The organism is Mesorhizobium sp. M0244 (assembly GCF_040321795.1).
Taxonomy (GTDB): domain Bacteria; phylum Pseudomonadota; class Alphaproteobacteria; order Rhizobiales; family Rhizobiaceae; genus Mesorhizobium.
The window spans coordinates 1-44,905 of record NZ_JAMYSE010000055.1; the positions used below are offsets into that span (position 1 = coordinate 1).

General features: G+C 63.2%; 39 protein-coding genes, 1 tRNA gene, 1 pseudogene and 1 riboswitch. Of the genes and pseudogenes, 21 read left to right on the top strand and 20 right to left on the bottom strand.

The window, feature by feature from the left end; genetic code table 11:
• Window positions 1–753: pseudogene (gene lysK / locus NKJ08_RS25895) on the bottom strand (lysine--tRNA ligase); the annotation flags it as partial.
• Between the two features lie 244 nt (window positions 754–997).
• Between lysK and NKJ08_RS25900 the strand changes: the two are divergent.
• The gene (locus NKJ08_RS25900) at window positions 998–1,408 is read left to right on the top strand and encodes a tellurite resistance TerB family protein (protein WP_352526787.1); all 411 of its coding nucleotides are present in this window, start codon (window positions 998–1,000) and stop codon (window positions 1,406–1,408) included.
• A 15-nt stretch (window positions 1,409–1,423) separates the two neighbouring features.
• Here NKJ08_RS25900 and NKJ08_RS25905 read toward each other — a convergent pair whose 3' ends face one another.
• Entirely contained in the window at window positions 1,424–2,275 is an 852-nt protein-coding gene (locus NKJ08_RS25905) for an ABC transporter substrate-binding protein (protein ID WP_352776092.1), read from the bottom strand.
• A 251-nt stretch (window positions 2,276–2,526) separates the two neighbouring features.
• On the opposite strand from NKJ08_RS25905, the gene NKJ08_RS25910 reads away from it, so the two are divergent.
• The 3 genes from NKJ08_RS25910 to NKJ08_RS25920 all read left to right on the top strand — a co-directional run bounded on the left by NKJ08_RS25910 (window position 2,527) and on the right by NKJ08_RS25920 (window position 4,758).
• The gene (locus NKJ08_RS25910) at window positions 2,527–3,258 is read left to right on the top strand and encodes a helix-turn-helix transcriptional regulator (RefSeq protein WP_352526788.1); all 732 of its coding nucleotides are present in this window, start codon (window positions 2,527–2,529) and stop codon (window positions 3,256–3,258) included.
• Window positions 3,259–3,355: 97 nt separating this feature from the next.
• Window positions 3,356–3,994 carry an acyl-homoserine-lactone synthase gene (locus NKJ08_RS25915; protein ID WP_352784017.1) on the top strand — a complete coding sequence of 213 codons (639 nt, stop codon included), beginning with the start codon at window positions 3,356–3,358 and terminating at the stop codon, window positions 3,992–3,994.
• A 14-nt stretch (window positions 3,995–4,008) separates the two neighbouring features.
• Complete coding sequence (locus NKJ08_RS25920; protein ID WP_352526790.1) at window positions 4,009–4,758, top strand: enoyl-CoA hydratase-related protein; 750 nt, start codon at window positions 4,009–4,011, stop codon at window positions 4,756–4,758.
• 24 nt (window positions 4,759–4,782) lie between these two features.
• On the opposite strand, the gene ppk2 is transcribed toward NKJ08_RS25920, so the two are convergent.
• Complete coding sequence (gene ppk2, locus NKJ08_RS25925) at window positions 4,783–5,685, bottom strand: polyphosphate kinase 2 (RefSeq protein WP_352526791.1); 903 nt, start codon at window positions 5,683–5,685, stop codon at window positions 4,783–4,785.
• A 214-nt stretch (window positions 5,686–5,899) separates the two neighbouring features.
• Between ppk2 and NKJ08_RS25930 the strand changes: the two genes are divergently transcribed.
• From NKJ08_RS25930 to NKJ08_RS25940, 3 genes are all read left to right on the top strand, one after another.
• Window positions 5,900–7,165, top strand: coding sequence for a sensor histidine kinase (locus tag NKJ08_RS25930; RefSeq protein ID WP_352526792.1), 1,266 nt, complete (start codon window positions 5,900–5,902; stop codon window positions 7,163–7,165).
• 114 nt (window positions 7,166–7,279) lie between these two features.
• Window positions 7,280–8,005 carry a phosphate signaling complex protein PhoU gene (gene phoU, locus NKJ08_RS25935; RefSeq protein WP_352526793.1) on the top strand — a complete coding sequence of 242 codons (726 nt, stop codon included), beginning with the start codon at window positions 7,280–7,282 and terminating at the stop codon, window positions 8,003–8,005.
• 193 nt (window positions 8,006–8,198) lie between these two features.
• Window positions 8,199–9,206: a magnesium and cobalt transport protein CorA gene (locus NKJ08_RS25940; protein WP_352526794.1), complete on the top strand. Its 1,008-nt coding sequence runs from the start codon at window positions 8,199–8,201 to the stop codon at window positions 9,204–9,206.
• A gap of 130 nt (window positions 9,207–9,336) precedes the next feature.
• On the opposite strand, the gene NKJ08_RS25945 is transcribed toward NKJ08_RS25940, so the two are convergent.
• On the bottom strand, window positions 9,337–9,855 hold the full coding sequence (locus NKJ08_RS25945; protein ID WP_352526795.1) for a GcrA family cell cycle regulator: 519 nt from the start codon (window positions 9,853–9,855) through the stop codon (window positions 9,337–9,339).
• Window positions 9,856–10,209: 354 nt separating this feature from the next.
• Here NKJ08_RS25945 and NKJ08_RS25950 point away from each other — a divergent pair, with 354 nt between their 5' ends.
• The 3 genes from NKJ08_RS25950 to NKJ08_RS25960 all read left to right on the top strand — a co-directional run bounded on the left by NKJ08_RS25950 (window position 10,210) and on the right by NKJ08_RS25960 (window position 13,493).
• Window positions 10,210–11,409 carry an aspartate aminotransferase family protein gene (locus NKJ08_RS25950; protein WP_352776087.1) on the top strand — a complete coding sequence of 400 codons (1,200 nt, stop codon included), beginning with the start codon at window positions 10,210–10,212 and terminating at the stop codon, window positions 11,407–11,409.
• A 14-nt stretch (window positions 11,410–11,423) separates the two neighbouring features.
• A complete protein-coding gene (gene argF, locus NKJ08_RS25955) occupies window positions 11,424–12,335 on the top strand; it encodes an ornithine carbamoyltransferase (RefSeq protein ID WP_352526797.1) in 912 nt (303 codons plus the stop codon).
• A 147-nt stretch (window positions 12,336–12,482) separates the two neighbouring features.
• Entirely contained in the window at window positions 12,483–13,493 is a 1,011-nt protein-coding gene (locus tag NKJ08_RS25960; protein WP_352526798.1) for an Hsp33 family molecular chaperone, read from the top strand.
• A 6-nt stretch (window positions 13,494–13,499) separates the two neighbouring features.
• Here the strand turns inward: NKJ08_RS25960 and apaG are convergent, their stop codons facing one another.
• Window positions 13,500–13,892, bottom strand: a complete 393-nt coding sequence (gene apaG, locus NKJ08_RS25965; protein ID WP_254816331.1) for a Co2+/Mg2+ efflux facilitator ApaG/CorD — start codon at window positions 13,890–13,892, stop codon at window positions 13,500–13,502.
• 228 nt (window positions 13,893–14,120) lie between these two features.
• On the opposite strand from apaG, the gene NKJ08_RS25970 reads away from it, so the two are divergent.
• Window positions 14,121–15,275, top strand: a complete 1,155-nt coding sequence (locus NKJ08_RS25970) for a ceramide glucosyltransferase (RefSeq protein WP_352776084.1) — start codon at window positions 14,121–14,123, stop codon at window positions 15,273–15,275.
• A 35-nt stretch (window positions 15,276–15,310) separates the two neighbouring features.
• Here NKJ08_RS25970 and NKJ08_RS25975 read toward each other — a convergent pair whose 3' ends face one another.
• The gene (locus tag NKJ08_RS25975; protein ID WP_352526800.1) at window positions 15,311–16,498 is read right to left on the bottom strand and encodes an O-succinylhomoserine sulfhydrylase; all 1,188 of its coding nucleotides are present in this window, start codon (window positions 16,496–16,498) and stop codon (window positions 15,311–15,313) included.
• Between the two features lie 55 nt (window positions 16,499–16,553).
• Window positions 16,554–16,631: riboswitch (SAM riboswitch) on the bottom strand.
• Between the two features lie 145 nt (window positions 16,632–16,776).
• Between NKJ08_RS25975 and NKJ08_RS25980 the strand changes: the two genes are divergently transcribed.
• Window positions 16,777–17,871: a 2'-deoxycytidine 5'-triphosphate deaminase gene (locus tag NKJ08_RS25980; protein ID WP_352526801.1), complete on the top strand. Its 1,095-nt coding sequence runs from the start codon at window positions 16,777–16,779 to the stop codon at window positions 17,869–17,871.
• Window positions 17,872–17,910: 39 nt separating this feature from the next.
• Here NKJ08_RS25980 and araD1 read toward each other — a convergent pair whose 3' ends face one another.
• The 4 genes from araD1 to chvE all read right to left on the bottom strand — a co-directional run bounded on the left by araD1 (window position 17,911) and on the right by chvE (window position 23,079).
• Window positions 17,911–18,903: an AraD1 family protein gene (araD1, locus tag NKJ08_RS25985; RefSeq protein WP_352526802.1), complete on the bottom strand. Its 993-nt coding sequence runs from the start codon at window positions 18,901–18,903 to the stop codon at window positions 17,911–17,913.
• Window positions 18,904–19,093: 190 nt separating this feature from the next.
• Window positions 19,094–20,386 (bottom strand): multiple monosaccharide ABC transporter permease, encoded by a 1,293-nt coding sequence (gene mmsB / locus NKJ08_RS25990; protein ID WP_352526803.1) that lies wholly within the window; start codon window positions 20,384–20,386, stop codon window positions 19,094–19,096.
• Entirely contained in the window at window positions 20,383–21,915 is a 1,533-nt protein-coding gene (gene mmsA / locus NKJ08_RS25995) for a multiple monosaccharide ABC transporter ATP-binding protein (protein WP_352776082.1), read from the bottom strand. The genes mmsB and mmsA overlap by 4 nt, the downstream gene beginning before the upstream one ends.
• A 99-nt stretch (window positions 21,916–22,014) precedes the next feature.
• Entirely contained in the window at window positions 22,015–23,079 is a 1,065-nt protein-coding gene (chvE, locus tag NKJ08_RS26000) for a multiple monosaccharide ABC transporter substrate-binding protein (protein ID WP_352526805.1), read from the bottom strand.
• Window positions 23,080–23,396: 317 nt separating this feature from the next.
• Between chvE and NKJ08_RS26005 the strand changes: the two genes are divergently transcribed.
• The gene (locus NKJ08_RS26005) at window positions 23,397–24,386 is read left to right on the top strand and encodes a LysR family transcriptional regulator (protein ID WP_352526806.1); all 990 of its coding nucleotides are present in this window, start codon (window positions 23,397–23,399) and stop codon (window positions 24,384–24,386) included.
• A gap of 317 nt (window positions 24,387–24,703) precedes the next feature.
• On the opposite strand, the gene NKJ08_RS26010 is transcribed toward NKJ08_RS26005, so the two are convergent.
• Window positions 24,704–24,777: transfer RNA gene (locus NKJ08_RS26010), tRNA-Gly, on the bottom strand.
• 92 nt (window positions 24,778–24,869) lie between these two features.
• Between NKJ08_RS26010 and NKJ08_RS26015 the strand changes: the two genes are divergently transcribed.
• Window positions 24,870–25,172: a DUF6460 domain-containing protein gene (locus NKJ08_RS26015; RefSeq protein WP_198030500.1), complete on the top strand. Its 303-nt coding sequence runs from the start codon at window positions 24,870–24,872 to the stop codon at window positions 25,170–25,172.
• 61 nt (window positions 25,173–25,233) lie between these two features.
• Here the strand turns inward: NKJ08_RS26015 and NKJ08_RS26020 are convergent, their stop codons facing one another.
• The gene (locus NKJ08_RS26020) at window positions 25,234–26,136 is read right to left on the bottom strand and encodes a histone deacetylase family protein (protein ID WP_352526807.1); all 903 of its coding nucleotides are present in this window, start codon (window positions 26,134–26,136) and stop codon (window positions 25,234–25,236) included.
• A gap of 121 nt (window positions 26,137–26,257) precedes the next feature.
• On the opposite strand from NKJ08_RS26020, the gene NKJ08_RS26025 reads away from it, so the two are divergent.
• Window positions 26,258–27,610 carry an MATE family efflux transporter gene (locus tag NKJ08_RS26025; protein WP_352526808.1) on the top strand — a complete coding sequence of 451 codons (1,353 nt, stop codon included), beginning with the start codon at window positions 26,258–26,260 and terminating at the stop codon, window positions 27,608–27,610.
• 2 nt (window positions 27,611–27,612) lie between these two features.
• On the opposite strand, the gene NKJ08_RS26030 is transcribed toward NKJ08_RS26025, so the two are convergent.
• Complete coding sequence (locus NKJ08_RS26030; protein ID WP_352526809.1) at window positions 27,613–28,689, bottom strand: quinone-dependent dihydroorotate dehydrogenase; 1,077 nt, start codon at window positions 28,687–28,689, stop codon at window positions 27,613–27,615.
• A complete protein-coding gene (locus NKJ08_RS26035; protein WP_352776079.1) occupies window positions 28,686–29,036 on the bottom strand; it encodes a DUF952 domain-containing protein in 351 nt (116 codons plus the stop codon). The genes NKJ08_RS26030 and NKJ08_RS26035 overlap by 4 nt, the downstream gene beginning before the upstream one ends.
• A 109-nt stretch (window positions 29,037–29,145) precedes the next feature.
• Here NKJ08_RS26035 and NKJ08_RS26040 point away from each other — a divergent pair, with 109 nt between their 5' ends.
• Entirely contained in the window at window positions 29,146–29,577 is a 432-nt protein-coding gene (locus NKJ08_RS26040) for a hypothetical protein (RefSeq protein WP_352526811.1), read from the top strand.
• 109 nt (window positions 29,578–29,686) lie between these two features.
• Window positions 29,687–30,340, top strand: a complete 654-nt coding sequence (locus NKJ08_RS26045; protein ID WP_502896013.1) for a response regulator transcription factor — start codon at window positions 29,687–29,689, stop codon at window positions 30,338–30,340.
• Window positions 30,341–30,402: 62 nt separating this feature from the next.
• Here the strand turns inward: NKJ08_RS26045 and NKJ08_RS26050 are convergent, their stop codons facing one another.
• Window positions 30,403–33,891, bottom strand: coding sequence for a hybrid sensor histidine kinase/response regulator (locus NKJ08_RS26050; protein ID WP_352526812.1), 3,489 nt, complete (start codon window positions 33,889–33,891; stop codon window positions 30,403–30,405).
• Between the two features lie 234 nt (window positions 33,892–34,125).
• Between NKJ08_RS26050 and mscL the strand changes: the two genes are divergently transcribed.
• On the top strand, window positions 34,126–34,548 hold the full coding sequence (mscL, locus tag NKJ08_RS26055) for a large conductance mechanosensitive channel protein MscL (RefSeq protein ID WP_352526813.1): 423 nt from the start codon (window positions 34,126–34,128) through the stop codon (window positions 34,546–34,548).
• A gap of 112 nt (window positions 34,549–34,660) precedes the next feature.
• Window positions 34,661–35,827, top strand: a complete 1,167-nt coding sequence (locus NKJ08_RS26060) for a pyridoxal phosphate-dependent aminotransferase (RefSeq protein WP_352526814.1) — start codon at window positions 34,661–34,663, stop codon at window positions 35,825–35,827.
• Window positions 35,828–35,881: 54 nt separating this feature from the next.
• Here NKJ08_RS26060 and hemA read toward each other — a convergent pair whose 3' ends face one another.
• Window positions 35,882–37,159: a 5-aminolevulinate synthase gene (gene hemA, locus NKJ08_RS26065; protein WP_352526815.1), complete on the bottom strand. Its 1,278-nt coding sequence runs from the start codon at window positions 37,157–37,159 to the stop codon at window positions 35,882–35,884.
• A 265-nt stretch (window positions 37,160–37,424) separates the two neighbouring features.
• On the opposite strand from hemA, the gene galE reads away from it, so the two are divergent.
• A complete protein-coding gene (gene galE / locus NKJ08_RS26070) occupies window positions 37,425–38,420 on the top strand; it encodes a UDP-glucose 4-epimerase GalE (protein WP_352526816.1) in 996 nt (331 codons plus the stop codon).
• A gap of 91 nt (window positions 38,421–38,511) precedes the next feature.
• Entirely contained in the window at window positions 38,512–39,762 is a 1,251-nt protein-coding gene (locus NKJ08_RS26075) for a D-amino acid dehydrogenase (RefSeq protein ID WP_352784028.1), read from the top strand.
• A gap of 37 nt (window positions 39,763–39,799) precedes the next feature.
• Here NKJ08_RS26075 and NKJ08_RS26080 read toward each other — a convergent pair whose 3' ends face one another.
• The 4 genes from NKJ08_RS26080 to NKJ08_RS26095 form a co-directional block, all read right to left on the bottom strand.
• A complete protein-coding gene (locus tag NKJ08_RS26080; protein WP_502896015.1) occupies window positions 39,800–41,167 on the bottom strand; it encodes an FGGY-family carbohydrate kinase in 1,368 nt (455 codons plus the stop codon).
• Between the two features lie 67 nt (window positions 41,168–41,234).
• Complete coding sequence (locus tag NKJ08_RS26085) at window positions 41,235–42,236, bottom strand: ABC transporter permease (protein ID WP_352526819.1); 1,002 nt, start codon at window positions 42,234–42,236, stop codon at window positions 41,235–41,237.
• On the bottom strand, window positions 42,233–43,210 hold the full coding sequence (locus NKJ08_RS26090; protein WP_352526820.1) for an ABC transporter permease: 978 nt from the start codon (window positions 43,208–43,210) through the stop codon (window positions 42,233–42,235). The genes NKJ08_RS26085 and NKJ08_RS26090 overlap by 4 nt, the downstream gene beginning before the upstream one ends.
• Complete coding sequence (locus NKJ08_RS26095) at window positions 43,207–44,748, bottom strand: sugar ABC transporter ATP-binding protein (RefSeq protein WP_352526821.1); 1,542 nt, start codon at window positions 44,746–44,748, stop codon at window positions 43,207–43,209. Before NKJ08_RS26095 ends, NKJ08_RS26090 begins: the two co-directional genes overlap by 4 nt.
• Window positions 44,749–44,905 lie beyond the last annotated feature (157 nt).

A 44,905-nucleotide genomic window follows, 5' to 3' on the forward strand; every position in this document is an offset into this window, starting at 1 on the left:
CGCCCAGCCCGGCTCCCTTGGCCGCGGGGCGGGACCGCCGGTCCCCGGCGTCCCTACCCGCGCGCCGGGGGCCGGGGCGCCCCACACGACGGTGCCGGCGTCGAGCTTGCGCTCGTCGATCGCGACCTGCATGACGATGCCGGTCTTGGGATGGATCGGCAGGAAGGGCGAATAGCTCTGCGCCCGCTCCTCACGCAGCGACGGCAGCATAATTGCCATCACCTTGTCGAAGCGCTCGAGCATCTTGAGCAACGTCGCGTCGAAGCGGCCGGAAGTATAATAGTCGGTCGAGGAAGCGAATTCGTAATCGAAGCCGAAACGGTCGAGGAAAGCGCGCAACCGTGCATTATTGGCGGCGCCGAAGGACGGATACTCGTTGGAGAAAGGGTCCGGTATCCTGGTCAGCGGCTTGCCGAGATAGGCGCGCAGCATGTCCTTGTTAGGCACATTGTCCGGCACCTTGCGCAATCCGTCCATGTCGTCGGAGAAGCACAGCAGCCGCGTCTTGACCTTGTCTTCGGTCAGCACGCGAAAGGCATGACGCACCATAGATGTGCGCGCCACCTCGCCGAACGTGCCGATATGCGGCAGGCCGGACGGGCCGTAGCCGGTCTCGAACAGCACCGTTTCCGGGTAGCCGCTGCTTGCGTAGCGGGCGACGATCTTTTTCGCTTCCTCGAACGGCCACGCCTTGCTTTCGGCGGCGGCGGTAAGGACTTCTGGGCTGAGATCGATCGGCTGTTGTCCGGCCATGATGCTATTTCCTGCAACTTTGCCGGCATCCGTGCCGGCAGCCGCATGCTCTAGACCATGATCCCGAAAAGTGGAACCCGGTTCCGGGTAAGACCATGGCCAAACAAGAAGATAGAGCCATTCCGACACCTCTCGGGGTGGATCAGCTCCAGGGCCTGACCGGAGCGTCAACGATCGCGGCTCTTTTTCCTTGCGGCGCCGGTCCCTCGTTCCTAACTTCGGGACCCATCTCAAGGAGTTGTAAATGCCATTGCCGCCGCACGAAGCCATGATCTACCTGATGGTCATCACCTCGGCGTCAGACCGCGACATGACCGACATCGAACTGGCGCGGATCGGCGACGTCGTTCGATCCTGGCCGGTATTTGAGGATTTCAATCAGGAGCGGCTGGTCGAGGTCGCCCAGGCCTGCCAGAAAATGCTGCATGAAAAGGACGGCCTGGAGGGCGTCCTGGCGCGTGTCGCCGAGGCGCTGCCCGAACGCTTGCATGACACCGCCTATGCCGCCGCCTTCGAGGTTGCGGCCGTCGATCTCGAAATGCGCCTGGAGGAGGTGCGCGTGCTGCAGCTCGTCCGCCGGGAACTCGACCTTGATGCGCTGACGGTCGCCGCCATCGCGCGAGCCGCCAAGGCGCGCCTTCGCACGCTGACCTGAGCCGGCAGTCTAAGCTCAGAAAAAGCTGACCGGAAAATAGCGCAGATAGAACTCGGCGAACGTGCCTTTCACCGAAATTTCCTGCAGCGCGTAGTCGAATGCGGCGGCCAGTGCCGGGTCGTCGGCCCTGGTGGCGATCGCCATGCCCGAGCCGAGATATTCGGGCGCCAGATAGGGGCCGCCGGCAAAGCGGCAGCAGCCCGCCGCATCCGAACCGCCGAGCCAGAAGGCGAAACGCATGCCGTCGCCGAAGGCGGCATCGATCTTGCCGGCTTTCAGCTCGCCATAAAGCTCCTCCGGCTTTGCGAAGGGGACGATTTGGACGTCGCCGAAATAGTCGCGCAGCATCCGTTCATGCGCGGAGCCGGCGATCACGCCGACACGTTTGCTGCGCAGCCTGTCGAACATTGGTTCGGTCAGCGCCTGTGTCTTCAGCATGATGAAGCGTGCCGGAAACTGCAGGTAGGAGCGTGAAAACGCGTATTTCGACCGCGACTCCGGCGTGGCGGCGATGCCGGCAATGATCGCTTCGCCTTCGCCTTTCTGCAGCGCGCCTTCGAGCTCGGCCCAGGGCAGCGCCTGGATCTGGCATTTTTCGGCAATGCCCAGTTCGGCGCAGATAGCGCGCGCCAGATCGACGTGGAAGCCGGACAGCCGGCCTGCCCCATCGAGAAAGTTGAAGGGTGGGAAATCGGTGGTGGTCAGGAATCGCAGCCGCGGCAGCGTCGAAAGGTCCGGCTTTGGCAGCCGCACCTTGGCGTCCCAAAACACCGGCACCTGCGGCTCCGCGGCGCGCGCAGCACCCGCGAGCGATTGCACTCCGATCAGCATCGAGATCAATGAAATGGATATGCACCGAAACGCCACGCGACGACTCCGTCCAGTCTTGCCTCGGCTTTTCGTACGAAAATAACAGAGGCACAACGCTTTTTGGTTTCATCACGGCAATTTAGGGATATTGTTTAGTGAGTTTGCAAGTGACTGCGTGATGCCGGCCGAAGAGGGAGCAGTAGGGCGCACAAAGGAAGCAGCTTTGCAGTCCGGGGTTGATGGCGTAGTGCGGATTGATCACTGCCATTGGTCTCAAGAGCGGAAGGCAACATGGGGTAGATGTTGCGATGGGTCATTTCGATCGCACTCTGGAATTGATAGATCAGTTGCAGCACGCCGGCACCGCGGCGGCGGTCTGCGAAAAGCTGCTGGGGGTAACCAGTGAATTCGGCCTGACGGCGCTGATGGCCGGGACGGTTCCGCAACCTGGCACGCCGAAAAACCAGCAAAAGGACCATGTGCTGCTTTGCGACTGGCCGGCTGAATGGCTTGAGCGCTACGTTGCGCGCAACTACGTCGATCATGACCCCGTCGTCAGTCACATGAAGCAGCTTCAGGCGCCGTTCCAGTGGCGGGAAGCGTCTCAGGGCATCCGCATCGGCAAGAGCGGCGGCGAGGTGATGGGCGACGCCGGCGAATTCAAGCTTCGCGACGGGTTGGCCTTCCCGCTGATCACACTCGATGGCCAGATCGTAATGGTGTCGCTAGGCGGCGAGGCTGTTGAATTGTCGGGCGCCGACTTCGGGTTGGTGTCGCTGGTCTCGACTTATGCGATTGGCCGCGCCATGCAGCTCCACACCATGGCGGGCAAAACCATCGACCACGTCGAATTGACGCCGCGTGAGCGCGAATGCATGCAATGGGCCGCCGTCGGTAAGTCCGAATGGGAGATTTCACAGATTCTCGGCATTTCGGAACACACGTCAGAGAAACACCTTCTTAACGCCAAAAGCAAACTCGGTGCCGTCAATCGGGTGCAGGCGGTCGCGGAAGCGATAAGGCGCGGCTATATTAGCTAGCTCGGCCGTGCCGGCCTAGAAATTCTTGCCTACGCGATCGCGTAATTTTCTCAGGAAAGCACGGCCGTATCTTCCTATTGAACCTAGGAGACGGCAAATGCTTTTTTCCCTCACGACACAGGAATTGATGGAACGCCCCGACCTTTGGGAGGCAGTTCATCGTTTACGCTACAAAGTTTTCGTCGAAGAGATGGGATGGACCGATCTGCAGCGCCCTGATGGCCTCGAGATCGATCAATTCGACCACGATGAGGCAGTGCATCAGATCGTCATCCGCAATGGCGAGCTCGCCGGTTACCAGCGGATGTTGCCGACGACGCGGGCGCATCTTCTAACCGAGGTGCTGGCGGACCTTTATGAGGGAACCCCACCTTCGGGCCCGAATGTCTATGAACTGACCCGCTATGCTGTTGCGCCGGGATTCCGTGACGGCCGGCGCGGGGTGTCGACGGTTGGCACCGAGTTGATTGCCGGCTTCGTCGAGTGGGGTCTGAAGCGCAACGTCAACCAGGTGATTATCGAATTCGAGCCCATGTGGGTGCTTCGCGCGCTGCAGCTGCACTTCCTGGCCACGCCGCTTGGCTACCAGCGCGCCTATGGCAACCAGCAGGTCGTTGCCACACTGCTCACCTTCAACGAGCACACGCTTGAGGTGGTGCGTTCGCGCCGTAATCACTTTGCGCCGGTGCTGGCCAGAGGGTACCCGGACATGCTCGGACAGAGGCGCGCCTCGTGAGATTGGAGAGGGCCATGAACGTTCACTCAAAAACAGAATTCCGCAACCATACGCTGATCGTCACGATATCCTCGGGTGACGGCCGCCCGGTGCTGGACAGGCGGGCCTATGAAAGTTTGGCCACAACATTCCATGAAGCCGCCGTCAACGACGAAGTGCGCGTCATGGTCCTTCGCGGCCTGGCCGGTTGCTTCTGCCTTGGCGGCGATTTTTCCGAATTTCTCGACCCCACCAAACATCAGCGATTGATCGCGGCCGTAACCGACATGTTCCAAACACTGGCGACGTTCCCGAAACCGGTCCTTGCCTGTGTCGATGGCGACGCCGTCGGCGTCGGCTGCACCATCCTGTTCCACTGCGATATGGTGATCGCCTCGAGCAAAAGCACGTTCCGGGTGCCGTTCGTCGATTTCGGCCTGGTGCCGGACGCGGCCACCAGCATCCTGGCGCCGCAGAAGCTTGGCTATGCCGGTGCGTTCCGCTTCTTCTGCCTGGGCGACACGCTTGCCGCCGAAGATGCCAGGGCGCTCGGCCTTGTCGGCGAGATCGTAACGGACGGCAGCGTCGAGGAAGCCACCTTTGCCAGAGCCAGGCAGCTCGCCAAGAAGCCGGTCGCGGCGCTGCTGCAGACGCGCGACCTGCTCAGGGGCGACACTGGCGCGCTCTGCGAGCGCATCGACCGGGAGATATCGCTTTTCCAGCAGGCGCTGCAGGACGACACCACGCTGAAGCGGCTGCAGCGAATTGCCCGGCTGGCGGCATGAGAGCCGCGTATCGATGAGGTGAGCTTATTTTTCGAGGAAAGTCGGCCCTTCGCCGATGATCTTCTTGTCCTCCTTGCCGATGACCTCGAGGTCGCGGCCGTCATACGGCAGCGACAGGAGAATGCGCTGCATGACGGCCAGCCGCGCGCGCCGTTTGTCGTTCGCCCGCACAACGATCCAGGGCGCGAACTCCTTGTGCGTGCGTTCGACCATCAGGTCGCGCGTCTTGGTGTAGTCGTCCCATTTGGTGATGCCGGCGATGTCGATCGGTGAAAACTTCCAGTTCTTCAGCGGGCTCCAGCGACGATCGTGAAATCGCTCGAGCTGCGTTTCCCTGCCGATGTCCAGCCAGAATTTGAAGAAATAGATGCCCTCGTTGCGGATCATCCGTTCGAAATGCGGAACCTCGTCCAGAAACTGCTCGTGCTGCTCGGGCGTGCAGAATCCCATCACCGGTTCAACGCCGGCGCGGTTGTACCAGGAGCGGTCGAAGGTGACGAATTCGCCCGACGTCGGGAAGTGGTCGACGTAGCGCTGGAAGTACCATTGTCCAAGCTCGGTGGGTGTTGGCTTGGTCAGCGCCACGTTGCGCGCCGTGCGAGGGTTCAGATACTGGCGCAAAACGAAGATCGTGCCGCCCTTGCCGGCGGCGTCGCGTCCCTCGAACAGCGAGATCACCCGCTTGCCTGTCGACTGCAGCCATCCCTGCGCCTTAACCAGCTCGATCTGCAGTTGCTCTAGCCTCTCCTCATACTCCTCGCTCTTCATCTTCTTGTCGTAGGGATAGCCGCCGGCGGTCAGCTTGCGGTCCTCGACCCAGTCGGGAAGCGTCGGGGCCTCGATGTCGAACTCCCGCTCCTTGCCGTCGATTGCGATCTTCAGTGGTCCCGATGAGGGTGCAGCGGGGTCTTCCTTGGTGTTTTTCATCGAGACGAACCTTTCCAGCTTCCGGTCTCATGCTATTGGGAGCCTTACTGCATCGGCCCGAAAATCGGAATCGATTTTCGGAAAGAACGATGCAGCAGACTAAAAGTGGTAGAGCGTCCTTTGTGCGTCCAATTGGACGCACGGCGCTCCAGCGCCGGTCCAGCAGGAAGTTATTGAACTTGCCGGCCGACGGAGCGCAGGCGATGGAGCGCAAATGGCCGACATCGGCACAGGGCGGAAAAGCAAGGCGCAAGCCGTCGCCATGCGGCTGTGGAGCAGCCGCTGGCTGCTGGCGGCCGGCTTGCTCGCCGTTCTGATGGTCTATGGTTTTGCAGGCATGTCCGGCTATGTGGTGCTGCTGGCATGCGCCGTACTGGTTGCAGCGGCGATGCTGCCGGCCGGCGTCGCGTCTCAATCCACCGAAAGCGCTGCGGCCATCGAGGCGAGCGGCCTGCAACGGCTTTCCGGCGAATATCTCGCGGCGGCGGTTGCCGATCCGCTGATCATTTTCGATCGCTCCGCCACCATCGTCCATGCCAACGCTGCCGCCTTTGCCGCCTTCGGCGGGATTGCCCCCGGCATGTCGCTGTCGCTGAAATTCCGCGCGCCGGAAATGCAGGCCTTGCTGGACAGCATCCTGTCGGGCAACGTCGCTTCGGACAGCGTCGACTACATCGAAAAGCTGCCTGTCGAACGAGCCTATCGGGTGAGTGCGTCTTCTGTCGGCCATGCCACGGATCTCTACGTGCTGGTGTTCAAGGACCAGAGCGAAGCACGCCGGATCGACAGGATGCGCGCCGACTTCATTGCCAATGCCAGCCACGAGTTGCGCACGCCTCTCGCCTCGATCGCCGGCTTCATCGAGACGCTGCGCGGGCCGGCCCGCAACGACCCTGCGGCACGCGAGCAGTTCCTGCAGATCATGCAAAACCAGACCAGCCGTATGGCGCGTCTTATCGACGACCTCCTGTCGCTGTCGCGACTGGAAATGAAGCCCTATCTCAAGCCGGGAACCGAGGTCGATCTGCGCCAGGCCATCGACAGCGTCATCGATTCGCTTGAGCCGCTGGCCAAGGAAAACGGTGTCGTCATCGAGCGGGATTTCGCGGAAGGGCCGCTCTGCGTGCCTGGCGATCGGGACGAGCTTTTCCAGGTCTTCGAAAACCTGCTGGAAAACGCCTGCAAATACGGCCAGTCGGGTGGACGCGTCGTGGTGTCGATCACGCGCGGCGACGGCGATCCCGAACCGGGCATCGACGTCACCATCAGGGATTTCGGCCCCGGCATCCCCGAAGAACACATCCCGCGCATCACCGAGCGCTTCTACCGTGTCGATGTCGAGAACAGCCGGACCCAGAAGGGCACTGGCCTTGGCCTGTCCATCGTCAAGCATATCCTGACGCGCCACAACGCCAGGCTCTCCATCAGGTCGGAGGTCGACAAGGGTGCGGCGTTCTCGGTTCATTTGCCGGCTCGCTGACACGGTACTATCTAACACATTATGGGTCGTTTCTTTTTTCTGTCATCCGGCTAGCGTATCAGCGGGGATTCGAGGGAGCGACTCAACCAGAAGATCCCGGGAAGGCATTCGTCCATGCAGTCCGTGCACATCGTCAGCGCCTATGACGAAGAGCTGAAATATCTGTCGAAGCGCATCGCGGCGATGGGCGGCCATGCCGAGCGCATGGTCGAGCAAGCGGTCGCGGCGCTGGTCAATGCGGATCCGGGGCTTGCCCAGAAAGTCATTCGAGACGACCTGGTTCTGGATGAGGGGCAGCGCGAGATCGACGACAAGGCGATCATCATCATCGCCAAGCGCCAGCCGATGGCGACGGATTTGCGCGAGATCGTCGGAGCGATCCGCATCTCGGCGGACCTCGAACGGGTAGGCGACCTCGGCAAGAACATCGCCAAGCGGGTGGTTGCCGTCGCCGACGGGCGCCAGCCGAACAGCCTGTTCCGCGGCCTCGAGGCTTTGGCCAATCTGGCACTGACCCAGCTCAAGGAAGTGCTCGACGTCTATGCGTCGCGGTCGGTAGAGAAAATCGGTTTCGTGCGCGACCGCGACGACCAGATCGATGCCATGTACACCTCGCTGTTTCGCGAGTTGCTGACCTACATGATGGAAGACCCACGCAACATCACGCCCTGCACTCATCTCCTGTTTTGCGCCAAGAACATCGAGCGCATCGGCGACCACGCCACCAACATCGCCGAGACGATCTATTATATCGTCACCGGCGATCAGATGCCGGCCGATCGCCCGAAGGGCGACAAGACGGACAAGATTATTCTTCCCGCAACGCTGCCTGCGAAGTGAGTTCTCGAAACCAAGCGTGGTGGCCGCGCTGGATTCGCGGCTTGGTGGAGTGGCTCTCAAATCAGAAAAGCAGCTCCCCTGCTGCTCGACACTGATGCGAATTTCGGATTCGCCACCTGAGAGAAAATTGCGCTAAGCTTTGACGCGCCGACTTCTCAGTTCCGCGATGAAGGCCTGCCTTCAGGAGGCTGCGATGGAATATGTCCGCGAGTTTGCTCCTGCGCCGCCGATGTCGGGCATAATCGCTTGCAGCGTCTATACAGCTGGGCGGCGCATCGCCGACATACCGATCGAGGAAGCCGGCGAATGGGCCGGGAAGCCGGGCCATGTCGTCTGGATCGGACTGCTGGAGCCCGACCGCAATTTGTTGCTTCGCGTCCAGGCGCAATTCCATCTGCATGAGCTGGCGATTGAGGACGCCGAGCATCCGCACCAACGGCCGAAGATCGAGCAATATGGCGATGCCCTGTTCATCGTTGCCCGCACGGCGCAGTTGATCGACAGCCGTGTCACCTTCGGCGAGACGCATCTGTTCGTCGGCGCCGGCTACATCGTCAGCGTCAGGCATGGCCCGTCGACCTCCTACGCCGCCGTTCGCCAGCATTGGGAAAGCTGTCCGCATTCCCTCGCCAAGGGCGAGGATTTCGTCCTCTACGCCATTCTCGATTTCATCGTCGACAACTACATGCCGGTGCTCGAGCAGATCGAAAACGAGGTCGAGGCGATCGAGGACAAGGTTCTGCTGAAACCGATGACCGGCTCCGACATCGAGCGGCTTTACATGCTGCGCCGCGATCTCTTGCGCCTGCGTAATGCGGCCCTGCCGCTGGTGGAGGTCTGCCGGCGGCTGACCAGCGCCGATCTGCCGCAAATTCATACAGCCATGCACCCACTGTTTCGCGACGTCACCGACCATATCCGCACTGTCCAGGAAAAGATCGACAGCCTGCGTGAGGTTCTCGCCTTCGCCTTCGAGGCGAGCCTTCTGGTCGGTCAGAGCCAGGAGACGGCGATCTCCAAGAAGCTTGCCTCATGGGCCGCCATCTTGGCCGTGCCGACAGCATTCGCCGGCATCTACGGCATGAATTTCAGCGACATGCCGGAACTGAGGATGGAATATGGCTACCCGGCCGTACTGGCGGCAATCGCCCTGATCTGCACGTTTCTCTACTGGCGGTTTCGCAAGAACGGGTGGTTGTGAATAGTGAATAGTAAATGGTGAATAGTTAAAATCAGTTCACATGTCGGCCTTCGGCCCGGATATCCATTCACCATTCACCATTCACCATTCACCATTCACCATTCACCATTCACCATTCACCATTCACCATTCACCTGCTCCGCCGCCGCTCCGAAGCCGGCTGGAACGCCACGCGGGCGTGGTATTTGCAGTAGGGCCCGGTTTCGGCGGCGTCGTTGCCGCAGAAATGGAAGTCTTCGGAAAGCGGATCGCCATTCGGCCATTTGCAGGTGCGCTCGTTCAGCTCGACGAGTTGCAGATGCCGCGAGATCGGCACGACGACGTTTTCGACCGGGCGGATATAGTGGCGCGACACCGGTTCGGCGTCGAATTGCGCCTTGAGCGCGGTCGCGCCGATCGACGTGGTGACATGGCGCGTAGCGCTTGCCGCCCGCGACACCGATTTCTGGATCGTCGATCCCTGGACCGTCTTCTTCTGGCGTGCCGGTGAGGCGGTCGTGCGTCCGCGGCCGGATAGTTTCAGCCGGTGCACTTTACCGATCACCGCATTGCGGCTGACCCCGCCAAGCTGTGCAGCGATCTGGCTGGCGCTGAGGCCCTCCGACCACAATTTTCTGAGAAGTTCGACTCGCTCGTCAGTCCAGTTCATGAGACCGCGCTCCTGCTGAAATGTGCGGCAATCGGAATCCATTCCCGACCCGGCTTCTGCCGGGCAGACACCACATATATCGGGTGATTAGGTCCGCCGCACGAAATCTAGTTATTTCTCTACTACAATTACCTTATGCGCGGACTCGGTGACAAGAGTCCCGAGGCCAACACGAATCGGTTTTTTCGGTTTTCCCCAACTTGCCCGGTCGCTTATGAGCCGGCGTCCTGCTGGAGGGCTTGCCGCGCTTCCTTGCGCGACCTTTTCGTTGACTTCACGGCCGAAAAACACGATAAGCCACAAGGGCCGCCGCTTTGGCGGCTTTTTGATTTTCCGGTTCCGGAGACGCATATAATGAGCGGTTCGGCGCTTTTCGAGACCTTTGTTCGCGCACCCTTGGCTTTCGACCACGGGGAAGGCACGTGGCTGGTCACCGACAAGGGCGAGCGATATCTCGATTTCGCCGGCGGCATCGCCGTGAATTCATTGGGCTACAGCCATCCGCATCTGGTCGCGGCCCTCACCGAGCAGGCCGCCAAGCTCTGGCATGTCTCCAATCTGTACGAGATTCCGGGACAGGGCCGGCTCGGCGAGCGGCTGGCCGATGCCAGCTTCGCCGACAAGGTGTTCTTCACCAATTCCGGCGCAGAGGCGCTCGAATGCGCCATCAAGACGGCGCGGCGCTACCACTTCGTCAAGGGCCATCCCGAGCGCTTCCGCACCATCACCTTCGAAGGCGCCTTCCACGGCCGCACCCTGGCGACCATCGCCGCCGGCGGCCAGTACAAATATCTGGAAGGTTTCGGCCCCAAAGTCGACGGCTTCGACCAGGTCGGCTTCGACGACATCGACGCCGCCGAAAAGGCGATCACGCCTGAAACCGCGGCGATCCTGATCGAGCCGGTGCAGGGCGAGGGCGGCATCAGGCAAGTGCCGACGCAATCGCTGAAGCGGCTCAGGCAGCTCTGCGATCAGCACGGCTTGCTCCTGATTTTCGACGAGGTCCAATGCGGCGTCGGCCGCACCGGAAAGCTGTTCGCGCATGAGTGGGCGGGTATCACACCCGACATCATGGCGGTCGCCAAGGGCATCGGCGGCGGCTTCCCGATGGGCGCCTGCCTCGCCACCGAGGAGGCAGCGGTTGGGATGACCGCCGGCGTGCACGGCACTACCTTTGGCGGCAATCCGCTGGCGATGGCGGTCGGCAACGCCGTGCTCGACGTGGTGCTGGAAGACAGCTTCCTCGATGACGTCCGGCGCAAGGCACTGCTCCTGAAGCAGGGGCTGGCCGGTGTCGCCGACGAATTTCCGGACGTTATCGAAAGCATCAGGGGCACCGGCCTGATGCTCGGCCTTAAATGCGCGATGCCCAACACCAAGGTCACGGTGGCACTGCGCGACCAGCATCTCTTGACGGTTCCGGCCGGCGACAACGTTATCCGCCTGCTGCCGCCTCTCACCGTCACCGATGCCGAGATCCACGAGGCGCTCGAGCGCATTCGTGCCGGCGCCAAGAGCCTGGCGGATGCCATCGTCGCTGCCGCCGCGAAGTAATCCTGGAATTCCTGATGTCCCTTCGCCATTTCACCGATCTTTCCGCCGTTTCCGAAGGCGATCTGCGCTTCATGCTGGACGATGCGGCTGTACGAAAAGCAAGGCTCAAGGCCGGCGAACGCACCAAGCCGCTCGAAGGCAAGGTGCTGGCGATGATCTTCGACAAGCCCTCGACGCGCACGCGCGTGTCGTTCGACGTCGGCATGCGGCAGCTGGGTGGCGAGACGATCATGCTGACTGGCACCGAGATGCAGCTTGGCCGCTCCGAGACCATCGCCGACACGGCCAAGGTGCTGTCGCGTTATGTCGATGCCATCATGATCCGCACCACCTCGCATGACCGGCTGCTGGAACTGACGGAAAACGCTACGGTCCCCGTCATCAACGGGCTGACCGACGAGACCCATCCCTGCCAGTTGATGGCCGACATCATGACCTTCGAAGAGCATCGCGGTCCGGTGGCCGGCAAGACGATCGCCTGGACTGGCGACGGCAACAACGTCCTGCATTCCTTACTGGAGGCCTCTGCGCGGTTCCGCTTCAAGCTGAACGTCGCCGTGCCCGAGGGCAGCGAACCGGCTCAGAAGCATGTCGACTGGGCGAAAGCCAATGGCGGCAAGCTGAAATTCACCCGTTCGCCCGAGGAGGCCGTTCACGAGGCCGACTGCATCGTCACCGACTGCTGGGTGTCGATGGGCCAGGAGCACCGTGCCCGCGGCCACAATGTCTTCTTGCCCTACCAGGTCAATGCGGCGTTGATGGCGAAGGCCAAACCGGACGCGCTGTTCATGCACTGTCTGCCGGCGCATCGCGGCGAAGAGGTCACCGACGAGGTCATCGACGGGCCGCATTCGGTGGTGTTTGACGAGGCCGAGAACCGGCTCCATGCCCAGAAGGCGGTTTTGGCCTGGTGCCTGGGCGCTTGATCCGGGCCGCCGTGATCCGGGCCGGCCCGATCCGGGCCGCCTTGATCCGGGAGTGCGTGGTGCCTATCTCAGGCGCATCACGCAAATCGAGCGCGTCTCGTCGCATGCGCCCCGAAGGGCGGCATCGCCGCGCCCCGGAGCTTTGTCATGTTGGAAACTCATCAATTGGCTGAATATCAACCCAAGCTCGGCGAATTCGGCTATGCCGGCGACGACCATGTCGTGCCGTTCGAGGTCGGCCCGCTCGACGTGCGCGGCCGCACCGTCCAGCTCGGGCCGATGCTCGATGCCATCCTCAGCCGCCACGACTATCCCGAGCCGGTGGGCCGGCTACTGGCCGAAGCCTGTGTGCTGACGGTACTGCTCGGAACTTCGCTGAAGTTCGAGGGCAAGTTCATTCTGCAGACCCGCACCGACGGGCCGGTCGACATGCTGGTCGCGGATTTCTCCACGCCGCACGCGCTGCGCGCCTATGCCCGCTTCGATGCCGACCGGCTGGAGGCTTTGACGGCCGCCGGCGAGACGTCACCGCAGACGCTGCTCGGCAGCGGCGTCCTGGCGCTGACCATCGACCAGGGCGCCCACACGCAACGTTACCAGGGCATCGTCCAGCTTGACGGCGTCACACTGGAGGAAGCCGCACGGACCTATTTCCGCCAGTCGGAGCAGATTCCGACCGACCTTCGGCTTTCGGTGGCCAAGCTTCTGACGCCCGGCGTCGGCGGTGCCCGCGAGCAATGGCGCGCCGGTGGCCTGTTGGCACAGTTCCTGCCGCAGTCGCCAGAGCGCATGCGCGTGCCTGACCTTCCCGGCGGCGATGGCGATCCGCGTGAGGAAATTCACGACCCGACCGACAATTCCTGGCAGGAACTGCTGGCGCTGCTTGGTACCATTGAACCGACCGAGCTGATCGATCCGACGATCGGTGCCGAGCGGCTGCTTTACCGGCTGTTCCACGAGCATGGCGTCCGCGTCTTCGGCGGCGCGCCGGTCGCCGACCAGTGCTCATGCTCGAGGGAGAAGATCCGCGGCATCCTCGAAGGTTTTTCCGCCGAGGAGATCAGGGACAGCACCGAGGATGGCAGCATTCACGTCGCCTGCGAATTCTGCTCGAAACAATATGACTTCGACCCGGCGGAGTTTGCAGCGGCCGGATGACGGCCGTCAATTGACGGTGCGCCGCGTGCCCGGCAAATCGAGCGAGAAGGCGGGGATGGCGACGTCGAACGTTTCGCCCCGCTTGTTGCGCATTGTGTAGTGCCCGACCATGATGCCGGACGGGGTCGAGAGCGGGCATCCAGACGTATACTGATAGCTGTCGCCGGGGTTGAGTCCGGGTTGCTCGCCGACGACCCCGGGGCCGCGCACTTCCTCGACCTTGCCGGTGCCGTCGGTAATGTGCCAGTAGCGCGACAGAAGCTGCACGAACTCGTCCGACTGATTGTCGATGGTCACCTGGTAGCCCCAGACATAGCGGTTTTGCGGCGGGTCGGAGTGATCCTCCAGATAGAACGGCCTGACCTGCACTTCGATGTTGCGGGTGACGGCACTGTACATAAACTGCTCCAAAGCCATGTAGACGGAATTTTCGACGCTCAGCGCAGTTTGGTCAACGATGCGCGTCGTCTCCTTGCCCGATCTCAAGCGCAGGTGCCGAAAAACAATGTCATTTGAGTGACACACGACAATGATGGTGTGCAGGCTTGTGCCGGGCGACTCAGCGTTCTGTCGAATTGTTGAAAACGGCCGTCATGCGGCCGACATTTCTGGAGTGACCAGATATCGATGGAACCGACGTTCGCAGCCGCCCTCCTTTCCATAGCCCTCCTTCTTTCAAATCTCGCCAGCATCCTGTTAGCTTCGCTGAAGCTGAAGCGACCAGCCAGGATCGCACCGCCCGCCGCCAACGCGCCGCCGGTATCGATCGTCGTCCCGGCGCGCGGCGTCGAGCCGTTTGCCGATGAGACGCTGGAGCGCGCCTTCTCACTCGACTGGCCGCGCTACGAACTCATCTTCTGCGTCGCCCATGCCGACGACCCGGTGGTCAAGCCGATCACCGCCGCAATGGCGCGTTTTCCAGCTATACGCGCCCGGCTGCTTGTCGGCGACGACCGCATCAGCGGCAATCCGAAACTCAACAATTGCGTGAAGGGTTGGGAAGCAGCGCATTATCGCTGGGTCATCCTTGCCGATTCCAACGTGCTTATGCCGAGCGATTATGTCCAGCAGCTGATGGCGGCATGGCGGCCCGATACCGGCCTTGTCTGCTCGACGCCGATCGGCTCGCGACCGGACGGGTTTTGGGGGGAGGTCGAATGCGCCTTTCTCAACCCGCTGCAGGCGCGCTGGCAATATGCCGGCGAGGCGCTCGGTCTCGGCTTTGCCCAGGGCAAGAGCATGTTGTGGAACAAGCCGATGCTCGACGCCAATGGCGGCATCCGCGCGCTGGCCGCCGAGATCGCCGAGGACGCCGCCGCGACCAAGCTGGTGAACCGGCTCGGATTGCGCGTCAACCTTGTCGCCTCGCCCTTCGAACAGCCGCTCGCCCGGCGCACGTTGGGCGAGATCTGGTCCCGGCAGGCCCGCTGGGCACGCCTGCGCCGCGTCACCTTTGCGCTGTTCTTCGCCCCCGAGATCCTGATCGGCGCGGCGCCGCCGCTGGTGCTTGCGCTGATCGCGGCGGCGGATGCCGGCGTCAGCCTACCGGCCACCGCCATTGCCGTGCTGGTCGCGGCCTACCTGCCGGAATGCGCCCTGGCCTCAGCCAAGGGATGGCACCTGTCGCTGCGCACCATCCCGGCGATGATGGCGCGGGACGTGATGCTTCCCGCCATTTGGGCGCGCGGCTGGCTGAGCAGCGCCGTCGACTGGCGCGGCAACGTGATGACCATCCAAACCAAGGCCGTCGCGGAACTGGAAGAGACCCCGTCCGGCGCCTGAGGGCACGTCCCGCTCACCTCTGTTCGGTCAGCCCCTTATCCGGCAGCTCTCAGCGCTTGTTCGATATCTTCGAGCAGATCGTCGGTATCTTCCAGGCCGACGGAAAGCCTGAGCGTGCCCGGTCCGATGCCGAGCTCGGCGCGGGCCTCATCGGTCAAGTTCTTGTGCGTGGTCGTCGCGGGATGGGTGATCAGGCTCTTGGCGTCGCCGAGATTGTTGGAAATCAGCACGATGTCGAGCGCGTTCTGGAAGGCAAAGGCCGCCGGCTTGCCGCCCTTCACATCGAGGCAGATCAGCGTCGAGCCGCCCGACATCTGCTTCTTGACCACGGCCGCTTGCGGGTGGTCGGCGCGGCCGGGATAGATGACGCGGGCGATTTCCGGGCGCTCGGCGAGAAAGTCCGCGATCCGGCCGGCACTTTCCGTCTGCTGTCGCACACGCAGCGGCAGCGTCTCCAGGCCTTTCAGCAGGGTCCAGGCATTGAAGGGCGAGAGGCTGGGCCCGGTGTGGCGGAAATAGTCATGCAGATTCTCGTCGATCCATTTCTTGTCCGACAAGATAACGCCGCCAAGGCAGCGCCCTTGGCCGTCAATATGCTTCGTGGCCGAATAGACGACGATGTGGGCGCCGAGCTGCAAGGGTTTTTGCTGCAAGGGCGTCGCGAAGACATTGTCGACGATCAGCCTGGCGCCGATCGAGTTGGCAAGCGCCGCGACGGCGGCGATGTCGACCACCTCCAGCGTCGGATTGGTCGGGCTTTCCAGGAAGAACAGTTTGGTGTTGGGCTTGACCGCTTTTTCCCAATTGGCGATGTCGGTGCCGTCGACCAGCGTTGCCTCGATGCCGTATTTCGGCGCCAGCGTCTCGACCACCCAGCGGCAGGAGCCGAACAGTGCGCGCGCCGCCACGATATGGTCGCCCGCTTTGGCGCTGCACAGCAGTGCTGCCGTCACCGCCGCCATGCCGGACGCCGTGGCGCGCGCGTCCTCGGCGCCTTCCAGCGCGCACATGCGCTTTTCGAACATGTCGACCGTCGGATTGGCATAGCGCGAATAGATGAAGCCCGGCTCCTCGCCCTTGAAGCGGGCTTCCGCCGCTTGCGCCGTCTCGTAGACATAGCCTTGGGTGAGATACATCGCCTCGGAGGTCTCGCCGAAGCCGGAACGCAGCGTCCCGGCATGCACGAGTGCGGTCTGAGGCTTCCAGTCGCGCTTCTTGATCATTACCCTATCCAAACAACAAAAAACCGGTCGCGAAAGTCGCAACCGGTCCATACGGCCTTGCGGCCAGACGGTCCTTTAGCGACTTGTTTAACGTGGCTGCAAGCCGACCGGCCAAATCACCACGGGATAACGACCCTTTAGACCCGCACCGCGCTTGCGTCAATTGCCGGTATGATTAAGAGGGTTGTACCAAGCAGGTGCCGAAGGCATCCCACGGTTTGTGGCAAGGACCTGCGACAGAACAAGACCTCGCCCGGCGTTCGAGCGGAGCCAGACCCTTGCGGCAGACAGGCATTCTTCCCGATCAGAATATTTCCGCGCTGTTCCAGTCGGGCGCGCTGAAGTCGCCGCGCGCGCTCGATGCCGATCAGATCCAGCCGGCCAGCCTTGACCTGAGGCTCGGCGACAAGGCCTGGCGGGTGCGTGCTTCCTTCTTGCCCGGCCCGGACCACAGGGTTGTCGACAAGCTCGACCGGCTGAAGTTGCACGAGATCAACCTCGCCGAAGGTGCCGTGCTGGAAACCGGCTGCGTCTACATCGTGCCGCTGCTCGAAAGCCTGGCGCTGCCCCCGCATATTTCGGCTTCGGCTAACCCGAAGAGCTCGACCGGACGGCTCGACATCTTCACCCGGGTAATGACCGACCGTGGCCACGAGTTCGACAAGATCACCGCCGGCTACGAAGGTCCGCTCTATCTGGAGGTCAGCCCGCGCACCTTCCCGATCGTCGTGCGCACCGGCTCGCGGCTGTCGCAGATCAGGTTCCGCACCGGCAATGCGCTTTTGTCTGAAAGCGAGTTGCACGACTTGCATCGCGCCGAGATGCTGGTCGCCACCGAGCCGCCCAACATCTCAGGCGGCGGCATCGCGCTGTCGATCGACCTCGACGGCGACAAGGACGGGCTGGTCGGCTATCGCGGCAAGCACCACACTGGCCTCGTCGATGTCGACAAGCGCGCCGCGCAGGATGTCGTCGATTTCTGGGAGCCGCTCTATAAGAGCGGCGCCGGCGAGCTGGTGCTCGACCCGGATGAATTCTACATCCTGGTGTCGCGCGAGGCGGTGCATGTGCCGCCGCTCTACGCCGCCGAAATGACGCCGTTCGATCCGCTGGTCGGCGAATTCCGCGTCCACTATGCCGGCTTCTTCGATCCGGGTTTCGGTCATTCGGCGTCGGGCGGCACCGGCAGCCGGGCGGTGCTCGAGGTGCGCAGCCACGAAGTGCCGTTCATCCTCGACCACGGCCAGATCGTCGGACGGCTGGTCTACGAGCACATGCTGAAACGGCCGCAGGCGCTCTACGGCACCGATCTCGGCTCCAACTATCAGGCACAGGGCCTGAAGCTGTCCAAGCATTTCCGCGCCGCGCGCTGATCTTTCCCTTGCTTCCCTTGCTTGCGGGTTATGCCCGGTTCAAAGCGCCTTCACGGCGACCTTCACCGGCTGCTCGATTTCGAGCGGGTTGCGCAGCGGCAGACCGAAATCCTGCGCCTCGATCTCGAACACGTCGCCGGCCTCGGTCCTGATGCCGTCGGCGAAGGACAGCGTCGCCGTACCGAACATGTGCACATGGACGTCGCCCGGCTGGCGGAAGGCCGAGTATTTGAAGTGGTGATGCTCGAGATTGCTAATGGTGTGCGACATGTTCGCCTCGCCCGACAGGAACGGCTTTTCCCAAAGCAGCTTGCCGTCGCGCAGGATGCGTGAAGCGCCGCGGATGTCGGACGGCAGGTCGCCGATCAGGATTTCTGGCCCGAACGAGGCGTTGCGCAGCTTGGAATGGGCGAGGAAGAGGTAGTTCACGCGTTCGGTGACATGGTCGGAAAACTCGTTCGACAGCGTGAAGCCGACGCGGAACGGGGCGCCGTCGTCGCCGATTACATAGATGCCGGCGATTTCCGGCTCCTCGCCGGCATCCTGGGCGAAGGCGGGCGACATAAGCGCCGCGCCGGGCGCCACTGCCATGGTGCCGTTACCCTTGTAGAACCATTCCGGCTGCACGCCGGTTTGGCCTTTCGCCGGCTTGCCACCTTCCAGGCCCATGCGGAACATCTTCATGGAATCGGTCAGTTGTTCCTCGCCGTCCGTGCTGAGCTTCTTGTGCATTGAATCGCGGGTCGCGGCGGAGCCGAGATGCGTCAGCCCGGTGCCGGTGAGATGGAGATGCGCGGGATCGGGATGGTTGATCGGCGACAGCAGCCGCCCTTTCTTGTAGGCGGCGTCGAGATCGACGGTTTCGCCAAAGCCCTTGCGCTCGATCAGGGCGACGAGCCCGCTGCCGGTGCGGGCGGCTTCCATCGCCAGCGAATAGACGCTGCGCGCGCCGTTGATGACGCGGGTCTTGCCGCCGTTGCGGGCAACGACGCGGATCGTCTCGGCGTCGTCGAGGATCTGTGAGATCAGCATGGTAACCCTCTCTGAATTGCGGGCCTGGTCTGCCTTCCTTGGCAAACCCTACCCTGCGCGGCTCGGACCCTGTCCGCGCCTCGGTTGAAATTCTTCGTCCGGATTGCGCTCGCGGATCAGGTCCCTCGGGGGACTTCTTTGCGCCGCCCGGCAGCGCCGCGATGTGACCCGTATGCCTCCTGGTTGCCTCTCAAGCCTTGTTCTTGTTGTAGACGTCGAAGACGACAGCGCCGAGCAGCACCAGGCCTTTGACCACCTGCTGCCAGTCGACATTGACGCCCATGATCGACATGCCGTTGTTCATGACACCCATGATGAAACCGCCGACCACCGCGCCGATGACCTGGCCGACGCCGCCCATCGCCGAAGCGCCACCAATGAACACCGCGGCGATGACGTCGAGCTCGCTGCCGAGGCCCGCCGCCGGCACAGCCTGCCCCAGGCGCGCCGCGATAATCAGGCCGCCGAGTGCCGACAGCACGCCCATATTGATGAACACCATCAACGTCAGCCGTTCGGTCTTGATGCCCGATAGCTGCGCTGCCTTGGCATTGCCGCCCATCGCATAGATGCGGCGGCCGATCGTCATGCGTTTGGTAACGAAGACGAACAACGCGATCAGCACGCCCATCACCATGAGAACGATTGGCAGGCCTCTGTAGGTGGCGAACTGGTAGACCAGAAACAGCGCCAGCGCGCTGGTCACCAGGGTCTTGACGACGAACAGCGAGAAGGGTTCGGCTTCGTAGCCATGCCGCTCGCGGCTGCGCCGCGCCCTGAGCCCGAAATAGGCGTAGGCGAGCACGGCGACGAGGCCGATCAAGATCGTCGTCATGTGCAGCGTCAGGCCGCTGCCGACAATGGTTTTGCCGGCGGCGTTCACCGTCGGTGGTATCAGCGTCAATGGGCCGATCACGTCCGGAATGAAGCCGGAACTGAGCGCCTTGAAGCCGACTGGAAGCGGCCCCACGGAAGACCCGCCACCCAGCAGCGCCTGGCAGATGCCGCGGAAGATCAGCATGCCCGCCAGCGTGACGATGAAGCTCGGTATTCGGTGATAGGCAATCCAGTAGCCTTGTGCCGCGCCGATTGCGCCGCCCACGATCAGGCAGATGATCGACACTACCAGCGGATTGCTCAAAGGGCCGAGCGGCCAGATGACCATCATCATCGCCGCCAGCGCGCCGATGAAGCCGGCGACGGAGCCGACGCTGAGATCGATATGGCCAGAGACGATCACCAAAAGCATGCCCAGTGCCATCACGATGATGAAGCTGTTCTGCTGCACCAGGTTGCTCAGGTTCACCGGCTTGAACAGCGTTCCGGACGTCGTGAACTGGAAGAACACCATGATGGCTATCAGCGCCAGGATCAGGCCGTATTCGCGCAGATTGGTGACCAGCGCCGAGACGGCAATGCGAGGTGTCTGTTGTAGGTCCTGGGCGACGCCGCTCTGCGGCCCGGGAGCGCTTTCAGTGCTCATGATGCTTTTCCTTCTCCGCGGACGATGGCGCGCATGATCTTTTCCTGACTTGCGTCGGCCGCGGCCATTTCTCCCACGATGCGCCCTTCATTCATGACGTAGATGCGGTCGGTGATGCCGAGCAGTTCGGGCATTTCCGACGAGATGACGATGATCGCCTTACCCTCGGAGGCGAGACGCGCGATGATCGTATAGATTTCATACTTGGCGCCGACATCGATGCCGCGCGTCGGCTCGTCGAGGATCAGTACTTCCGGATTGGCGAACAGCCATTTCGACAGCACCACCTTCTGCTGGTTGCCGCCAGAAAGATTGCCGGTCATCTGGTAGACGCTCGAGGCCCGGATATTGGTCCTGCCGCGATAATCATTGGCGACCGAAAGCTCGCGCAAATCGTCGATCACGCCATGGCGCGACACGCCGGGCAGGTTGGCGAGCGTGATGTTGTGCTTGATATGATCGATCAGGTTGAGCCCGTAGGTCTTGCGGTCCTCGGTAACGTAGGCGATGCCGTGTTCCACCGCCTTGCTCACCGAGGAGACATCGATCGGCTTGCCGTTAAGGAACACCTCGCCGGTGATGCGGCGGCCATAGGACCGGCCGAACAGGCTCATGGCAAACTCGGTCCGGCCGGCGCCCATGAGCCCGGCAATGCCGACCACCTCGCCCTTCCGAACGTTGAGGTTGATGCCCTTGATGACCTGCCGCTCGGCATGGATGGGGTGGTAGACCGACCAGTTCTTCACTTCAAGCACGGTCTCGCCGATCTTCGGCTCGCGCGGCGGATAGCGGTCGTCGAGCGAGCGGCCGACCATCGAGGTGATGATGCGGTCCTCCGAGATGTCCTTCTTGGCCAGCGTCTCGATGGTCCGCCCGTCGCGGATGATGGTGACTTTGTCGGCGACCCGGTTCACCTCGTTGAGCTTGTGCGAGATCAGGATCGAAGTGATGCCCTGCCGCTTGAATTCGAGCAGCAGATCGAGCAGCGCCTGGCTGTCCTTTTCGGACAGGCTCGCCGTCGGCTCGTCGAGAATGAGCAACTTCACTTCCTTGCTGAGCGCCTTGGCGATCTCGACCAGCTGCTGCTTGCCGACGCCGATATTGGTGATCAGCGTGTTGGGGTCTTCCTTGAGGCCGACCTTCTTGAGGAGGGCGCTGGTGCGCGTCTCGCTGGCGTTCCAGTCGATGACGCCGTATCTGGCCTGCTCGTTGCCGAGAAAGATGTTTTCGGCGATTGACAGCATCGGCACCAGCGCAAGCTCCTGGTGGATGATGACGATGCCCTTGCGCTCGCTGTCATGGATGCCTTTGAAATGGCACTCATCGCCGCGATAAATGATCTGGCCGTCATAGGTGCCGGACGGATACACGCCCGACAGCACCTTCATCAGCGTCGACTTGCCGGCGCCGTTCTCGCCGACCACGGCATGGATCTCGCCTTCCTCGACCATCAGCTTGACATTCGACAGCGCCTTGACGCCGGGAAACGTCTTGGTGATGTCGCGCATCTCCAAAATCGTCGATGCCATTGAGAATACCACTCCTGCGAGGTCCGCAAACAATACCGGGCTGGCTCGCCAACGAAAAGGGGCCCTGCCTGCGCAGGACCCCAGGCTTTGTAACCGCGATTACTTCAGTTCTTCGGCCTTGATGTAGCCGGAGTCGACCACCAGTGCCTGGTAGTTCGACTTGTCGACCTCATGCGGCGTCAGCAGGATCGAGGGAACGACCTTGACGTCGTTGTTGTAGGTCTTGGTGTCGAGGCCTTCCGGCTTGCCGCCCGAGAGCACCTTGTCGACGAGCTCGACCGTCGACTTGGCGAGTTCGCGGGTGTCCTTGAACACGGTCGAGTACTGTTCGCCGGCGATGATCGCCTTGACCGAAGCGGTCTCGGCGTCCTGGCCGGTGACAACAGGCCATGGCTGATCGGCAGTGCCGTAACCGACGGCGCGCAAGGAGGCGATGATGCCGCGCGACAGGCCGTCATAGGGCGAGAGCACGCCATCGACGCGGCTGCCGTCCGAGTAGTTGGCGGAGAGCAGATTGTCCATGCGGGCCTGGGCCGTCGCCGCCAGCCAGCGCAGCGTGCCGACCTTGTCCATGCCCATCTGGCCGGACTTCACGACGAGGGTCTTGTCGTCGATCAGCGGCTGGAGAACCGACATGGCGCCGTTATAGAAGAAGAAGGCATTGTTGTCGTCCGGCGAACCGCCGAACAGCTCGATGTTGAACGGACCCTTCTTCTCGGGATAGCCGAGGCCCTTGAGCAGCGATTTGGCCTGAATGACGCCGACGCCGAAATTGTCGAATGTGGTGTAGTAGTCGACATTCCCGGTCTTCTTGATCAGGCGGTCATAGGCGACGACGACGACGCCGGCGTCAGCCGCCTTCTGCAGTGCGTCCGACAAGGTCGTGCCGTCGATCGAGGCGATGATCAGCGCCTTCGGGCCCTTGGTGATTTCGTTTTCCAGCTGGCTGAGCTGGTTTGGAATGTCGTCCTGCGCGTATTGCAGGTCGACGGTGTAGCCGAGAGCCTCGAGCTGGGACTTGACGGCGTCGCCGTCATTGATCCAGCGCTGCGAGGTCTTGGTCGGCATCAGCACGCCGACCAGACCTTCGCCTGCCTGCGCAGGCAGCGTCATGGCCGCGATGCCAAGGGCCGCCACGGCGGCCAGTGTCTTGATGATCTTCACATTAACTCTCCCTGGTTGATGGACGCGTACCCTTGGGTTTCGTGGGCCGCGCAATCGTGCAGGAGCGCCAAACGCGCCGCTGCCGTCAATCGATCTCCGGTATCCTCCCAATCGGCCCCGAAACTCTGGTTTCAATCGACACGAGTTTTCCCCCGTCACCGATCGTCAAGTCTCAGGACGCGCGAAGGGTGTGTCGCTTTGCCATAACTGTCAAATGCGATCTTTGATGGTTGCTATATCGAAACTGATATGGCTAAAGCTAGTGGCGACGCTGCCGGATGACTGGTCGGGCGCGGGGTGTGGGAATAAGGAAAATCATGGCAGCGCTGCGAAATCCTGCTGCAATCTCAGCTGGTTACGATGAGGTACCGGGAGAGGGCGGAACCCTGCTGCGCAGCGGCTTGAGCCTGCGCCACATGCGCATGATCGCAGCCCTCGACGAGCACGGCCGGGTGAGCGCCGCGGCCCAGGTCATGAACATCTCGCAGCCGGCCGCTTCGCGCATGATCGCCGAGATGGAGGCGGTGCTCGACGTCAAGCTCTGCGAAAGGCTGCCGCGCGGAATCACGCTGACGCCCTATGGCAAGGCGCTGGCACGGCGTGCGCGGTCGATCCTGCTCGAGATGCGCGAGGTCGATCGCGAGATATTCGAGCTCAAGGCGGGCAAGGGCGGTTCGGTGTTCCTGGGTGCCGTCACGGCGCCGGCAATCGAGCTGGCGGTGCCGGCCATCCGCGAGATCCGCCGCCTCTATCCGCGCATCGAGATCACCATGCAGGTCGAGACCTCGAACGTGCTGGCACGCGAGCTGATCGCCTCCCGCCACGATTTCATCATCGCCCGTATCCCCGACGACCTCAATCCGCGGCTGTTCGAAGCCCGTGTCATCGGCGTCGAAAAGGCCTGCCTGATCGTGCGCCGCAGCCACCCGCTGACCAAAGGCAAGGCGGTGCGGCTGGAGGAGACCGCCGCCTATGACTGGGTGTTCCAGTCGGGCGGCTCGCCGCTGCGCCAGGCGATGGAAAGCAACTTTTTGAACCGCAACATCGCGCTGCCGGATCGCATCCTCAACACCAGTTCGCTGCTGTTGACGCTCGTGATGGTCGCGCAATCCGACGCGATCGCGCCGGTGTCGATCCAGGTCGCGAAATTCATCCAGAACCCGGAAGGACTGGCCGGCGCCATCGACGTCGTCCAGACCGAGTTCGACATCGAGGTCAGGCCCTACAGCCTAATCACGGTGAAGAACCGCGCGCTGTCGCCGGCCGCCAAGATGCTGCACGATTTTATTCTGCGAGAGGTGGGCTAGGCGAGGCGCTGCAGGGAGATTGCGCCTGCCAGACCCCTAAGACATGACCAGAAAGGCCCGCCAGCATGGAACACCGATGCACGTCGGCAACTGCCCGAGTGATGCTCGAAAAAAGCCCGCCAGCAGAAGCCAGCGGGCCAAAGGGTAGACATTCCGGTTGGGGTCATTTCAAGCCCCGCCGACTTCAATGTGGGATATTCCATAAGCTGGCACATCGTCCGAACAGATGAAGGCCGGCAAACCGCGGACAACATGGGCTGTAAAACCGCTGGTTTTCAGCGCTCACCAAATCAGGCGCAAAGCCTCGTGGCACAAGCTGGAGCGGGTAGCGGGAATCGAACCCGCGCGTTCAGCTTGGGAAGCTGACAAGCTACCATTACATCATACCCGCGCTGTTCCTCCGATATCATGGCCCGACGCCGATGCGCAATCCGATTTGAGGAGGCGCCTTGATGCAGCGCGGCCAACTGCGTATTTCTGGGCATGTGCCCGAATCGTGGCACCCGACTGTGGAGACAGGCCTTGTCCGCACTGAACCGCTTTCTCGGCGATACGCCGCTCCGGGTGATCCTGAAGCTGCTCGTCGTGTCGTTCCTCGTCGGCCTCGTCATGAACGCCTTCGGCTGGTCGCCGATGGATGTGCTCTACGGCATCCGCAAATTCTTCATCGACCTGTGGAACCTCGGCTTCCACGCCATCGACCGCTTCCTCGGCTATATCCTGCTTGGTGCTGCGATCGTCGTGCCGGCCTTCATCCTGCTCAGGATCGCCAACTACCGGAAGTAGAGCATGATCCCGAAAAGTGGGAACCGGTTTTCGGAAAAGATCATGCTCAAACAAAAAGGCTTCACGCGTAGCCAGCAGCCACCTCGAACAGGATGGCGTGGCGCGCCGCCAGTGCTGCGACATCCGTCGAATAGCCGCCGCCGATGACGCCGCAAACCGGGACGCCGAGCGTGCGGAAATGGCGGATCACCATATCGTCGCGGGCGCGCAGCCCGTCATCCGTGAGCGACAGCCTGCCGAGCCGGTCCTCGACATGGACGTCGACGCCGGCATTGTAGAAGACGAGGTCCCAGCGCCTTCGCCCCGACAGCTCCGGCAGGATGGCGCCCAGCCGCTCCAGATAGGCTGCATCGCCGGTGTCGTCGGGCAGGGCAATGTCGAGGTTGGAGGCGATCTTGCGCACTGGGTAGTTGCGGTCGCCATGCATGGAGAAGGTCAATACGCGCGGCTCGTCGCCCAGAATGTCGGCCGTGCCGTCGCCCTGATGCACGTCGAGGTCGACAACCAGGATGTTTTGGACAGCACCTTCGGCGAGCAGCACCAGCGAGGCAACGACCACGTCGTTGAAGGTGCAGAAGCCGGCGCCTTGCGCGCGCCGCGCATGATGACTGCCGCCGGCCGTGTTGCAGGCGATGCCCTTCAGCAAGGCCAGCCGCGCCGCCAGCACCGTGCCGGCCGTGGCGAGCTGCGCCCTCAGCGAAACCCGCGGTCCTATGGGAAAGCCGATCTCGCGCTCGATCTTTGCCGGCACTTCGCAGGCAAGCACCTGGTCGACATAGTCGGCCGCATGGGCAAGCTTCAGCCAGGACCCCAGCGCCGGTTCGGGCACGTTGAGGGCGTCCGGCCGCGCCAGACCGCGTGCGCTCAAGGCTTCCATCAGCAGCGGATATTTGCTCATCGGGAAGCGGTGGTTGACGGCGAAACCGGCGTCGTAGTCGGGATGATGAACGATCTGCAAGGGCATGGGACGGCCGGTGCGCCGGAGGCGGGTTTCGGTTGACCATACGTGGTGGATGGTTGCGTGAGGTCCGGAAATTGCGGCACATCGGCTAGCCGATCAAGTCGCAACAGGGAGCAACACGCGTTTGGAGCAGGCTTTACCCACCAAAGCCCACGTCACCGAAGCCAGGGCCTTCGTCGTCACCAACCGCTCGGTGCTCGCCATCGCCGTGCCGATGACGCTTGCCTATCTGACGACGCCGCTGCTGGGTCTGGTCGACACGGCGGTGGTCGGGCAGTTCGGCGACGCCGCCCTTCTCGGCGGCCTGGCGGCCGGCGCCCTGATATTCGATGTCGTCTTCACGACCTTCAACTTCCTGCGCTCCGGCACCACCGGCCTCGTCGCCCAGGCCTTCGGGCGCGGCGATGCACTGGAGGAGCAGGCGGTGTTCTGGCGCGCCGTGCTGATCGCGGTCGTCGCCGGCATCGTGCTTGCCGCACTTGCGCCCCTGGTTTCCACTGCCGGGCAATGGTTCATAGGCGCCGAACCGCGCGTTAGCGCCGCGATGGACGTCTATATCCGCATCAGGATGCTCGCAGCACCGTTCTCGCTGATCAACTACGCCATCCTCGGCTACGTGCTCGGGCGCGGCGAGGGCGGGCTCGGGCTGATGCTGCAACTGGTGCTCAACAGCATCAATATCGCGCTCTGCTTCCTGCTTGGCCTGAAGCTCGGCTGGGGCGTTGCCGGCGTCGCCTGGGCGACGCTCACCGGCGAATTCGTCGCCATGCTGCTTGGTCTTGCCATCGTCGGCCGGCGCTTCTGGGCGGCGCCCAGGCTGGCGCGCCATCGCGTGCTCGATCTGCCGGCATTCCTGCGCATGATGTCGCTCAATCGCGATATCATGATCCGCTCCTTTTCGCTGCTCGCCGCTTTTGCGCTGTTCACGCGCCAGGGCGCGCAGTTCGGCACGCTGACGCTGGCCGCCAACGCCGTGCTGATGAACCTCTTCCTGGTTGCCGGCTATTTCCTCGATGGTTTCGCCACCGCTGCCGAACAGCTCGCCGGGCGCGCCATCGGCGCCCGTGCTGCCGTGGCGTTTGACCAAGCGGTGCGGCTGACGCTGCTCTGGGGGCTCGGCCTGGCAGGCGTGGCGACGCTTGTGTTCCTGCTGGAAGGCACCGATCTGATCGCCCTGATCACGACGTCAACAGACGTCCGCGCCATCGCCGACATCTACCTGCCTTGGGCGGCGTTCACCGCGCTCAGCGGCGTGTTGGCCTTCGAGATGGACGGGGTGTTCATCGGCGCGACCTGGTCGAGCGACATGCGTAACATGATGCTGCTATCATTCCTGGCGTTCAGCGCCGCGCTGCTGATCCTGGCGCCGGCCTTCGGCAATCATGGCCTGTGGGCGGCGCTGCACGTGTTCCTGCTGGTGCGCGGCTTCAGCCTGCTCGCCATATTGCGGCTGCGGGTGCGCACGGCCTTTAGCTGATCCTAAAGCGGTTTCGCCGCCCATTGATCGAGGCGATTGTCGCGAAGCTCGCGCAGCGACTTCAGCCCTTGACTGTCCATGAAACGGACCATGCCGGAAAGAATACGGCCCGGCAGCGCAGGCCCGGCATAGATCATGCCGGTATAGAGCTGCACGAGATCGGCGCCGGCACGGATCTTTTCCAGTGCCGTCTCGGTGGAATCGACGCCGCCGACGCCGATGATGGCGGGGTCCGGGCCAAGCAGTTTTCGCATCCTTGCCAGCACCATGGTCGAGCGTTCGAACAAGGGTTTTCCCGAAAGTCCGCCCGCCTCGCCGGAAAGGCCAGCGCTGCGCAGGCCGGCTCGCGCAATCGTGGTGTTGGAGACGATGACGCCGTCAACTCGCTTGTCGGCGATCTCGGCGGCGATGTCTTCCAGTTCGGCCTCGACCAGGTCCGGCGCGATCTTGAGGAAGACGGCCGGTTTTGCGGATGCCACCGCACGCGCTGCCATGACACGCGACAGGAGTTCGCCGAGCTGCTCGCGCGCCTGCATGTTGCGCAGGCCCGGCGTGTTCGGCGAGGAGATATTGACCGTCAGATAGCTGGCGTATCGGGCAAACCGGGTCACGCCGCGTTCATAGTCGCCGATACGATCGGCGCTGTCCTTGTTGGCGCCGATGTTGACGCCGACGATGCCGGCGCGGCCCGTGCGGGCGGCAAGGCGCCTTTCGGCGGCGTCGTGGCCCTCATTGTTGAAGCCCAGCCGGTTGATCACCGCCTCGTCCGAAGTCACCCGGAAAATGCGCGGCTTCGGATTGCCGGCCTGCGGCAGCGGCGTGATCGTGCCGACCTCGGCGAAACCGAAGCCGAGGCCGAGCAGCGCGTCCGGCACTTCGGCATTCTTGTCGTAGCCGGCGGCCATGCCGAGCGGGTTCGGGAAATCGAGCCCGCAGACGCTGACTTTCAGCCTCTCGTCCTTTGGCGGACGACCGGAGACCGGCAGGCCGCATCTAAGCGCGGCAATCGACAGCCCATGCGCGGTTTCGGGATCGAGCGTGAACAGCAGTTTTTGGCCGATCCGTTCGAACGCGCTCATTCGGCCTCCAGCGCCGGGAATTCATGCCGGCCGTCGGCGCCGAGCGGCAATACATGCACCGAAACGACGGCCTCGAGATCGAGCGGGCCGTAGAGATGCGGGAACAAGGCGCCGCCCCGCGAGACCTCATATTTCAGCGCATCGCCGAGGCGCGCTCCATCGATGGCGACCAGGAGCAACCCGCTTTGGCCGGCGAAATGTTTGGCTGCCGTTTCCCGAACCTGCCCGGCGGTGGAAAAATGGATGAACCCATCGGCGACGTCGATCGGCGCGCCGGTGAAGCGGCCTTCTCTTTCAGCCTCGCGCCACAGCGCCTCGGGAACTATCTTGTAGATGATCTCGGACATGGTTGCGCTATAGTCCGAACAGACCATGCGGGGAAGGGCAGGCCAGAGTTCTTCCCCATTTCGGGCGCAAACTGTGATAGATTGCGCCGAATGGCTCATGGAGGAAAACATGCGTCTGCACCAAATCTTGATCCCCGCAGCACTGGTCTCGCTCGTCGCGGCATCGGCCTTTTCCGAGGAAACCGACCGCTACCGGCTGGAAAAGTCGGCCAATGGCTATGTCCGTATGGATACGCAGACCGGCGCCATGTCGCTCTGCGAGGAGCGTTCCGGCCAGCTCGTCTGCAAGATGGCGGCCGACGAGCGCGCCGCCTTCCAGGGCGAGGTCGACCGGCTGCAAAGTTCGGTGAAGGCGCTCGACGAGCGCGTCGCCAAGCTCGAAAATTCGCTTGCCGCCCGTTTCGAATCGACTTTGCCCAGCGAGGAGGATTTCAACAAGACGATGGGCTACATGGAGCGCTTCCTGCGCAGCTTCATGGATATCGTCAAGGACATGGACAAGGACGACGACGGCGCCAAGCTCAATTCGCAAAAGACCTGAGGACCTGGAATCGCCTACGGCATGCCGCTCGAAACAGCTGGCGTCGCCGCATAAGTTCAGGTCCCGTAAGGCGGAAATCGCCTATGGGATTCGGGGAGGAATACTACTGTTGGGCTACACATTCGTCATTGCCGACGATCACCCGCTTTTTCGCGGTGCATTGAGGGAGGCACTCGCCGGCATCGGCAATGTTGCCGCCATACACGAAGCCGGCGATTTCGAAAGCGCCAAGGCGCTGGTCCTGGCCAATGAGGATGTCGATCTGGTCCTGCTCGACCTGTCGATGCCGGGCGCAAGCGGTCTTTCCGGCCTGATCTCACTACGCGGCATCCATCCGGCGGTGCCGATGATGGTGGTCTCGGCGCATGACGATCCGGTGACGATCCGGCGTGCGCTCGACCTCGGCGCCTCTGGCTTCATCTCCAAATCGGCCAGTATGGAGGAGATCCGCAGTGCCGTGCAGTCGGTGCTTGCCGGCGATATCGCCGCGCCCACCGGCATCGATCTCGGCGTCGAGCGCGATCCCGAGATTTCCGACCTGATCAAGCGGCTGCAGGCGCTGACCCCGCAGCAGACGCGCGTGCTCGGCATGCTGGCGGAAGGGCTGCTCAACAAGCAGATCGCTTATGAGCTCGGCGTCTCCGAAGCGACAATCAAAGCGCATGTCTCGGCCATCCTGCAGAAGCTTGGCGTCGACAGCCGCACCCAGGCGGTGATCCTGCTGTCTAAGATCGGCAGCGACCCGGTTCAGGCGGCCGGATAGACTATGATCCCGGAAAGTGGGAACCGGTTTTCGGACAAGATCATGGTCAAAAAGAGTACTTCCTACTCGGCCGCCGGCGCCAGCGGCCTGACCCTGGCCATCATCGAGCGCAGCATCGCCGGTTTCAGCGGTTTGCTGATCACAGGCACGTCGAGCCTGCCGGCAGCGGCGCGAACCTCGCTGGAGCGGTCGGCGGTGACCAGCACGGCCGGCAGGTCCTCGCCATGGATCGCACGCAACTGGGCGATCAATTCGAGGCCGGTCTTGCCGTCGAGATGATAGTCGGCAAGCACGATGTCCGGCCGATGCATGCCGGAACTCTCGAGATCCTCCGAACCGGAAAGCGTGTCGACGCTGCAGCCCCAGCCCTCGAGCAGCAGCCGCATGCCGTCGAGAATGCGGGCGTCGTTGTCGATGCAGAGCACATTGAGCCCGGCAAGCGAGGCCGTGGCGCGGCCAGGCGCCTTCGCCTCGGCCTCGCGCCGCGGTGCCTGCGCGGCCGCCACCGGCAGCAGGACCGAAAAGCGCGTGCCCTTGCCGGGGTTGGAGAAGATCCGGATTTCGAGGCGCAGGACGCGAGCGATGCGGTCGACGATGGAGAGCCCCAGGCCAAGGCCTTCCGCCTCGCGCACACCCTCGTCGAGCCGGGTGAATTCGCGAAACACGGTGTTGAGCTTGTCGCCGGCAATGCCGATGCCGGTGTCGATCACCTGTATTTCGGCCAGTTCGCCGCGCCGCCGCACGCCGACCAGGATGCGACCATGGCGCGTGTACTTGATGGCGTTGGAGATCAGGTTCTGGATCAGGCGGCGCAGCAGATTGCGGTCCGTCATCACGCTGAGCGACGACGGCATGATCGAGAGTTCGAGCTTCTTTTCGGCAGCAAGCGGCCGGAAGTCGTTGCCGATCTGGCGCAGCAGCCCGTCGAGGCCGAAGCTCGTGTCGTCCGGCTTCATCGCGCCGGCATCGAGGCGCGAAATGTCGAGCACCGCGCCGAGGATCGTCTCGACCGATTCCAGCGACGATTCGATGTTCATCGCCGCCTTGCCGGCGGGTCCCTTGCCGGTCTTTTCGATCAGCGACGAGCAATAGAGGCGGGCGGCGTTCAGCGGCTGCAGGATGTCGTGGCCGGCGGCGGCAAGGAAGCGCGTCTTGCCGAGATTGGCCTCCTCGGCCAGCATCTGCGCCTGCGCCAGCTCCTCGTTGACGCGGGTGAGCTCGGCGGTGCGGTTCTTCACTCGCTGCTCCAGCGATTCATTGGCGCGCTTCAGCGCCAAATCCTGCTCGACGCGTCCGGAAATGTCGGCATAGGTGGCGACGATGCCGCCGTCCGGCATCGGATTGGAGCGCAATTCGAGGATGCGGCCGCTGGTCTTCAGTTCCATCTGCCACGGGCTGACGAAGCTGGTCAGGCGGTTGAGCATGGTGACGCGTTGGTCGGCCGGTATGTCGCCGCGCTCGGCGAGATGGCGCAGGATACGGTCGAGCGAGACGCCGACCTGGCCCATCTCGTCGGGCAGGTCGAACAGCGCCCGATATTGTCGGTTCCAGCAGATCAGGCGGAAATCCCTGTCGAAGACGGTGATGCCCTGTTCCATCTGGTCGAGCGCGATCTGCAGCAGGTCGCGATTGTGCTGCAGCGCCTCGGTGGCATCGTCGAGCAGGCGGAAGGCGTCCTTGGATTCGCGGTCGTTGCGGCGCAGCAGCAGCGACAGGATCAGCCGCGCTGAAGAGGAGCCGACGGCGCTGGCCAGAAGCTGCTCGGAGAAGCGGATGACATCCATGCTGGCCTGTTCGTTGCCGTGCAGTGAAGTGCCGCTGCTTTTCTCGAATGACTGGAAGGACCGCTCGGTGCGTTCGACACCGAGATAGCGCGCGATGGTGTCCTTGAGGTCGTTGACGGTAATGGTGGTGCGGAAGCGGCGCAGGCTCGGCAACGGCCCCGCCTCGCGCGGCACGAAGATCGATGCCTGGATGCGTTCCAGCGGCACCGACGCCCGCGACAGCGAGCCGAACACAAAAAACAGCGTGTTGATCGACAGGCTCCAAAGCACGCCATGGTTCAGTGGCTCGGCGACGGTGCCGAACAGAGCCTGCGGCCGCAACGCTTCGAAGCCGAACAGGCCGTGGACGAGGATGCCGGTATCCGGCGCGACGAGCGAGGGAAGCAGCAGCGTGTAGCTCCAGACGACGATGCCGGCGACCATGCCGAGCGCGGCTCCCCTTCCATTGGCGCCGCGCCAGATGAGCCCGCCGACCAATGCCGGCGCAAACTGCGCGATCGCCGCGAACGACATCAGGCCGATCGAGGACAGCCGCGCGTTGTTGGTGCTCTCGCGGTAGTAGAGGAAGGCGATGAACAGCATGATGAAGATCGCCGCCCGTCGCACATTGAGGATGAGCGTCGACCAGTCCTCGTTCTCGGAGGTCGTGGTCCGCAGCAGTCGCCGCACGAACAGCGGAATAATCAGATCGTTGGAGATCATGATCGACAGCGCGACGCTTTCGACGATCACCATTGCGGTCGCCGCCGACAGGCCGCCGATGAAGGCCGCCATGGCCAGCACGTCGTGGCCGCTGAACAGCGGCAGCGACAGAACGTAGAGGTCGCTGCTGGTTCTCGTGCCGACCAGCGTCAGGCCGGCCAGCGCGATCGGCAGCACGAACAGATTGATCGCTACCAGATAGAGCGGAAACACCCATGTCGCGGTGCGCAACTCGGCCTCGCTGCGGTTCTCGACGATGGTGACGTAGAACTGGCGCGGCAGCATGATGATGGCAAAGCCGCTCAGGCATGTCAGCACCAGCCAGGTGGCGAGCGAGGTGTTGTAGCCCATCGCCTGGCGCACCTGCGTGTTTTCGGCGAGCCGGTCGAACATATCGCCTGGCCCGCCGAAGATCAGAAACGTGACCATCAGGCCGATCGCCAGGAAGGCGGCGAGCTTGACCACGGTTTCGACCGCCACAGCAAGCACCAGCCCGTCCTGGTGCTCGGTGGCGTCGGCGTGACGCGTGCCGAACAGCACCGCAAACAGCGCCAGCAGCATGGCAACGACCAGCGAGATGTCGCTGACGAACGGATCGAACGACGGCGGCGAACCGGTATAGTGCTCGACCATCAGGCTGACCGAGCCGGAGATCGCCTTCAATTGCAGCGCGATATAGGGCACCGCGCCGATGGTGGCGATCAGCGTGGCGATCGCCGCGACAGCGAAGCTCTTGCCGTAACGGGCGCCGAGGAAGTCGGCGATCGAGGTGATCTTCTCGGTCTTGGCCAGCCTGACGATGCGCTGCAGCAGCGGAAAGCCGAACACGAACACCAGAACCGGGCCGATATAGATGCCGAGGAATTCGAGGCCGCGTTCGGAGGACAGCCCGACCGAGCCGAAGAAGGTCCAGGAGGTGCAGTAGATGGCGAGACTGAGCGCATAGATGAAGGGCCGGGCGCGGCCGGGCCCCGATGACGTCGAGCGCCGATCGCCCAGGCTGGCGATGGCAAACAGCAACGTCACATAGGCGATCGCGATGATGACGATGAACCAGCCCTGCACGGCTCGAACTTCCTCCCTGCGCCGACTTTTTCATCCGGCCCTGCAGACGCAATCACAGCTTGGCAATCAAGTCCATCGCCGCTTTCGGCGTATTATATCGGCTGCGTCGGGCAATCGTGACCGGCTGAAATCGGCTTTTGCTCCTGTCGCAACCGCAGGTTTTTGCTATTCTGCCCGCCGGTCGATGCCGAGGGCGTGGACGGCAGCACGGCCGGTCAGGACAAGGAGGGTCGAATGCTGAAAGAGTTTCAGGAATTCATTTCCAGGGGCAATGTGATGGACCTGGCCGTCGCCGTCATCATCGGCGCTGCCTTCAGCAAGATCGTCACCTCGCTGGTCGATGACATCATCATGCCGATTGTTGGCGCGATCTTCGGGGGGCTGGATTTCAACAACTACTTCATACCGCTGTCTTCTGCGGTGAATGCAACCTCGCTGGCTGATGCAAAGAAACAAGGCGCTGTCTTCGCCTATGGCAGCTTCATCACCGTGGCGCTGAACTTCCTTATCCTCGCCTTCATCATCTTCCTGATGATCAAGGCGGTGAACAATCTGCGCCAGCGGCTGGAGCGTGAAAAACCGGCTGCCCCGGCCGCTCCGCCGCCAGCCGACATCGCGCTGCTCACCGAAATTCGCGATCTCCTCGCCAGAAAATAGCGCCTGCGAGAAACTTTCTGGACCAAAACCCCGGTCGCTGGCGGCCGGGGTTTTCTGTTTTCGTCCGCCCTGAAACACGCTAGCAGTCGAGCAAACGAAAACGGACCTATCCATGACCCTGATCGATACCCTGCGCGCCGAAGCTCGGGCGGCGCCTGAAAGCGGCATTGTCGCCGTCATGAACCGCGGTCGCGGCCGCGACGGCATGATCCCACTCTGGGCCGGCGAGGGCGACCTGCCGACGCCTGCCTTCATCACCGATGCCGCCGCCAAGGCGATGGCTGGCGGTGAAACCTTCTACACCTGGCAGAGGGGCATTCCTGAACTCAGGCAAGCGCTCGCCCGCTACTACACCAGGCATTTCGGCAAGACTTTCGCCGACGAGGAATTCATCGTCACCGGCTCCGGCATGCATGCCATCCAGATGGCCATCGATGCGGTGGCCGGCAAGGGCGACGAACTCGTCTATCTGTCGCCGGCATGGCCGAATTTCGCCGCCGCCGCCGGGGTCGCGGGCGCCGTTCCAATCGCGGTCACGCTCGACCAGTCGGACAATGGCTGGTCTTGCGATGTCGACAAGATCGCAGCGGCGATAACGCCACGCACCAAGGCGCTGTTCGTCAACACGCCGTCCAACCCGACCGGCTGGACCGCCGACAAGGAGACGCTGCAGGCTATCCTCGACCTTGCCCGCGAAAGGGGCCTGTGGATCATCGCCGACGAGATCTATTCGCTGTTTCATTACGGCCACGGCCGCGCGCCCTCCTTCATCGACATCATGGCCGATGAGGACCGCATCCTGTTCGTCAATTCCTTTTCCAAGAACTGGGCGATGACCGGATGGCGCATCGGCTGGATCAAGATCCATCCCGCCTTGCAGCAGGTGTTCGAGAACCTGGTCCAGTATTCGACTTCCGGCGTTGCCCAGTTCATGCAGCGCGGCGCCGTCGTTGCCCTCGATGAGGGCGACGCCTTCATCGTCGAGCAGGTGGAGCGGGCGAGGGCGGCGCGCGACCTGGTCTGCGGCATTCTCGCCGAAACCGGCAGGGCGCGGTTCACCGTGCCGCAGGGCGCGTTCTACCTGTTCTTTGCTGTCGACGGCATCACCGATTCCCGCGCTGCCGCCTTCGACATGGTCGACCGCGCCAATGTCGGCCTGGCCCCCGGCACCGCCTTCGGCCCCGGCGGCGAATCCTTTCTCAGGCTATGCTTCCATCGCCGTCTCGACCAGCTCGAGGAAGCGGCACATAGGCTGGCGAAATGGATGAAGGCTGTCTGAGCGACTTCGCTCCGGCGACCGAATGGTTGTCTGAGCAGAGTTTCAAACGGGTTTTCACCCGCCCGACTTCGGCACCAGCAGCGGGATGACGCGGTCGCTCTTGGCCACCGAAGGCCGGCCGGCAGAAGCGTAGGGAATCCCCAACGCGTCCCACGTCTCGACCAGCGCGTCCTGCAGGGACGCGATCAGCGCGTCCGAATGGAACGGTGTCGGCGTGATGCGCAGCCGCTCGGTGCCGCGCGGCACCGTCGGGTAGTTGATCGGCTGGATATAGATGCCGTGTACGCCGAGCAGGCGGTCGCTGGCCATCTTGCAGAGCTCGGGATCGCCGACCAGCAGCGGCACGATGTGGGTAGGCGATTCCATCACCGGCAGGCCGGCCGCGCCAAGCACTTCCTTGGTCCGCGTCGCCTGACGCAACTGCGCGTCGCGCTCGGCCTGCGAGCGCTTGAGATGCCGGATCGAGGTGGTCGCCGCGGCGGCGACAGCCGGCGGCAGCGCCGTGGTGAAGATGAAGCCCGGCGCATAGGAGCGCACGGCGTCGATCACGGCACTGGTGCCGGTAATGTAGCCGCCAAGCGTGCCGAACGCCTTGGCCAGCGTGCCCTCGATGATATCGATGCGGTCGGCCAGCCCTTCGCGCTCGGTGATGCCGCCGCCGCGCGGCCCGTACATGCCGACGGCATGGACCTCGTCGATATAGGTCATGGCATTGTAACGCTCGGCGAGATCGACGATCTGCTTGATCGGCGCGATGTCGCCATCCATCGAATAGACGCTCTCGAAGACGATCAGCTTGGCACGCTCGCGGCCGGCCGCCTGCAGCAGGCTTTCGAGATGCGCGACGTCGTTATGGCGGAAGATCTTCTTCTCGGCGCCCGAGCGCCGCACGCCCTCGATCATCGAAGCGTGGTTAAGCTCGTCCGAGATGATCAGGCAATTGGGAAGCAGCTTCGCAATGGTCGAGATCGACGCCTCGTTGGAAACGAAGCCGGAAGTGAAGACCAGCGCGGCCTCCTTGTCGTGCAGGTCGGCAAGCTCCAGTTCGAGCTCGACCAGCGGGTTGCTGGTGCCGGAAATGTTGCGGGTGCCGCCGGCCCCCGACCCCATCTTGCCTGCCGCCTTCTGGAACGCGGCAATGACGTCGGGATGCTGGCCCATGCCGAGATAATCGTTGGAGCACCAGACGGTGATTTCTTCGGCGCGGCCATTGGCGCGCCAGATGGCGCGCGGGAATTTCCCCACGATACGCTCAAGGTCGGCGAAGACGCGGTAGCGACGCTCTGCATGGAGCTGGTCGATCGCTTCCTCGAAAAACCGCTGATAATTCATGTCGCCTTCCCAATTTTGCGCGGGATCATAGTCATTGGCCTATTCGGCGTCCACCGGGCCCTTTTGGTCAAAATGCCACGCCCCAAGCCTGTTCCTAACGACCACGGAACGTGGCCTATTCCCTCGATGTGGATCAATCTTGTTTCAGGACAATGCCACGCGCCAATGAGACTGGTTACCGCAGATTGTAATGGCCTGGCGGCAGGTTTTCCAGTACGGCGACGATTGAGACAGTTCCGATAAATCATGAATAGCGAGGATGCGGATGACGGTTTTGGTGACAGGCGGTGCCGGCTATATCGGCAGCCATATGGTCTGGGAGTTGCTGGACACAGGCGACAGCGTCGTCGTCCTCGACAGGCTTTCGACCGGCTTTGAATGGGCGGTGGCTCCGGAAGCAAAGCTCGTCGTCGGCGACGTCGCCGACAAGGAATTGGTCGCCTCGATCATTCGCGACAATAAGGTCGACGCGATCATCCATTTCGCCGGCTCGATCGTGGTCCCCGAATCGGTTGCCGATCCGCTCGCCTATTACGAGAACAACACCTGCAAGACGCGCACCCTGATCGAAACCGCGGTGCGCGAAGGCGTGCCTAATTTCATCTTTTCCTCGACCGCCGCGGTCTATGGCGGCGCCGGGTTGGAGCCAGTGCGCGAGGATGCCCGGCTTGCGCCGGAATCGCCCTACGGTCTGTCCAAGCTGATGAGCGAATGGATGCTGCGCGACGCGGCCATTGCCTATGGGCTGCGCTATACGGCGCTGCGCTATTTCAACGTCGCCGGCGCCGATCCAAAGGGCCGCACCGGCCAATCGACGCCGGGTGCCACGCATCTGATCAAGGTCGCCTGCGAGACGGCGCTCGGCAAGCGCCCCTTCATGCAGGTGTTCGGCACCGACTACCCGACGCCGGACGGCACCTGCATGCGCGACTATATCCATGTCAGCGACTTGGCGGCGGCGCATCGGCTGGCCCTGCAGCGGCTGCGCGCCGGCGGGCAAAGCCTGGTCGCCAATTGCGGCTACAGCCACGGCTATTCGGTGCTCGAGGTCATCGACAGCGTACGGCGCGTCTTCGGCCATGATTTCGAGGTGCGGATGGGCGAACGCCGTCCGGGCGACGCCGCGGCGGTGGTCGCCAATTCGGAGCTGGCGCGCGGCGAACTCGGCTGGACCCCGCAGCGCGACAACCTCGACCAGATCGTTGCCGATGCGCTTGCCTGGGAGCGCATCCTGACCAGCAAGAATTCGGCTCTGGGCTGAGCGCGGGCTCTCCGCAAGGGCTCGTCGGCCGCATGCAGAAGCGCTATTGAGGCCTTCACGGCTGGGCGTGGAGCGTTCGTTTGGGGGCGGCATGAAAATATCGGTGCTTGGAGCCGGCGTCGTCGGCACGGCGGCTGCCTATTATCTGGCCAGCGACGGCCATGAGGTGACGGTGATCGAGCGCCATCCGGCACCGGCGCGCGGCACCAGCCAGTCGAATGCCGGCCTTGTGTCGCCCGGGGACGCCACCGCCTGGGCCTCGCCCGCCGCATTGAAGACGTTCCTGCGCGGCCTCTACAACCACGATCTCGGCATCAAGGTGCGGCTGCGCTTCGATCCTTATTTCTTCGCCTGGAGCCTGCGTTTCCTGCGCCAGTGTACGCATAAGCGCATGCATGCCAACACCGAGATCAAGCTGCGGCTGGCGCTTTATTCGCGCGACTGCATCAACGCCATCTCCGCCGAGACCGGCATCCACTATGACGAACGCAAGAAGGGCATTCTGTATTTCTTCCGCTCGCAGCAGAGTTTCGATACCGGCACCGACAATTACCGCTATCTCGCCGAACATGGCCTGCCGATCGAGATCGTCGGCCGCGACCGGCTGGTCGAGCTTGAGCCCGGCCTTGCCGGCGCCAAGGACAAAACAGCCGGCGGCGTTTATTCGCCGATCGACCAGACCGGCGACTCCAGGCAGTTCACGCGGAACCTCGCTGCCTATGCCGCCGAAAAACTCGGCGTCCAATTCCTCTACGGCACCACTGTCGAAGGCCTCGATATCGAGGGCGACCGAGTGCGCGCGGTCATGACCTCGGCCGGCCCGGTGACCGGCGATGCGGTGGTGATCTCGATGGGGCCGGAGAGTGGCCTGCTCGGCCGCCGCTACGGCATCGACCTGCCGGTCTATCCCGTGAAGGGTTACACCGCGACCATCCCGCTGGAGGACGAAAGCAAGGGGCCGACCATGGGCGGCGCCGACGAGGATCGGCTGATCGGCTATTCCAGGCTCGGCAACCGCTTGCGGCTTTCCTCGACCGCGGAATTCACCGGCTTCGACCGCAGCCACCGGCCAAGCGATTTCGCCGCCATGTTCAAGACCGGCAAGGAGCTTTTTCCCGGGGCATTCGACGAGAGCAAGGCCGAGCTCTGGGCTGGACTTCGCCCGATGATGCCGAGTTCGGTGCCGGTCATCGGCCGGGCTCGGTACGAGAATCTCTACCTCGATACCGGCCACGGCCATCTCGGCTGGACTATGGCGTGCGGCTCGGGAATGTTCCTCGCCGACATAGTCGCCCGCCGCAAGCCGGAGATCGATCCACAAGGGCTGGTCTACGCCGGCTAGCAACGGCCTGAACCGCTGGGCGCCATGATCTCGACGGTCAGCCTTGCGCAGCGACTGCCGCCTGCCAGGAGCGCGCGTAGCTCGCCCAGCTTGGATCGGCCGGTGGCTCGGTCCTTTCGCCTCTGTCTTGCGCCGTCCCTTGGTCCGACGCCAGCAAGGCGGCGCCGATGCTGGTGCCGGTGGCGGCCTCGGAGGCAATGACACCACACGCCGTCGCCGCCGCCAGCATGCGGGTGAACAGCCGGTTGCGGGCAAAGGGCCCCTCGACGATGGTGGGACCGTCCGCGCCGATCAGATCGAGGCTCGTCGCGGTCATCAGCGCCAAATAGAAGGAGATGGCAGCAAAGCGCTGGCCGTCGGTCATACCTTCGGCATTGAGCCACGCGGCGGCGTGATGCGGGAACGGCCCCGAACCCTGTTGGGTCGAAGGCAGCAGCGAGGTCTTGCGCGCGAGCACCGCGGCGACATCGTCTTCGGTCCAGTCCTCCGATTGGCCTTCGGTCAGCAGGGAAAACTCGCGGCCGCCCATGAAGCGCGCCGACGGCACGGGATCGCCGAGCGCGTCGACATTGACCAGCGTGTCGCGCGCCGGGTCGAGCAGGACCTTGCTGCCGCCGACGGCCATCGACACCACCCAGGTGCCGGTCGAGACGACGGAGAAAGGCGGTTGGTCGGACAGGAGATGCGGCAGCAGCGATGCGTTGGAATCATGCAGGCCGCAGAACACCGGCGTTTGCGGATCGAGTCCGGTTTGCCGGGCGAGGGCAGGCAGGATCGGGCCCAAGCGGTCCTTCGCCGGCCGTACCGGCGCCATCAGGCCGCGCCATTCCAGCCGCTCGACCAGCGAGGAGAAATCCGCTTTCCACGGATTCCATAGATCGGTGTGGCAGCCGAGCGAGGTTACCTCGCTGGCGGCGACGCCGGTCAGGCGCAAGGCCCAGTATTGCGGGTACATCAGGATCGCGGCGGTTCTTGCGAAATCCGCCGGAAAGCGCTTCTGCTGCCAGAACAACTGCGCGCCGAGATTGAGGCCGACCGGCAGGCGCGGCGTTCCGGTCTCGGTGAAGGGCGGGCGGATCGCGTCATAGTCCCTGGCGAGGGCGTCCGGCCCGTCGAATTCATAATCGAGCACCGGCAGCGCCAGTTCGCCTGATGCGTCCACCAGCACGCCCGTTGCGCCATGGGTGGTGATCGATATCGCATCGATGCGCTGCTCGCGATCGATCTCGGCTAGGCTGCCGAGGATAAACGCCCACAACCGCTTGACGTCGTGATGCGGGTACGGGCCTTGTCGAACAGGCTCGTTCGCCACCCGGCGCAGCGCCACTTCGCTTGATGTGGCAAGATCGACCAGCGCCACCTTGGCGTTGGTTTTGCCGATATCGATGACGGCGACGTGTTGGATATCAGTCACTCCATTATGCAACATCGTCACTAGCGGCGCTGCCCCACTGGCTCTTGTCGGGCCTGATCTAGGCAAAGCGCTCTCGCCGCACGCGCCGCCACAGGATGGGCAGCGCGATGACGATGATCAGCAACAGGCCGATGAAGATCGACATGACGATCCCCGGCACGTTGAGCAGGCCAAGGCCGAAGGTCACCAGCCCCATGATGAAGGCGGCGAGCACGACGCCCAGAATGCTGCCTGCGCCGCCGAGGATGCTGACGCCGCCGAGCACCACCATGGTGATGACTTCCAGCTCGTATCCTTGCGCGATCGACGGCCGGGTCGAGCCGAGCCGCGAGGTGATCAGCACCGAGGCGATGCCCGCCATCAAGCCGGTCAGGCAAAACAGGATGAATTTGATGCGGCCGACGCGCACGCCGGAAAACTGCGCCGCGACCGGGTTGTTGCCGATGGCAAAGACCCGACGGCCGAAGCTCGTCCGGTGCAGAAGGAACCAGTAGACGACTGCTGCGATCAGGAAAAGCGTCAGTTCGAACGACACCACCCACCAGACATAGCCCTGGCCGAAGAAGGCGAAACTCGAGGGATAGCCCTTGTAGGCCTGGTCGCCGAGAATGATGAACGCGATGCCGCGAAACAGGCTCATCGTGCCAATGGTGACGACGATCGACGGCAAGCCCAGCCTGGTGACGAGCAGCCCGTTGAAGGCGCCGCAGCCGAGCCCGACGACGATGCCGATTGCCACCAGGGTCGGCGTGCCGGCGCCGGCCTGCACCGCCATGCCCATCATCGTCGAGGCCAGCGCGATGATCGCGGCGACCGACAGGTCGATCTCGCCGGAAATGATCAGCAGCGCCATGGCCAGCGCGATCAGCGCCTTTTCGGTGAAGTTGAAGGTCAGGTCCGACAGCGACCACGCGTCGAGGAAGTAGGGCGAGGCAAAGCTGTTGACGGCAAAGATGGCAACCGCCACGACGACCAGCAGCGCCTCCCATGAGAAGATCGCCGACGTCAGCGGCTTGTCGAGCCGGTCGGGAATATGGCGTGGGGCAGGGGTATCGGTCATGCCGCTTCCGCCTTCTTGAGGATGATGCGGCCCTGCCGGCGCTCGCCGCGCGCGTTGAGCACCACCGCCAGGATGATGGCGCTGCCCGAAATCGCCATCTGCCAGAAGGGCGAGATGTTGATCACCGGCAGCGCGTTGGAGATGATGCCGAGGAACAGCGCGCCGAGCACCGCGCCGCCGACCGAGCCGATGCCGCCGGCGATCGAGATGCCGCCGATGACGCAGGCGGCGATGATGTTGAGCTCATAGCCGTTGGCGACCTCGACCGAGGCGATGACGTAGCGCGAAATCCAGAGATAACCGCAGAGGCCGCCGATCATCCCCGAGATGCAGAAGACGATGAATTTCGTCCGGCCGACATCGATGCCGGCATAGACCGATGCGGTCGGGTTGACGCCGATGGCGTAGATCGAGCGGCCGAGCGCGGTGCGTGTCATCACGAGGAAGAACAGGGCGATGACCAGCAGGGCGATCCATGACAGGATCGGTATGCCGAGGAATGCCGCGCGCTGCAGGCCGATGAACTCAGGGCTCATCTGGTCGGCATTGACCCAGGCGCCGCCTGATATGACGAAGGTGGCGCCCCGGTAGATGGTAAGCGTGCCAAGCGTCACCACGATCGAGGGAATGTTCAGCCGCCACACCAGCAGGCCATTGAGGGCGCCGAGCACCAGCCCGACAAGAAGTGCCGCGACGATCAGCAGCGGGATCGGGATTGCCGGATGCGCGGCGTTCAGCATCGCCACCACCATGCCGGTGAAGCAGAGATTGGATGCCATCGACAGGTCGATCGAGCGGGTCAGGATGACAACCATCTGGCCGAGCGCCAGGATCATCAGGATTGAGGTGTCGTTGAACACCTGGCGCAGATTGCCGGGAGCGGCAAAGCCCGGAAAACGCATCGAGATCAGCCCGATCAGCACGGCGATTGCCGCGAGCAGCCAGACCTCGCGATATCTGAGAAATGCCTTCATGCCGCGATCCCCGCTGCCGTCCTGACCAGCGTTTCTGCGTCGAGGCCCTTGTTGTCGTAGACCGCGGCAATGCGGCCCTCTCGCATGACGACGACGCGGTCGGACATGCCGAGGATTTCCGGCAGTTCGGACGACACCATGATCACCGACAGGCCCTGCGCGACGAGTTCGGCCATGAAGCCGTGCACGGCTGCCTTTGAGCCGATGTCGATGCCCTTGGTCGGCTCGTCCAAAATAATCACCTTGGGCGCGGTCGCCAGCCATTTGGCGATGACGATCTTCTGCTGGTTGCCGCCCGACAGCGTGCCGACGTCCTGGCTGAGCGAGGAGGCGCGCAGGTCGAGCCGCTCGGTGTAGGAGCGGGCGAGCGCGAATTCCTCCGCCAGCCGCAACATGCCTGACTTGGAGGTGCGCTTGAGCGAGGGCAGCGAGACATTCTGGAAGATCGGCAAGCCGATCACCACGCCTTGCTTGCCGCGCTCCTCCGGCACGTAAACGATGCCGGCATCGATCGAATCCGCCGCCGATTTCGGCGCGATCGCCTTGCCCTCCAGCGCGATCGTGCCGCGGCTGGTGCGGGTGATGCCTGATATCGCCTGCATCACCTCGCTGCGCCCGGCGCCGACAAGGCCGTAGAAGCCGAGGATCTCGCCTCTGTGCAGCTCGAAGCCGATATCGTCGAACTCGGTCGGGTGCGACAGGCCGGAGACGGCAAGCACCGGCGCGCCGATCTCCGCCTTGCGCTGCGGGAAGATGTGATCGACGGCGCGGCCGACCATCATGCGCACGATCTGGCTCTGGCCGGCGTCCTTGATCAGGCCTTCGCCGACCATCTCGCCATCGCGGAACACGGTATAGCGGTCGGCGATACGGTAGATCTCATCGAATTTGTGGCTGATGAACAGGATCGCCTTGCCGTCGCTCTTGAGGAATTCGATCAGCAGGAAAAGCTCTTCGATCTCCTTCATCGAAAGCGCTGCCGTCGGCTCGTCCATGATGACGATCCGCGCGTCGATCGACATGGCGCGGGCAACCGCCACGAGATGCTTGTTGGCGATGCCGAGGTCCTTCAGCCTGGCGTCGGCGTCGATATGGCCGGCGCCCATCGTATCCAGCACCTCGCGGGCATTCTTGCGCATCGTGCGCCAGTCGATGGTCTTGAAACGGGTGCGCGGCGCATGGCCGAGAAAGATGTTTTCAGCCACTGTCAGATCGTCGAACAGCACTGTTTCCTGATGGATGGCGGTGATGCCGTGCCCGAAGGCGGCATGGGCGCTGGGCAAGGCGACGGGCTGGCCGTCGATGCTGATGGTGCCCGCATCGGGCTGGTAGATGCCGGTCATGATCTTGACCAGCGTCGACTTGCCGGCGCCGTTCTCGCCGATCAACGCGGTCACTTGGCCGGGATAGAGCGCCAGGCTGACATCATGCAGCGCGCGCACGCCGGGAAAGCTTTTGCTGATGCCGGACAGGGTCAGGCGCGGCCCGGAAGACAAAGGCGCTTCCTTCGCCATTTCGTGTTGGGCTGTCGTGTCCATAATCGTATCAAGCCCTGAAATGTGGTCCGGTGGAAGACGCGGGGGGGGGGGGGGCCCCCCCCCCCCCCGGGGGTGGGGCGAGCGAGAAAAAAAATTTTTTTACCAGAGAAGTTTATAACAAAACCACCCCCCCCCCCAAACAAGCCAAGGGGAGGGG

Excerpts from the sequence above, each read along its gene's own strand:
- NKJ08_RS25900 (WP_352526787.1), top strand. The coding sequence starts at position 998 with ATGCCATTGCCGCCGCACGAAGCCATGATCTACCTGATGGTCATCACC.
- NKJ08_RS25910 (WP_352526788.1), top strand. The coding sequence starts at position 2,527 with ATGGGTCATTTCGATCGCACTCTGGAATTGATAGATCAGTTGCAGCAC.
- NKJ08_RS25915 (WP_352784017.1), top strand. The coding sequence starts at position 3,356 with ATGCTTTTTTCCCTCACGACACAGGAATTGATGGAACGCCCCGACCTT.
- NKJ08_RS25920 (WP_352526790.1), top strand. The coding sequence starts at position 4,009 with ATGAACGTTCACTCAAAAACAGAATTCCGCAACCATACGCTGATCGTC.
- ppk2 (WP_352526791.1), bottom strand. The coding sequence starts at position 5,685 with ATGAAAAACACCAAGGAAGACCCCGCTGCACCCTCATCGGGACCACTG.
- NKJ08_RS25930 (WP_352526792.1), top strand. The coding sequence starts at position 5,900 with ATGGCCGACATCGGCACAGGGCGGAAAAGCAAGGCGCAAGCCGTCGCC.
- phoU (WP_352526793.1), top strand. The coding sequence starts at position 7,280 with ATGCAGTCCGTGCACATCGTCAGCGCCTATGACGAAGAGCTGAAATAT.
- NKJ08_RS25940 (WP_352526794.1), top strand. The coding sequence starts at position 8,199 with ATGGAATATGTCCGCGAGTTTGCTCCTGCGCCGCCGATGTCGGGCATA.
- NKJ08_RS25945 (WP_352526795.1), bottom strand. The coding sequence starts at position 9,855 with ATGAACTGGACTGACGAGCGAGTCGAACTTCTCAGAAAATTGTGGTCG.
- NKJ08_RS25950 (WP_352776087.1), top strand. The coding sequence starts at position 10,210 with ATGAGCGGTTCGGCGCTTTTCGAGACCTTTGTTCGCGCACCCTTGGCT.
- argF (WP_352526797.1), top strand. The coding sequence starts at position 11,424 with ATGTCCCTTCGCCATTTCACCGATCTTTCCGCCGTTTCCGAAGGCGAT.
- NKJ08_RS25960 (WP_352526798.1), top strand. The coding sequence starts at position 12,483 with ATGTTGGAAACTCATCAATTGGCTGAATATCAACCCAAGCTCGGCGAA.
- apaG (WP_254816331.1), bottom strand. The coding sequence starts at position 13,892 with ATGTACAGTGCCGTCACCCGCAACATCGAAGTGCAGGTCAGGCCGTTC.
- NKJ08_RS25970 (WP_352776084.1), top strand. The coding sequence starts at position 14,121 with ATGGAACCGACGTTCGCAGCCGCCCTCCTTTCCATAGCCCTCCTTCTT.
- NKJ08_RS25975 (WP_352526800.1), bottom strand. The coding sequence starts at position 16,498 with ATGATCAAGAAGCGCGACTGGAAGCCTCAGACCGCACTCGTGCATGCC.
- araD1 (WP_352526802.1), bottom strand. The coding sequence starts at position 18,903 with ATGCTGATCTCACAGATCCTCGACGACGCCGAGACGATCCGCGTCGTT.
- mmsB (WP_352526803.1), bottom strand. The coding sequence starts at position 20,386 with ATGAGCACTGAAAGCGCTCCCGGGCCGCAGAGCGGCGTCGCCCAGGAC.
- mmsA (WP_352776082.1), bottom strand. The coding sequence starts at position 21,915 with ATGGCATCGACGATTTTGGAGATGCGCGACATCACCAAGACGTTTCCC.
- NKJ08_RS26005 (WP_352526806.1), top strand. The coding sequence starts at position 23,397 with ATGGCAGCGCTGCGAAATCCTGCTGCAATCTCAGCTGGTTACGATGAG.
- NKJ08_RS26015 (WP_198030500.1), top strand. The coding sequence starts at position 24,870 with ATGTGCCCGAATCGTGGCACCCGACTGTGGAGACAGGCCTTGTCCGCA.
- NKJ08_RS26020 (WP_352526807.1), bottom strand. The coding sequence starts at position 26,136 with ATGCCCTTGCAGATCGTTCATCATCCCGACTACGACGCCGGTTTCGCC.
- NKJ08_RS26030 (WP_352526809.1), bottom strand. The coding sequence starts at position 28,689 with ATGAGCGCGTTCGAACGGATCGGCCAAAAACTGCTGTTCACGCTCGAT.
- NKJ08_RS26035 (WP_352776079.1), bottom strand. The coding sequence starts at position 29,036 with ATGTCCGAGATCATCTACAAGATAGTTCCCGAGGCGCTGTGGCGCGAG.
- NKJ08_RS26040 (WP_352526811.1), top strand. The coding sequence starts at position 29,146 with ATGCGTCTGCACCAAATCTTGATCCCCGCAGCACTGGTCTCGCTCGTC.
- mscL (WP_352526813.1), top strand. The coding sequence starts at position 34,126 with ATGCTGAAAGAGTTTCAGGAATTCATTTCCAGGGGCAATGTGATGGAC.
- NKJ08_RS26060 (WP_352526814.1), top strand. The coding sequence starts at position 34,661 with ATGACCCTGATCGATACCCTGCGCGCCGAAGCTCGGGCGGCGCCTGAA.
- hemA (WP_352526815.1), bottom strand. The coding sequence starts at position 37,159 with ATGAATTATCAGCGGTTTTTCGAGGAAGCGATCGACCAGCTCCATGCA.
- galE (WP_352526816.1), top strand. The coding sequence starts at position 37,425 with ATGACGGTTTTGGTGACAGGCGGTGCCGGCTATATCGGCAGCCATATG.
- NKJ08_RS26075 (WP_352784028.1), top strand. The coding sequence starts at position 38,512 with ATGAAAATATCGGTGCTTGGAGCCGGCGTCGTCGGCACGGCGGCTGCC.
- NKJ08_RS26085 (WP_352526819.1), bottom strand. The coding sequence starts at position 42,236 with ATGACCGATACCCCTGCCCCACGCCATATTCCCGACCGGCTCGACAAG.
- NKJ08_RS26090 (WP_352526820.1), bottom strand. The coding sequence starts at position 43,210 with ATGAAGGCATTTCTCAGATATCGCGAGGTCTGGCTGCTCGCGGCAATC.
- NKJ08_RS26095 (WP_352526821.1), bottom strand. The coding sequence starts at position 44,748 with ATGGACACGACAGCCCAACACGAAATGGCGAAGGAAGCGCCTTTGTCT.